Raw genomic sequence first — 54,113 nt, forward strand, 5'->3', positions numbered from 1 at the left:
AGCTGCCAATCTCCCCCCTTGAGGGGGAGATGTCCGGCAGGACAGAGAGGGGGGCCTCGCGCCTCCCTAACCGGGTAGCCTCATGCACTTCGGCCCCCATCTCCTGCTCGCCACCCTCGAGGGCCTCGTCACCTCGGCCGTGCTGGCGCTGACGGCGCTTGGCCTGTCGCTGGTGTTCGGCGTCATGCGCGTCGTCAATGTCGCGCATGGCGAGTTCTTCATGCTCGGCGCCGTGCTCGCCTGGGCGATCTCGACAGCGGTCTCGGGCCATCCGGCGCTTGGCTTCCTGGCGGCACTGGTGATCGCGCCGCTGATCGTCGGCGCCATCGCGCTGGTCGCCGAGCGGCTGGTGCTGCGCCGGCTCAACTACAATCCCGAAGCCACTATCGTCGCCACCATCGGTATGCTCTACATCATCCAGCAGCTGGCGCTGACCTTCTATGGTCCGGAGGCGCGCCCTGTGGAGCCACCGTTCAGCTACCGCATTCTTCTGCCATGGTTCGGCTATTCCGGCTACAAGCTGTCCATCATCGCCGCTTCCGCGCTGCTGCTCACCGCGACATGGCTGGTGCTGACGCGCACCAGGATCGGTCTCGTCATGCGCGCCACGCAATATGACGCCGAGACGGCGCAGGCGTTCGGGATTCCGGTCGGCCGCGTCTATGGCGGCGTCTTCGCGCTCGGTGCCATGCTGGCGGCGGTCGCGGCGGTGCTGATCGTGCCGATCAGCCAGGCGCACTATCTGATGGGACAGGATCCGCTTCTGCTCTCCTTCATCGTCGTCATCATCGGCGGCCTCGGCTCGCTGCGCGGCACCGTGGTCGCCGCCGTGCTGATCGGCCTCTCCGACGGCATCATCTCGATGTTCTTCTCGCCGACGCTGGCCAAGATCATCGCCACGCTGGTGGTCGCCATGGTGCTGGTGTTCCGCCCGCAAGGCCTGTTCGGAACGGCGTCGCGATGAGCGAAGCTTCGCCGGCAAAAGCCTACGGTCTGCATCTCGGCGTCATCGCGCTGCTTTTCCTCATGAACTTCGTGCTGCCCGATTATTATCACGGCCTGCTCGCCCGCATCATGGTGCTGGCCGTCTTCGCCATGGGCTACAACATCCTGTTCGGCTATGTCGGCCTGCTCAGCCTCGGCCATGCCATGTTCTTCGGCGCCGGGCTCTACGGCGCCGGCCTTGCCATCATCCAGCTTGGCTGGAGCGTGCCGGCGGCTTTCGCTGCCGGCCTTGCCTGCGGTGCCGTTCTGTCCCTCATCATCGGCCTGCTGGCGCTACGCACCACCGGTGTCGCGTTTATGATCGTCACCATGATGTTCGCGCAGGTGTTCTATCTCCTGATCCTCTATTTCGCGACGTGGACCGGCGGCGATCAGGGCCAGGTCGTGCCGCAGCCGGCGCGGGTATTGAACTTCGGTGCGACTTCGCTTGACCTCACCAATCCGACAGTTCGGTACATGAGCGCGCTCGTGCTGTTTTCGGTCGTACTTCTGACCACTCTGGCTATCGTCCGCTCCCGCTATGGCCGGGTGCTGGTGGCGATCCGCGAGAACGAGGAGCGGACGAAGATGCTGGGCTTCGACACTTTTTCCAACAAGCTCTTGGCGGTGGCGATCTCGGGGACCATCTGCGCCGCCTCGGGCGCCGCCTATGCGCTGCTGTTCGGCTATGTCGGATCGAACTTCGCCTCGGTGCAGTATTCGATCCTGCCGCTGCTCTGGGTGCTGCTCGGCGGCGCCGCCACGACGCTCGGTCCGCTGATCGGCACGCTGTTCATGTACTACGTCATCGACATCACCAGCGGCTACACATCGGCCTATCTGCTGATCGTCGGCGTGGCGCTGATCCTGCTGGTGCTGTTCTTCCCCAAGGGCATTCTGGGCACCATCCGCCAGCGCTGGCTCCGGTGGCTGCCATGACGCCGCTGTTGATCACCAAGGGCCTGTCGCGCAGTTTTGGCGGCCTGCGCGCGGTCGACAATGTCGACTTCGCCCTGATGCCGGGCGAGATCCGTGCCTTGATCGGTCCGAACGGCGCGGGAAAGACCACCTTTGTCAGCCTGGTCAGCGGCCGCATCCAGCCATCGTCAGGCGCGGTCGTCTTCGACGGCGCCGACGTCACCGGCCTGCCGGCCTATGTCAGGGTCCGCCGCGGCATTGCCTACACCTTCCAGATCACCAGCGTGTTCGCCAACCTCAGCGCCTATGACAATGTGGCGCTGCCGGTGCAGCGCACGTTGAGCGACAACCGCTCGAAAGGCGCCGTGCGCGACGGCGTCATGACGGCGCTCGAGCGCACCGGCCTGGCGGAACGCGCCCGCACACCGGCCGGGCAATTGTCCTACGGCCATCAGCGCCTGCTGGAGGTGGCAATGGGGCTGGCGCTGAAGCCGCGCCTGCTCATCCTGGACGAGCCGACGCAGGGGCTGGCCGACAGCGAGATCGACAATTTCATCACGCTGGTGCGCGAGATCGCCGAGAATGCCACCGTGCTGCTGATCGAGCACAACATGCCGGTCGTCATGCAACTGGCCGACCGCATCACCGTGTTCAATGCCGGGAAGATCCTGGCCGAGGGCACGCCGGAGCAGATCCGCGAGAACGCGGCGGTGCAGGAAGCCTATCTGGGAACGGCGCCATGACCGAGGCGATGTCCCAGGCTCTCACCATTTCGGGACTGGACTGCTTCTATGGCGAGGTCCAGGTGCTCTATGGCCTCGACCTCGAGCTGAACCGGGGCGAAGTGCTGTGCCTGTTCGGCCGCAACGGCGCCGGCAAGACGACGACGCTGAAGGCGATCATGGGTCTGGTTCCAGCGCGCACCGGCTCGATCAAACTGGCGGGCCAGGAATTGACCGGCCTGCCGGCACATGACGTGCCGAAGGCGGGCGTCGCCTATGTCCCCCAAGGCAGACGGCTGTTCGCCGAAATGACGGTGGCCGAAAACATCGAAATCGGGCTAATGGCGCGTGGCAAGGGCAAGGCGGTGCGCGACAATGTCCTCGATCTCTTTCCCCTGCTGCGCCAGCGGCTGCGGCAACGCTCCGGCACCTTGTCGGGCGGTGAGCAGCAGATGCTGGCGATGGCGCGCGCGCTGTGCCTGGAACCGCAAGTGCTGCTGCTCGACGAGCCGACCGAAGGGCTAATGCCGTCGATGATCGCGAAAATCCGCGAGACGGTGTCGAAGCTGCGCGACATGGATGTCTCGACCATCCTGGTCGAACAGCGCGTCGATGCGGTGCTATCGGTCGCCGATCGGGTTTGTTTCATCGAAAACGGCCGCAACCGCGAGACGGTCGATGTCGAGGCGCTGCGCGCCGATCCGTCGGCGGTCAGGCGCTATGTTGGCGTGGGCTGATCAGCCGAAGAACAGGAAGCCCGCGACTACGAAGGTCGGGATCAGCACCAGCCCCGACCAGGCCATGTATCCGAAAAAGCCCGGCATGGCGACGCCGCGCTGGCGCGCGATGGCGTAGACCATGAAGTTGGGCGCATTGCCGATATAGGTGTTGGCGCCCATGAACACCGCGCCCGCCGAGATTGCCGCCAATGTCGAGGCGAATTCGGTCATCAGGTGGTGCGGGTCGCCGCCGGCAAGCTCGAAGAACACGAGATAGGTCGGCGCATTGTCGAGGAAGGACGACAGCGCACCGGTCAGCCAGAAATAGGCGAGGTCGTTGGGCGTGCCTTGCGCCGAGTTGACGAGCGCGACCAGTGGCGCCAGCGCGCCATCGTGCCCGGCCCTGAGGATGGCGACCACCGGCACGATGCAGATGAAGATGCCGGCAAACAATTTCGCCACTTCCGCGATCGGCCCCCAATTGAAGCCGTTCGCCTCGCGGTATTCCTTGCGCGAAACCGCCAGCGAGACGAAGGCGAGCGCCAGGATGACGGCGTCGCGGACCAGGTTCTGCAATTCCAGATTGACGCCGTGAATCGAGAGGCTCACGCCGGGCTTCCATGTCGCTGACAGAAGAATGGCGCCGATCACGCCGGCCAGCAGCGGCAGGTTAGGAAGGCCGCGAATGCGCACCTTCGAGTCCGGTGTCGGATCCTTGATCTTGGGCGCGCCGGCTTCGCGACGGTGCAGGATGATGTCGAGGGCGAGGAACACCGCCAGCACGACGCCGCCGGTGAACAACGTCTCGCGCCAGAGATTGGTGGTGGTCCAGAAGAAGTCGACGCCGCGCAGGAAACCGACGAACAAAGGCGGGTCGCCAAGCGGCGTCAGCGAACCCCCGATGTTGGAGACCAGGAAGATGAAGAAAACGACGACATGGGCGTTGAACGGCCTGGCGTCGTTGGCGCGGATGATCGGGCGGATCAGGATCATCGAGGCGCCCGTCGTGCCTATCACCGAAGCAAGCAGCGCGCCGGTCAGCAGCAGCCCGGCATTGACCAGCGGCGTGCCATGGATGTTGCCGGCGACCAGGATGCCGCCCGAAATGGTGAACAGCGCGAACAACAGGATGATGAAGGACATGTATTCGGTGAGCAGCGCATGCAGCACCGCCCCGGTTGCCGAAGGCACGCCAAAGGCAAGCGCCAGCGGCACGATGACCAGCGCGGCCCACAGCGCCGCGATCTTGCCGTAGTGATGTTCCCACACGTGGTGGAACAGCAGCGGTCCGGTGGCGATGGACAGCAGAAGGCCGCCAAAGGGCAGCGCCCACCACAGCGACATCGCGGCGCCGGGCAGTTCGTGAGCGTCGGCGGCAAGAGCTTCTGCAGGGAACAGCACGGCGAGAGCCGTGACGCATATCGCCCGCAGGGGGAACGAATATGAAAAAGGCCCCCTCATCCGGCCGCTACGCGGCCACCTTCTCCCCGAGGGGAGAAGAGGCTTGGCGCAGACGCTTGCCGTCTCCTCTCCCCTCGGGGAGAGGTCGGATTGCCGCGAATTGCTCTTTGCAATTCGGTTGGCGATCCGGGTGAGGGAGCCATTTTCCAAAGGCCGGTTCAGTCTGTCAGATGATCTTCGAGCGTCACGCCGGCTTCGCGCATGCGTGCGATCATCGCCTCAAGGGACCCGTTGAGATCGATGGCGCGGCAGGCATCCAGCCGCACCGTCGTCCTGAAGCCTTGCCTGACGGCATCGAGCGCCGAATAGGCGACGCAGTAGTCGGTGGCGAGGCCGACCAGGGTAATGGTGTTGATGCCGCGCTCCCTCAGATAGCCGGTAAGGCCTGTCGGCGTCTTGTGGTCGTTCTCGAAGAAGGCCGAATAGCTGTCGATGTCGGGCCGAAAACCCTTGCGGATGACGAGTTCGGCCTTGGTCCAGGCAAGGCCAGAGTGGAAATCCGAACCGAGACTGCCCTGGATGCAATGGTCCGGCCACAGTGTCTGCGGCCCGTAGGCCATCTCGATCGAAGTGAAGGGCTGCGCGCCCGGATGGCTGGAAGCGAAACTGGAATGGCCGGCGGGATGCCAGTCCTGCGTCAACACGACATGGTCGTTGCGCCGGATCATGTCGTTGACCAACGGCACGATCTCGTCGCCGCCGGTCACCGCCAGCGCTCCACCAGGGCAAAAGTCGTTCTGAAGGTCGATGACAACAAGCGCTTCGTCGGCCATTGGGCCTCCTTCTTCTCTGTGTTGGGCTCAGGCTCCAGTAGAAAGATGCCGCTGACGCGACCGGACGCAGAAACTTGACCAGATGAACGGCCGCGTCAACCTCCGGGGACATAACAATCGCGTTGTGGCCGGGATGACGGCGCCAACTCTGGCTTTGACAAATTCCGCCAGCTTGATATCATTTGCATACGAATGAATTTCCGGCTCTCGCGCCGGCAAGATCATCCCGGGGCAAACACCCCGGAAGGGCCGATTTCGGGGAAGGCCCCTCTTTTGGGAAGGCAGGCGTGATCCGTTACGCGAAACCCACCACGGTCGAGGAGGCGCTCGCGCTGCTTGGCGAGGGCGCGTGGCGTATCCTTGCCGGCGGCACCGACTTCTATCCGGCGCAGGGCGCTAGGCCGTTCCGCGACAATGTGCTCGATATCAACGCTCTCGCCCCGCTACGCGGTGTCGCCGAGACGGACGATCATTTCGTCATCGGCGCGCGCACGACATGGACCGACATTATCCGCCATCCCCTGCCGCCGGCCTTCGACGCGCTGAAACAGGCGGCACGGGAAGTGGGCTCGCCACAGATCCAGAACGTCGCTTCCGTCGCCGGCAATCTCTGCAACGCCTCGCCGGCCGCCGATGGTGTGCCCGGCCTGCTCGTGCTCAATGCCGAGGTTGAACTGCGCTCAGCGGCCGCGACGCGCCATCTGCCTTTGTCCGAATTCATTCTCGGCAACCGGCGCACGGCCCTGGCGCCTGGCGAGATGGTGACGGCGATCTGTATTCCCAAGCCTGCCGCGAGCGGCACGTCGGCCTTCGTCAAGCTCGGCGCGCGGCGCTATCTGGTCATTTCCATCGCCATGGTGGCGGCGCGGCTGACGATCGAGGACGGAACTGTCACGCACGCGACTGTCGCCGTCGGATCATGTTCGGCCGTCGCCAGGCGGCTTGCCGCTGTCGAGGCCGGATTGGTCGGGTTGCCGGCCGATCGCGGCCTTGGTGATGCCGTCCAGTCAGCGCCGATGGCTGAACTATCGCCGATCGCCGATGTGCGCGGCAGCGCGGAGTACCGGTTGGACGCGGTGCGGGAGATCGTGGCCCGGGCCGTGCTGATGGCCGCCGATCCGACGAACGAGCATATGGTGGCAGTGGCATGAGCAACACTCAGCCGGACATGAGCCGGGTTCCGGCTGACGATGCTCTGCTCGGTAGGGGCCGGCCCGAGCTCGGGCGCGCCGACATCGCCTTCGCGGTCAATGGCGCCGCTGTCTCCGTCAACGTGCCGCCGCTGCGCCGGCTGTCGTCCGTGCTGCGCGACGAATTGCGGCTCACCGGCACCAAGGTCGGCTGCGACGCCGGCGATTGCGGGGCCTGCACGGTGCTGGTCGACGGCGCTCCCGTCTGCGCCTGCCTTATGCCGGCGGCGTCCGTGTCCGGAGCGGCCGTAACGACGGTCGAAGGGCTCGCCAATGGCCGGTTGTCGGCGCTGCAGGCCTCGTTCCTCGCCCATGGCGCGGCACAATGCGGCATCTGCACGCCGGCGCTGCTGGTCGCGGCGACCGCGCTGCTGGAGAAGGCGCCCACGCCGACCGAGATCGAGGTACAGGATGCGCTGGGCGGCATATTGTGCCGCTGCACCGGCTACCGGAAGATCATCGCGGCGGTGATGGAAGCGGGAAGATACGAACTGGCAATGAGTGGCGCCGCCCCTCATCCGCCTGCCGGCACCTTCTCCCCGTTGAACGGGGAGAAGGGCGAAGCTATCGGCCTCGATCGCAGGATGCCTCTCTCAGGCAATGCGGTAGGCTCCTCCCCGGTCAGGCTCGACGGCATCCCGAAAGTCACTGGCGACGAAAAGTTCGGCGGCGATTCCTTTCCCGCCGATGCGCTGGCGGTGCTGGTCATCCGCTCCCCGCACTACCACGCCAGATTCGCCTTCGGCCACCTCGACCGGTGGGTTAAAGCGCATCCAGGCATCGCCGGCGTCTTCACTGCAGCCGATATTCCGGGAAAAAACTGTTTCGGCGTCATCGGCCCGTTCGCCGACCAGCCGGCGCTGGCCGAAGGCTTTGCCCGGCTGCGCGGCGAGGCGGTGGCGCTGGTCGCCGGCGAACGCGAGGCGATGCTCGACCTCGACCTGTCGGATTTCCCGATCCGGTGGAGTGAGCTACCGCATTTTCTCCACCCCGCCGAGGCGAAGGCCGAAGGCGCGGCGCTGATCCATGAAAGCCGTCCGGCCAATTTGTTGACGAAGGGCTTTGTCGAACGCGGCGACCCAGAGGCGGCGCTTGCCGATGCGGCCATCACCGTGACGGGCGCCATCGAAACCTCCTATGTCGAGCACGCCTATATCGAGCCGGAAGCGGGCCACGCCTATCTCGACGGCGACACGCTGGTCATCGTCGCCTGTACGCAGGCGCCCTACATGGACCGCGACGACACCGCCAAGGTGCTCGGCCTTGCCGTCGACAAGGTGCGCATCGTGCCGACCGCGACCGGCGGCGGCTTCGGTTCGAAACTCGACGTTTCATTGCAGCCGCTGATCGGCCTGGTGGCGCTGAAGACGGGGCGGCCGGCAGCCCTTGCCTACACCCGCAATGAATCGATGATGTCGACCACCAAGCGCCATCCCGCCGAGATGAAAGCCACGATCGGCGCCAGCGCCGATGGTCTTGTCACCGGCATGGTGTTCGCGGGCGATTTCAACACCGGCGCCTACGCCAGCTGGGGACCGACGGTCGCCAATCGCGTGCCGGTGCATGCGTCCGGACCCTATGCGACGCCCAACTACCGCGCCGAAGGCCGCGCCATCCATACGCATGGGCCGATCTCCGGCGCCTTCCGCGGTTTCGGGGTGCCGCAGGCGACGATCATGCAGGAGACGCTTTACGACGAGCTGGCCGGAAAGCTCGGCAAGGACCGCCTCGATTTCCGTCTGAAAAACTGCCTTCGGAACGGCTCCGAAACGGTTACCGGGCAGCGTCTGGACTCCGGTGTCGGCATCGCCGAATGCCTCGAGGCGCTGCGGCCGCATTGGGCGCGCGCAACGGCGGACGCGGACGCCTTCAACCATATCCATGCGGATACCAAGCGCGGCGCCGGCGTGGCATCGTGCTGGTATGGTTGCGGCAACACCTCGCTGCCCAACCCGTCGACCATCCGCGTCGGTATCGCCGCCGATGGCGTGGTCGTGCTGCACCAGGGCGCCGTGGACATCGGCCAGGGCTCCAACACCGTCATCACCCAGATCTGCGCCGACGCGCTCGGCCTGCCGCTGGAGACATTCCGGCTGAGGAGCGCCGACACGGCGATCAGCCCCGACGCCGGCAAGACGTCGGCCTCGCGCCAGACTTTCGTGACCGGCAAGGCAGCTGAAAAGGCCGGACGCGCCCTGCGCGACAAGATCCTGCGCTTCGCCAACGTCTCGGAGAGAGCATCCCTCCGGTTGGACGGTCCGGCGATCGTCATCCATGAGGGCGAGGCGACGCGCCATATCGACCTTGCCGCGCTCGACACGGATGCCGACGGCTTCGTCTTCCGCGCCGAGGAGACCTACGACCCGCCCACCCTGCCGCTGGACGCCAAGGGCCAGGGCAAACCCTATGCCGTCTACGGCTATGGCGCGCAGATCGCGGAGCTCGAGGTCGATCTCAAGCTCGGCACGGTGAAGCTCTTGAAGATCACCGCCGCGCACGATGTCGGCAAGGCGATCAACCCGCTGCTGGTCGAAGGCCAGATCGAAGGCGGCATCGCGCAAGGCATCGGCATGGCGCTGATGGAGGAGTATATCCCCGGCCGCACCGAGAACCTGCACGACTATCTCATCCCGACGATCGGCGACGTGCCTGACATCAAGACCATCCTGGTCGAGGTGCCGGATCCCGAAGGGCCGTTCGGCGCCAAGGGCCTGGGCGAGCATGTGCTGATCCCGACGGCGCCGGCAATCCTCAATGCCATCCGCCATGCCACCGGCGTCCTGGTCACCAAGGTGCCGGCGACGCCAAGCCGCATCCTGGCGGCGATCCGCGACAAGGAGGCACGCGCATGAGCGAGCTTGCCGAACGTTTCGAAACCCATGATCCCGGCGAGAAGCTGGTGGCGGAAAAGATCCGCTGCGATGCCTGCCCGGTCATGTGCTACATCGCGGACGGCCGCACCGGCGCCTGCGACCGCTATGGCAATGTCGCCGGCCGCATCATGCGCATGGATCCGCTGACCATCCTCGACCACGCGGCCGGGACCGGCGCGGCGATGGTGCCCTTCGTCGCCGAGGGCGAGACGTGGAACGGCGAACTGGTCAACACAGGCCGCCGTTTCGTCACCGCGATCGGCGCCGGCACCACATATCCGGATTACAAGCCGGCGCCGTTCATCGTCAGCCAGGAGGTCGAAGGCGTCGACCTCGTCACCGTGGTGACCGAAGGCATTTTTTCGTATTGCGGCGTCAAGGTGAAGATCGACACGGATCGGCATATCGGACCGGAAACGGCTGTCGTGCGCTCGCAGGGCGAGGCGATCGGCCATGTCACGACCGGCGAATACGGCTCTCAGATGCTGTCGCTTGGCGGGGTGCATCACCTGACGGGCGGTTCGAAGGCGGAAGGCCGGGCGACCTGCGATGCGCTGCTCGACCTGTGCAACCGCAAACCGGTGGAACTGACCATCGATGGCGGCGCCACCATAACAGTCGAAACCGGCAAAGCACCTGTCATAGATGGCAAGCAGGAACACCGCATGCGCGTCGGCTGCGGCTCGGCCACGATCGGCATGTTCGCCACGCAATGGCGAGGACTGGTCGACGAGGTGGTGGTGGTCGACGACCACATCACCGGCGTCGTTTCCGAGCACCAGGCCGGCAAGGTGCTGGGCTGGCAGGATACGGGGATAAAGATTATCGGGCGTCGTTCGACGCCGGGCCGCTATTTCAAGGTCTCCGAGCCCGGTCTCGGCTGGGGCGGCACCAGCATAGACGACCCGCTGTCGATCCTTGGCGACTGGAACGCCAAGAAGGGCGCGCGGCCGGGCCTGTCGCTGCTGATGGTTTCGACCACCGGCGAGCAGTTCGCCTATTACGAGCTCGACGACGATCTGAAGCCCGTCCAGAAACCGTTTCCCGACCGGCTGCAAAAATCGGTCAACCTGATCGAGGACAATTGCGAGCCGGCTCTCTGCACCGTGCTGTTCATCGGCGGCGCCGGCGGCTCGCTGCGCGCCGGCGTGACCGAAAACCCGGTCAACCTAACCCGTTCGGTACAGGGCCTGAAGACCTATGTCACGGTCGGCGGAGCGCCTGTCTATGTCTGGCCGGGCGGCGGCATCACGCTGATGGTCGATGTCACAAGGGTGCCGGAAGGCGCCTTCGGCTATGTGCCGACGCCGGCGCTGGTGGCGCCGATCGAGTTCACCTTGCGTCGCGACGACTACATCAGGCTCGGCGGCTACGAGGCCGAGATCCGCAGCGTCGCGGACATCGTCGCCAAAGGCGGCGAATACCTCAATGCGCGGCAAGGCAGTGGTGCGCCATCAGGCAATCCCTGGCCGCCGTTGGCGCAATTGCGGCGTGCCGCGCCGAACGGGGCCTGATGATGGAGGGCCCGCAGGCACACTGGCTGCAGGACGGCAAGCGGCTGCATCTCAACCATGGGCCGATCGACTTGATCGTCGAGGCCTTTGGCGACGCGGATGAGTGCCGTCTGGCCTATGAGCAGGCCGTTACGCGCTTCCAGACGATCCTGCTCGAACTGGTCGAAGAGCTTCCGGAACTGCGGCTGCCGGCGTTTTTCCTGGCGCCGCGCAGCTTCGCCGGCCCGACGGCGCGCCGCATGGAAGCTGCCGTCATGCCGCTGGCGGAATGTTTCATCACGCCGATGGCCGCCGTCGCGGGATCGGTAGCCGACGAAATGCTTGCCGCGCTGCTCGCCGGCCGCAAGCTCGACCGCGCCTATGTCAACAATGGCGGCGACAGCGCGCTCCACATCGGCAAGGGCCGGTCGATGGGGCTGGCGGTCGCCGGCACCGGCAATGGCATGGCCGACCGGATCACGATCCGCGCCGAGGATGGCGTGCGCGGCGTCGCCACCAGCGGCTGGCGCGGCCGCTCCTTCTCGCTGGGCATTGCCGACGCCGTCACCGTGCTCGCCCGCACCGGCGCCGAGGCCGATGCGGCGGCGACGCTTATCGCCAATGCGGTGGATCTGCCCGGCAATCCCGCCATCAGCCGCATTCCCGCACGCGACCTGTCGCCGGACAGCGACCTTGGCGCGCGGCTGGTGACACAAGGCGTCGGCACGCTTGCGCCTGGCGAAGTGGCTCGGGCGCTGGACAATGGCCTTGCCGTCGCCGAAGATTTCCGCCGGCGCGGCCTGATCGCCGCATCGGCGCTGTTTCTTGCCGGGGAGGCCCGTATCAGCGGCTCGGTCTCACTCGCCGCGCCCAAGAAGAATCCGAGGGAGGAAGTTGCCCATGCCTGAGTTTCCGATCCGCAAGATCGCGGTGCTGAGCGAAGAGATCTTTCACGAAGGCGGCCCGGCCGTGGACGTGCCGCGTCGACGCGCGGCGGCGATGGCCGTGGTGAAAAACCCGTTCGCCGGGCGCTACGTCGAGGATCTGCAGAGCGCGATGGAGGATTTAAAGCCGCTCGGCCTGCTGCTCACCGACCGGCTGATCGCCGCGCTTGGCGGCGATGTGAAGCAGATCGACGGCTACGGCAAGGGCGCCATTGTCGGCACGGCGGGCGAACTGGAACACGGAGCGCTCTGGCATGTGCCCGGAGGCTACGCCATGCGCGAACGTCTGGGCGACGCCAAGGCGATCGTGCCGTCGGCCAAGAAAGTCGGCGCCTTCGGCTCGAAGCTCGACGTCCCGATCGGCCACGTCAACGCCGCCTATGTGCGCAGCCATTTCGACGCCATGGAAGTGGGCATCAGCGACGGCCCGCGCCCTGACGAAATCCTGTTCTGTCTGGCCATGACCTGCGGGCCGCGCATCCACAACCGCATGGGCGGCCTGACGGCCGATCAGATAAAAGCCTGGGACGGGCTGCGGTGAGCGCCGAGGACAATCTGCTCAAGCTGGTCGAGGCCGAAGGGCCGGACGATCAGGATTACCTCCTGCAGGAGCAGGTCGGCTTTATCCTGCGCAAGGCGCACCAGCGCCATGTCTCGATCTTCGCCGGCCGGATCGGCGACCTGACGCCGCCGCAATTCGCGGCGCTGGCCAAGCTGCGCGATGTCGGCGAGACCTCGCAGAACCAACTCGGCACGATGATCGCCATGGACGCGGCGACGGTGAAGGGCGTCATCGACCGGCTCAAGGCGCGCGGCCTTGTCGAGCTGTCCAAACATGAAGTCGACAAGAGGCGGCTGCTGGTCAATCTGACCCCGGATGGCCGCGCGGCGATCGAACGGCTCATCCCGCTCGCAAGGGAGATCACGCAGGAAACGCTGGCGCCGCTGACCAGCAAGGAAATCGCCACGTTCATGAAGCTTCTGGCCAAGCTGGCTTGAGGCATCATCCGCCAGCTCGCTTGACCGCCGGCAAAAGGGCGGCCACGCCAGACGTGGCCCAATCCAAAACGCAAATGTGAAGCATCTCCAAGTCTTGACTTGGGTCCCCGCCGATCCAGATGGCTCTGGACGGGCCCAGAGTTCATGCATTCAAGCAGCACTCCCCATCGTTGACTTGCTCGACGCTGACGAATGCCCGCCGAAAAGGAGACATCCGTGAAAAACAAGTCGCTCATCGTGCTGGCCACGTCATTGGCTTCCGGCCTCGTGCTGTCATTCGGAGCAACCTCGGTGGCGGTCGCGCAGAGCGCGACGACGATCGTCGTGGGCGCCGATACGACCTTCCCGCCGTTCGAAACCGAGACGAATGGCGAGGTCACCGGCTTCGACATCGACATGATCAAGGCGATCGCCAAGGCCGAGGGCATGACGGTCAGCCTGAAGACGCTGCCGTTCAACGGCATCATCCCGAGCCTGCAGGCCGGCTCGATCGACGCCGCGGTCGCCGGCATAACGATCAAGACCAGCCGCATGCAGAATGTCGAATTCTCCGACGCCTACTACAAGTCGGGCCTGTCGGTGCTGGTGAAGCAGGATTCCGACATCAAGGGCTTCGATGACCTGAAAGGCCATGTGGTGGCCACCAAGAAGGCAACATCATCGGTCGACTATCTGACCGGTCACGGGTTCGCGCAGGATTACATCAAGCAATTCCAGAGCATCGACGCCGCCTACCAGGCGCTGGAGACCGGCGGCGCGGATGCCGTCATCTTCGACAATCCCGTCAACGTCAACTTCATGACCGCTCACAAGGACACCAAGACCGTGGGCCCGCTGCTGACAGGCGAGTATTACGGCATCGCCATCAGCAAGCAGAAGCCGGAACTGGTCGAGAAGATCAATGACGGTCTCGCCAAGATCAGGCAGAGCGGCGAGTACCAGAAGCTGTTCCAGACCTATTTCGGCGGCGATACCAGCGGCGTGGTCAACGACGTGCAGAAGCCGGCCGCCGTCGCGATTTCCGGCTGAGCATCGCCAGGTCGTCTGAAAGGCAGATAGCTCGGCCTCCCGACCGCCCGTCAGGTGAACGCAAAGCCCGTGGATCAACACCACGGGCAGCGCGCCTCCGGCGGGCAGGCCCGGGACTAGACATCCAAGGCATTGCTCATGGACCCCATCCGGCAAAACCTACCCGTTCTCCTCGACGGCCTACGGCTGACGATCCAGTATTCGGTCGTCGCCATCATCCTGATGGTGGTGATCGGCCTCATCGCGGCGCTGATGCGCCTGTCGACGGTCGCGCCGTTGCGGTGGATCGCCACCGCCTATGTCGAGATTTTCCGGTCGACGCCGCTGCTGGTGCAGTTGTTCTTCATCGTGCTCGGATTGCCGGCGATCCTGCCCGTCAACCAGTGGTTCGGACAGCTGACCTATCCCATCCTGGCGGCGGCGATCACGCTCAGCCTGAACGAAGGCGCCTACGTCACCGAAATCATCCGCGCCGGCATTCTGGGCGTCGACCGGGGCCAGAAGGAAGCCGCCCAGAGCATCGCCATGAACGGCTTCCAGACGATGCGCTACATCGTGCTGCCGCAGGCGTTCAAGCGCATGATCCCGCCGCTGGTCAACCAGGCGGCGCAGACGATCAAGGACACCTCGCTGCTGGCGCCGGTCGGCATTGCAGAACTGGTCTACAAGGGCGAGATCGTGATCGCCGAGACGTTCGCGTCCTTTGCCATATGGGGCCTGATCGCGGCTCTCTACTTCGTCCTCATCTTCTCCTTGTCGAAATTCGCGTCCTACCTGGAGAGGAGGCTTCAAGTTGATAAACGTTAAAGACCTTCACAAATCCTTCGGCCACAACGAGATCCTGAAGGGGATCAGCACCCATGTGGAGGAGAAGGAGGTGGTCGTCGTCATCGGCCCCTCGGGAAGCGGCAAGAGCACGTTTCTGCGCTGCCTGAATGGATTGGAGACCGCGACCAGCGGCGAGATCGAGATCGCCGGCATGACGCTTACCGATCCGAAGACCAACATCCACACGCTGCGGCAGCATGTCGGCATGGTGTTCCAGCAATTCAATCTCTTCAAGCATCTGACCATTCTGGAGAACGTCACGATCGGGCCGCGCAAGGTGAAGAAGGTGGCGCAGGCGCAGGCTGACAAGGTCGCGCGCGAATTGCTGGCCAAGGTCGGGCTGGTGGGCAAGGAAGCGAGCTATCCGGACGAATTGTCCGGCGGCCAGCAGCAGCGGGTGGCGATCGCCCGCTCGCTGGCGATGGGCCCGAATGTCATGCTCTTCGACGAGCCGACATCGGCGCTCGACCCCGAAATGGTGGGCGAGGTGCTGCAGGTGATGAAGACGCTGGCGATCGAAGGCATGACGATGGTCGTCGTCACCCACGAGATGGGCTTCGCCCGCGAGGTCGGCCACCGCGTGATCTTCATGGATGACGGCCTGATCGTGGAGGAGGGAGCGCCGAAGTCGCTTTTCTCCGATCCGCAGAAGGACCGCACGAAAGGTTTCCTGGCTAAGATTCTGTAGGCGGCAGCGGAGCAGGAGGCTCGCAAGCGAAGGGGGCAGGGCGACGCCCTGCCCCCGACGTTCCTATCGCGGGTGTCTCAGAGGCCGTTGTCCTTCAGGATCTTGCCGGCGTTTTCCTTGGTGACCTTCTCGGTCGGCAGCGTGATGGTCTTCTCGACCTTCTCGCCCTTGAGGAACTTGATCGCCTGGCGCAGGCCTTCCGCACCGGGAGTGACATAGGTGAAGGTTGCCGTCAGTTCGCCCTTGTTCACCATCTGGACGCCTTCATTGGGCAAGCCGTCGATACCGATGAACTTGATGTCCTTCTCGCGGCCGACATCCTTGGCGGCGAGATAGGCGCCGTAGGCCATCGGATCGTTGTGACCGTAGACGAGATCGATCTTCTCGTTGGTCTTCAGCGCGTTGGCCATGATGTTGTAGGCCTGGTCCTGCTTCCAGTCACCCGACTGCTGGTCGAGCAGGTACTTGATGCCCGGCTCCTTGTCGGTGAATTCGTGGAAGCCGTCATGACGGTCATGCGCCGGCTGGGTGCCCATGCCGCCCCAGATCTCGACGACATTGCCCGCCGCCTTGCCCTTGCCGCCGAGCAGTTCGACGGCATATTCGCCGGCCGCGCGGCCGATCAGCGCGTTGTCGCCGCCGACGAACTGCGTGTAGTCCTTGGTGTCGACATTGCGGTCGAGCACGAAGACGGGAATCTTGGCGTCGATCGCCTGCTGGACGACGCCGGTCAGGCCGGCGGATTCCTTCGGCGACACCAGAAGCGCATCGACTTCCTGACGGATCAGGTTCTCGACGTCGGCGACCTGCTTTTCGGTCTTGTCCTCGCCGTCGGTGATGATCAGCTCGACTTCGGGATGCTTGGCGGCTTCGGCGATGATGTCCTTGTTGAACTGGGCGCGCCACGGCTCGATGGTGGTCACCTGCGAAAAGCCGATCTTCCACTTCTTGTCCTGGGCATAGGCATGACCGGTGGAGAGCAGCGCGGTCGTGGTCAGCAACGCCGCGCCGAATGCGGCAAGCCTGAGCATGTCACGTCGTTTCATTTCTTGTTTCCTCCGAGATTGAGAGACGGTGTCTCTTGCGACGGCCGTTTTGCCGCGGCCGTTTCCTTGTGCGCTGCGCCGGGCAGCCGCAGATAGGCGAGGAGATCCCCGGCATTGCGCTCCTGGACGAGCACGGTGCCGATGATGATCAGCCCTTTCAGCACCAGCTGAAGGTTCGAATTGATGTTGTGGAGCTGCAATATGTTGGACAGCAGCCCGAAGATCAGCACGCCGCAGAAGGTACCGATCAGGCTGCCGCGCCCACCCATCAGGCTGGTGCCGCCGATGACGACGGCGGCGATGGCATCGAGCTCCAGCCCAGCGCCGGCATCGGGCTTGCCCTGCCGGTACTGCGCCACATAGAGCACGGCGGCGATGCCGGCGAGCAGGCCCGATATGGCATAGGTGGCGATCTTGACCCGGCCGGCGGCGATGCCCGAGAGCCGGGCCGCTTCTTCATTGCCGCCGATGGCATAGACATAGCGGCCGAACGGCGTGAAACGCAGCACCGCGCTGTAGATGACGATGGCGCCGAGGAAGAACAGGCCGGGCATCGGAATGACGCCGAAGACCAGCGAGCGCAGCAACTCGAAATCTTCGGTGGCGTTGGAACCGGTATAAACCGGCAGCACCGCATTGTTCTGGCCGGCGGTCAGCCGGGCGATGCCGAGCGCCGTCACCATCATCGCCAGAGTGACGATGAAGGGCTGCAGCCGGCCGGCGACAATGATGAAGCCGTTGATGGCGCCGAACAGCAGGCCGACGCAGGGCGCCACCAGCAGCACGCCGAGCACGCCGAATTTCGGCTCGATCTGCGGCAGCAGGTACCAAAGCGACAGGCAGCACAGCACCACGCCGACGATCGCGGGCGCGGCCAGTCCGCGAGCATGGTCCAGCCTGATGTCGCGCCCGGCGGCGTCAGGACCGGCGCGGGATTTTTCCAGGTTGAGGAAGATGAAGCGCGTGACGACAAAGCCCAGGCAGAGCACCACAATGGCGACGGTCGGCACGCCCAGCACGACGCCCGGCGTCACGCCCGGCACCGTCAGCAGCATGGCGCAGACCACCGAGCAGATGGCCATCAGCGAGCCGACGGAAAGGTCGATGCCGCCGGTGATGATGACCGCCGTCATGCCGGTGGCAATCAGGCCCGTGGTCGACACCTGGCGCAGCACGTCGAGCAGGTTGCCATAGGACAGGAAGATGTTGTTGCCCTTGGAGCTGATGGGCGAACCCAACACGCCGATCAGGAAGATGGCGATCAGGCCCCAGTAGAGCTTGGTCCGCGACAGGAGTTTCAATGCGCTCATGCGGCTGGTCTCGAAAGGGTCCGGCGGGGCGCGGCAAGCCGCATGACGGCCTCCTCGCTCGCCGCGTCGCGGGACAGGATGCCGGTCTGGCGGCCGTCGGCCATCACCAGGATGCGGTCGGAAAGATGCAGCAGTTCCGGCAGTTCGGAACTGATGACGGCAATGGCCAGCCCGTCGCGCGCCAGTTGGAAGATGAGGTCGTAGATTTCGCGCTTGGCACCGACATCGATGCCGCGTGTCGGCTCGTCGAGCAAAAGCACGCGCGGCCTTGTCGCCAGCCACTTGCCGATGACGACCTTCTGCTGATTGCCGCCCGACAGCGTGCCGGCCGGCTGGTCGATGCCCTGGCAGCGTATGCCGAGCGCCTTGACGGCCTGCCGCGCCAGCCCTTCTTCGCCCGCCAGCGAGCGGATGCCGAAGCGCGCCAGCGACCCGACCAGCGGCAACGCCACATTGTCGGTAATCGAGGCCTGCAGATGCAGGCCTTGCGTCTTGCGGTCCTCGGTGACGAGCGCGATGCCCAGCCGCCTGGCGTCGCGCGGCGAGCGGATGTCCACGATGTGGCCGTCGAGCCGAATCTCACCGCCGGCGCGGCCATCGCCCGAGCCGAAGATCGCTTCCATGATCTCGGTGCGGCCAGAGCCCAGCAGACCGCCAATGCCGAGGATTTCGCCGGCGGCCAGATCGAAGCTCACGCCTTCGATCACCGGGCGCCAGCCCTGGCGGTCGGGCTTCGACAACGACAGGCCGCTGACGGAAAGCACCGTCCCGCCGCCGGACGCCCGCTCGCCTTGGGAGGATGCGAGCAGGTCCCGTCCGACCATGGCCGAGATGATGGCATTCTCGTCGAGTTCGCTCATCGGCCGCGTCAGCACGTGGCGCCCGTCGCGAAACACGGTGACGCGGCTGGCCAGATGCATCACCTCGTCGATCCGATGCGAGATGTAGACGATGGCGACACCGCTTTCGGAGAGCTGGCCGATAATACGGAACAGCCGCTGGCACTCGGCCGGCGACAGCGCCGAGGTCGGCTCGTCCATGATCAGGATGCGCGCCGACATCGACAGCGCCTTGGCGATCTCGACAAGCTGCTGTTCGCCAACCCGCAAGGCGCCGACGCGCGCGTCGGGATCAAGCTCGATGCCGAGCCGCTGCAAAAGCGCGCTCGCCGCGCGGCTGCTCGCCTTGCGGTCGACGATCAGGCCGGCGATCAGCTTCTCACGGCCGAGGAAGATGTTGTCGGCGACGCTCAGTTCCGGCACCAAGTTGAGCTCCTGGTGGATGATGGCGATGCCGGCGTCCTCGGCGTCGCGTACGCCGGCGAAGCTGACCGGGCGGCCGTCGATGCTGACCGTTCCTTCGTAACCCGTGTAGACGCCGGAAAGGATCTTCATCAGCGTCGACTTGCCGGCGCCGTTCTCGCCCATCAGCGCATGGACCTCGCCGCGCCGCAGGTCGAAACCGACATCAGACAGCGCCACGATGCCGCCGAAGCTCTTGGAAATATGCCGCGCGCTCAGGACGGTGTCCGAACGCTCCGATGCCGCATCGCGGGTCGAGGAAAGGGAACTGCGCTGCTCCATGACAATCGCGGCCTCCCTTCCGTCTTTGTCAGCGTCCCAAACGCTAATCTAAACGTTTCGATCCTGTCAAGCCGATATAGGGTAACGCTGGTTTGACGCATTTCAATTCTTGCCTAGAAAGGCAGGATTCCGTAGGTATTGGGAATACGGGATGACGAAACGTTTCGAAAAATGACAGTGTCCGGGCCAAGAAAACAGCGAAAATCCACCGCTCCCACCATGCTTCACGTCGCCGAAGCGGCGCGTGTTTCGGTCGCTACCGTTTCAGCCCTGATCAACGGCACGGCGACCGTCAGCCCCGAGCTCAGCGCCCGTATAGAGCAGGCGATCCGCGACATCGGCTACAAGCGCAATGCGATCGCGCGCAGCTTGAAGATGGGCACGACGCGCACCATCGGCCTGACAGTGCCGCACATCACCAATCCGTTCTTCACCGATGTCGTCTCGGTCATCCAGCAGGCCTTCGACCGGGCCGGCTATGCCGTCATGCTGTGCTGCACGGACGAGGACCTGAACACCCAGGACGACCAGATCAGGCTCCTGCTCGACCGCATGGTCGACGGGCTGATCGTGGCGCGCGTCGGCGACGGCGCGCTGCTCAGGGGGATCGTCGAGGACGCCAACGTGCCGGTGGTGCTGCTCGACCGCACTCTGGAAGGCGTGGACACAGACGCGGTCGTGCTCGACAACCAGAGCGCGGTGTTCGACGCCATCACCTACCTGATCAATCTCGGCCACCGGCGCATCGCCTATATCACCGGTACTTCAGATATCTCGACCATGGGCGACCGCATGGCCGGATATCGCGAGGCGCTTCAGGCCGCCGGCCTGCCGGTGAGCCCGGAGCTGATCCGCTCCGGCAATTTTCATGAGATCGACGGCTACAACGCCACCATGCAACTGCTGTCGCTGCACGAGCGGCCGAGCGCGATCTTCTCGGCCAACAACCCGATGGTGATCGGCACGATGAAGGCGATCCGCGATATCGGCCTGTCCTGCCCGGAAGACATTTCCGTCGCCTGTTTCGACGATTTTCCCTGGTCCGACGTGTTCCAGCCGCAGCTAACCACCGTGGCGCAACCGGTGCAGGCGATCGGCGAACAGGCCGCCAATCTGCTGCTCGACCGCCTGGCGGGCAACCGCGACGCGCCGCCGCGCAAGCTGGTGCTCAAGGGCCGGCTGATGATCCGCAATTCGTGCCGGCCGCTGGGCGCGGTCGTGCAGGGCGTGACCGCTTAAGCCGGGAACACATCCGAGCAGAGTGCCTGCAGCTTCGAAAAGACGTCCTTGCCGCCCGTGATGACCTGTGTCCCGCTCCGCAGCACCGTCTTGCGATCCGCCTTCAGAACGGTGCCGCCGGCCTCCTCGATCAGCAGCATCCCGGCCAGGCAGTCCCAGGCGTTCATGTGTTCCTCGACATAGCCAAGCAGGCGGCCCGAGGCGACATAGGCGAGCATCAGGGCGCCTGAGGCGTTGCGGAAGAAGACACCGCCTTCGGCAAGGATTTTCTTGATCAGCACGGCGATGTTTTCCGCCTCGGCCCGGTTCGAGAAACCGGTGCCCACCGAGCCTTCTTCCAGGCTGGTCGCAGCACTTGTCCTGATCGGCCTGCCGTTGACGAAGGCGCCGCCGCCGAGCCTGCCGTGAAACGTCTCAGAGGTCGACGGCTCATGGATGACGCCGGCGACCGTCTCTCCGTCCCGGGCGCATGCGATCACCACGCACCAGGCGGGAATGCCGCGCACGAAATTGGCGGTGCCGTCGATGGGATCGATGACCCAGTCATAGCCTGTGGCGCCGGCCACCGACGCATGTTCCTCGCCGACGATGCCGTCCTGCGGATAATCGGCGGCGATTGCCGCGCGGATGAAGAGCTCAACCTCGCGATCGGCCTGCGAGACCAGGTCCTGATGGCCCTTGCTCTCTATGGTCAGGCTTTCCAGGTCGCGGAAATATTTCAGGCCGAGTTCGCCGGCGCGGCGCGCCAGTTCGATCGCAAACTGTTCGCGTCTGTCGATATCATCTGTCACGGAAGGCTCGCTCTTGCCTGGAGATGCCCCGCCTTTAGCAGAGCATCGATGTCCGCAAAAGCATTTGTCGGCGGATAAATTTCAGGCCGCCCGAGACAGCGATTCGTGAGCCTCGGCAAGGATCTCGAACGACCGCACGCGGGCGGCGTGATCCGATATCTGAGCCGTGACCATCAGCTCGTCGGCGCCGGTGCGGCGCACAAAGGCATCGATGCCCTGACGGACGGTTTCTGGAGATCCGACGACGGCGCAGGACAGCGCCTGGCCGAGCATGGTTTTGGCCATCGGATCGAGATCGCGCTCATAATTCTCCACCGGCGGCGGCAATTTTCCGGGCCTTCCGGTGCGCAGGTTGACGAAGGCCTGCTGCAGCGAGGTGAACAGCAGCCGCGCCTCGGCATCGGTGGGTGCGGCAAAGACATTAAGGCCGAGCATGACATGCGGCTTGTCGAGCTGCTCCGACGGCTGGAAGCGCGAGCGGTAGATGTCCAGCGCGTGATCAAGCTCGGCCGGCGCGAAATGCGAGGCGAAGGCATAGGGCAGGCCGAGCATTGCAGCGAGCTGCGCGCCATAGAGGCTGGAGCCAAGTATCCAGATCGGCACCGTCTGGCCTTCGCCGGGCACCGCCCTGAGACGCTGGCCTTCCTCCGCAGGGAGGAAATAGCCCATCAGCTCGACGACATCCTGCGGGAAATTGTCGACGCCGGCCTCGAGGTTGCGGCGCAGGGCGCGCGCGGTGTTCATGTCGGTGCCCGGCGCACGGCCGAGCCCGAGATCGATACGGCCCGGAAACAGGGCGGCCAGCGTGCCGAACTGCTCGGCAATGACCAGCGGCGCATGGTTGGGCAGCATGATGCCGCCGGCGCCGACGCGGATGGTTTTGGTGCCGCCCGCAACATGGGCGATGACGACGGATGTTGCGGCGCTCGCAATGCCCGGCATGTTGTGGTGCTCGGCCAGCCAGTAGCGCTTGTAGCCCAGGCGCTCGGCATGGCGGGCGAGATCGAGCGAGTTGGCCAGCGACTGCGAGGCATCGCTGCCCTCGACGATCGGCGACAGGTCGAGAACGGACAGTTCGGTCATGTATTGGTCTCCACGATATGCTTTTCGCGCGCCCTGGCCTCAAAGGCGGGGCGGTCGGGAATGATGATGCCGAGTTCGCCTTCCAGCGTGTCGGCAAGGTCGGCGGCGGTAGCCAGATCCTTTTGTTCGGTGCGCCCGCCAAGGTGATGAATCGACAGGCGATTGCCGCGCAGGGCATAGCGCCGGTCGGGCGCGGCGCGGGCGGCCACGATCGTGTTCAGGAAATGCGATGTCGGGCTGGTCGACAGGAAGTAGTTGGTGACGGAATAGTCGATCTCGTATTGCGGCTGCAGATCGAAGCGGTAGAGCGAGCGCCAGTCGCCGCCGATGGCCGCCTGCAGCCGGAAATGATCGTCCGTCTCGACGATGCGGAACGTCTCGTGCGGGGTTTTTTGTTCCCGGCCGGGCTTCAGGAGCAGCGGCGCCGTCAGCGTCAGGCCGCCGAAGCCGACATCGGCGATGTATGTCTGGCCGCCGATCTCTACGCGCAAAAGCATATGGCCACGCGCGGTGATGGCGTCGTCAGGCTGCCCCCAAAGCACACGCGCGGCGAGCCCGCCAACCTTAAAACCAAGCGCCTTCAGCGCATGCATGAAGAGGAGGTTGTGCTCGAAGCAATAGCCGCCACGGCCGCCCGTGATGATCTTGTCCTGCAGTGCAGCAAGGTCCAGCCGGACCGGGCGGCCTAGGAATGGATCGATGTTCTCGAAGGGAATTGCCTGCGGGTGGAGGAAATGAAGCGTCTTCAACGTGTCCAGCGACGCATCCCTGGAGCCGGCGTGGCCGATGCGGCTGAAATAGGCGTCGAGATCAAGGGAAACATCGGTCATCAGGGGCACCGGTCGTCGATGCGCTCGATATAGGCATGCACCCCGCGCGCCGCAAATGCCGGCCGGCGATTACGCGGAAGCCTTGCCGGCCTCCTCCGGCGTTTCCTCGTCAACGACCGACGCATGCTGCGCCAGGAAGTTGCCGACGTGGCTGAGGCCTTCGAAATGGTCGCAGAAGACCTTGATGACGACCAGCAGCGGCACCGCCATGAGAGCGCCGACGAAGCCCCAGAGCCATGACCAGAAGGCGATGGCGATGAAGATCGCGACGGCATTGATCTCGAGGCGCCTGCCCACCACCATCGGCGTCACGAACTGGCCCTCGACGATATCGCACAAAAGCACGAAGCCGGGCGCGAGCAATGCGTAGGAGATCGTGTCGAAGCTGATCAGCGAAATGACCGCGACCAGCACGATCGTCATCAGCGCGCCGACATAGGGCAGGAAATTCAGGAGCGCCGCCGCAGCGCCCCAGACCAGCGGATTGGGCACGCCAAGCGCCCACAAACCGAGGCCGATGACTGTCCCAAGCCCGGCATTGATGACGGCGACCGTCAGAAGATAATGCGAGATTTCGCGTTCGACATCGTAAACAACGCGAAGCGCCCGTTTCTTCTGGCTGAGACTGGCGAAGGACTGGATGATCTTCTCATAAAAGAGCGTGCCCGAAGCGAGCAGGAACAGCGACAGCACGAAGACGATGGTTATGCTGGTGCCGGCATCGACCAGATTGCTCGCGGCCGTCGACAGGATACCCGATGGCGCCACCGCCACTTTCTGCACCCCTGGCTCCTGGGAAGTCTCGGTCATCGCTTCGAGCTGATGCGAAAGATCTATGATCTTGGCCAGCGGCCGTTTGAACTGCGCCAACCGTTCCGTAAGCTGCTGGCCGATCGACGACGTGTTGTTCATCAGATCGATGATCGGTCCGCTGAGCAGATAGCCGGCGCTGGCGAAGATGAAGATCGACAGCATCACCAGAAGCGTCGCCGATACGACTTCGGGAATGCCGCGCTTGCGCAGGAAGCGCACGATCGGCGTCAGGGTCAACGCCAGCAGGAAGGCAAGCATCACCGGCATGAAGAAGGCGCGGCCGAAATAGAGCGCGGCCGTCGCCATGAAGAGAAAGATGCCGATCACCAACGAGCGCATGAGCCTGATGTCGGCGCGCGCATTTGCACGCGGGTCTGGCTCGGCAACGGCGGCTCCCGACGCGATCGGTTCGGCTTTCATTTTTCCCTCAAGCACCGCAACCGGTGCAAACTTTGGGGGAAACGTCCGCGCCCCGGCAAAGTTCCGTCAGGGGCCGGCTTGCTCAGGCAACCGGCGCCGGTGCAGCGGCAGCCGTCTCCTTGCGCACCAGCGGCGCCACCCTGGTGCCATAGAGTTCGATCGCTTTCATGATCTTGGCGTGCGGCATGGTGCCGATCGCCATCTGCAGCAGAAAGCGGTCATTCCTGAAGATCCTGTGCTGGGCGACGATCTTTTCGGCGACTTGTTCCGGATTGCCGACGAACAGCGCGCCATGGGGACCGCGCGACTGGTCGAAATGCGCCCGCGATGTCGGACCCCAGCCGCGCTCGCGGCCAATGCGATTCATCACCTCGGCCTGCGGGCCGTAGAAATCGTCGGCCGCCTGTTCGGTCGTTTCGGCGATGAAGCCATGCACGTTGATGCTGGTGGCAAGGCCTGAAGGATCGGCGCCGGCGCGTTTGGCGGCCTCGCGGTAGAGATCGAACAGCGGCGCGAACCGGGCCGGCTCGCCGCCAATGATGGCGAGCGCCAGCGGCAGGCCGAGCGCGCCGGCGCGGGCGGCCGATTGCGGCGTGCCGCCAATGGCGATCCACACCGGCAGTTTCTCCTGGAACGGCCTGGGATAGACGCCGCGGTCATTGATCGGCGCGCGCAGATTGCCCGACCATGTGACCTTCACCTGGTCGCGGATGGCCAGCAGCAGGTCGAGCTTTTCGGCGAAGAGGTCATCATAGTCTTCCAGGTTGTAGCCGAACAGCGGGAAGGATTCGATGAACGAACCGCGCCCGGCCATAATCTCGGCGCGCCCGCCCGACAGCAGGTCGAGCGTGGCGAATTGCTGGAAGACGCGCACCGGATCATCGGAGGACAAGACGGTGACCGCGCTGGTCAGCTTGATGCGCTTTGAGTGTTCGGCGCCGGCGGCCAGCGCCACGACCGGCGCGGAGGCCGCGTAATCGGGCCGGTGATGTTCGCCCAGACCGAATACATCGAGACCGACCTGATCGGCCAGTTCGATCTCCTCGACAAGATTGCGCAGCCGTTCGTGCGGCCCGATGGCGCCCGGGCCGGGCTGCGGGCTGACGTCGGCGAAGGTGTAGAGACCGAGTTCCATCTGGTGTCATCCTGGTGTGTTGATTGTTGCGCTAGAGGTAGCGACACACCCACCACGCCGCCAGAGGGGTGGCGGGTGAACAGTGCATGTCTGTTTCGGCGCAAAAGGCGTCTCCCGGCTGCAACAGCCCAGAATTTCATGGCTGGCATACCGTTTTGGCGCTTGAACTCCCCGTTTTCGCGCGTATGTAAGCGTCGCGAATTGACTTCAGGGAAGTGGACTTGGCTATCTACAGGGAAAAAGACATTTTCGAGCGGCGCAATGCCGCGAACGAGGCAAAGAAGGCGCTTCTGGCGCGCTTCAACGCAAAGCCGGCAGCCGACGATCCAGCAGTGCTGGCGCGACAGGCCGAGCGCAAGGCTATTCTTGCGGCCCGTGAAATACGCGAGGCCGAGAAGGCCAGGCTGAAGCAGGAAAAGCTGGCCCGCGAGGCGGCCGAGAAGGCCGAGCGCGAAGCTGCGGCCGAGGCGGCGCGCATCGCCGCCGAGGAAGCGGCCGCGGCCGAGGCGAAAATCCGCGAAGCCGAGGAAACCGATCGGATTTCCCGCCTGCTCGCCGACGAAGCCGAGCGCAAGGCCAAGCGTGACGCGCGTTATGCGGCGCGCAAGGCGCGTGTCGGCAGGACGCCTCCGGGCTTTACCGGCCGCTGAGCGTTTCGTTCGTTTCGAGATGATGAAACAGGGCTGCTTCTCGCGGCCCTGTCTGCGCTTGCCTGCGCTGCCCTTAAAGCGCATCGCCACGAGTGCGCAGCGATTCTGAGACAACGACATGCATCAAAACGAAGACTTGAAGCGCGTCGGCTGAATCCGTTTCAGCGCGACGCGCTTTGGTTAGGCGGGCGGCCGCAGCCGGGGAATTTACGCGGCAAACTTCAGCCCCATGATGCCGCAGACAATCAGTCCGATGCAGGCGAGCCTGATCGCCGTTGCGGGCTCGCCAAGCAGCCAGATGCCAAGCAGCGCCGTGCCCACGGTGCCGATACCGGTCCACACCGCATAGGCGGTGCCGACAGGCAGCGCCTTCAGCGCCAGCCCGAGCAGGGTGAGGCTGACGATCATCGACGCGACGGTCAGGACCGTCGGCACCAGCTTGGAGAAACCATCGGTGTATTTGAGGCCGATCGCCCAGCCGATTTCGAACAGGCCGGCGAAAAACAGAAGAATCCACGACATCGAAACGCTCCATCAGAGCACCGAAACGGAGATGTCCGGATGCTCGATCAACAATGGGCGGGTCGTCCCGGCCGGGATTTTAGGGAAGTGCGGGGTCGTCCCCGCGCCTGGCATATAGGAGCGTCCGGACGCCCAATCAATACCATACCGGCGGCATTGGCGAACGCCGCCGGTGTAATCCTGCCACGCAGGCGACCGAGGCCTACTTTTCCTTGAGGCGCATCGCCTTGACCGGCGGCGCCTTCAACGCAGGAGCAGCGGCCGGCTTCTTGGCATCCTTTTTCGGCTTGCGGGCTTCCTTGCCTGCCTTCATCGCACCTTTAGCCATGATTCGTTCCTCCAGTTGCGGGACGCGAAGTGAAACAAGAGAAACGTGTGTAAGCAAGGGGATGTTTCTAGCGATGTGGCGCTCGGGACGTCTGTCAACCGGTTTGGGAGATTTATGGCGCTTCGACAGGCGGCATATGCCCTGAACGGACGGGCCGCTCATGCGTTCAGGAAGGATATGGAGCTTCGGCGGGCGGGCGGCTAAGCTCCAGGCAGCCGGATACAGCGAGGAACCGGATGGCGGGGCATGGCGGGTCCAGAACGGTTATCTACGCGGCGCTCGCCGGCAATCTGGCCATCGCGCTGACCAAGTTCGCGGCCGCGTTCTTCACCGGCAGTTCGGCGATGCTTTCCGAAGGCGTCCATTCGCTGGTCGATACCGGCAATGGCGGCCTGCTGCTCTATGGCATGCACCGCGCCGCGCGCCCCGCCGACCGTGCCCATCCGCTCGGCCACGGCCGCGAACTCTATTTCTGGAGCTTCATCGTCGCCCTGCTGGTTTTCGCACTGGGCGCCGGCGTGTCCTTCTACGAGGGCATCGTTCACATCATGGCGCCGGAACCGGTCGCCAACGTCAAGGTGAACTATATCGTTCTTGGCCTGTCCTTCCTGTTCGAGGGCAGTTCCTGGCTGGTGGCGCTGAAGGAATTCCGCCGCGAGAAAGGCAGGCAAGGCTGGCTGCAAGCGGTACAATCGAGCAAGGACCCCAGCGTCTACACCGTGCTGTTCGAGGACAGTGCGGCACTTCTGGGCCTGATCGTCGCCTTTGCCGGCATTCTGGCGGCGGAGTTGCTGGAAATGCCGGAACTCGACGGCGCCGCTTCGATCGGCATCGCGCTTATCCTCGGCGCGACGGCGATCTTCCTGGCGCGCGAAAGCAAGGGCCTGCTGATCGGCGAGCCGGCCTCGCCCGAGGTGCAGAGAAAGGTGCTGGCGATCGCGCAGCAGGATTCGGCGGTGCAGCGGGCGAATGGCGTGGTCACCGTCCATATGGGACCCGAGGAGATCGTCACCGGCCTCAGCATCGAATTCGAGGACCATCTGGCGGCGCCCGAGATCGAAGCCTGCGTCGAGCGCCTCGAAGCGCGCCTGAAGAAGGAAATGCCTGAGATTACGCGCCTGTTCGTCAAGCCGCAGACGTCAGGCACGTGGGAACAGCGGCGCAGGATGATCGAGGCCGCGTCGGATCCGGCTTTGGACTAGCGCCCCACCGTTGCCTTGCGGCTCCGGGCCGCTAGAATCAGGGGAATGGATTTTTCGGAGGAGCGACGATGAAGATCGACGGCGGGTGCCATTGCGGCGCTATTACCTATGAAGCGGAGGTCGATCCGGAAAAGACCTCGATCTGCCACTGCACGGATTGCCAGCAACTGACCGGCACCGCCTTTCGCGTCACCGTTCCCGCGCCCGAGGAGAATTACCGGATCACAAGCGGCGAGCCGAAAATCTACATCAAGACCGGCGGCAGCGGGGCCAAGCGCGCCCAGGCCTTCTGTGGCAATTGCGGTTCGCATCTCTACGCGACATCGGTTGGGGACGGTCCGAAAGTGTACGGGATCAGGGCGGGGACCGCCCGGCAGCGCGAGGACCTGGTCCCGCGTCAGCAGAAATGGCATCGTTCGGCGCTGCATTGGCTGCCCGATTTCGAGATCGCCACGGTCGAGGGAGAGCGCTGAAGCGCTCCCTCTCGAATTCCGGACATTTGGCAGTGGCGCAGCATGGAACGAAGGGGGTCGCGATGCTCGAAGCCGACAAGCTCTTTGCAGGCTCTATTCCGGAAAACTACGACCGCTACATGGTGCCGTTGATCTTTGCGCCTTACGCGCGGGACATGGCTGAGCGGGTCGCCGCCTTCTCGCCAAATGCCGTGCTGGAGATCGCGGCGGGCACCGGCGTCGTCACCCGCGCACTGGCGCCCGGCCTCTCGCCCGGCGCGCGCTATGTCGTGACCGATCTCAACCAGCCGATGCTCGATTACGCGGCTTCGCGGCAGGCCGCCGACAGCCGCATAGAATGGCGTCAGGCGGACGCCATGGCGCTGCCGTTCGAGGACGCTGCCTTCGATGCCGTCTGCTGCCAGTTCGGCGCGATGTTCTTTCCAGACCGTGTCGCCGCCTACCGGGAAGCGAGGCGGGTGCTGAGACCGGGGGGACATTTCATTTTCAACGTGTGGGATCGGATCGAGGACAACGTCTTCGCCGACGACGTGACGAAGGCCCTTGCGAGGATTTTCCCCGAAGATCCGCCGCGTTTCCTGGCGCGCACGCCGCACGGCTACCATGACACGGCCCTGATCCGCCGCGATCTGGCCGACGCCGGCTTCTCCGGCGCAACGGTCGACACGAAAGCCGAAGAGAGCCGCGCATCCTCGCCCGACCTGCCGGCCATGGCGTTTTGCAGGGGCACTGTTCTTCGCACCGAGATCGAGGCCCGGAAGCCAGGCGGACTGGATGCGGCGACGGACTATGCGGCGGCCGCCATTGCCGACAGGCACGGCAGCGGCGAGGTCGCCGCGAAGATCCAGGCGCATGTCATCGTGGCGGCTGTGTAACCGCCGAGGGCCACAAGCTCAGTCGTCACCCTCAACGACCCTCAGTCTCAACTGCCCGGTCTTGGAGTCGGCGGCGCGGGTCGCGCTGTCCACCCTTGCGGTCGGCTGCCGCGCCGGCGCCTCGGCATCACCATCGCCCTGCCCGCCGAACTCCAGCGCCTCGATCTTCTGGCCGCGTTTGGTCACCTTCGAGGTCGAGACGAGGATGTCCTCGATGTCCTTGGCCGACTGGGCGAAATGACCCTGCAGCTTGCGCACACGCTCGTCGACGCGCGCGACATCTTCCATCAGCCGGATCACCTCGCCCTGGATCAGATGCGCCTGCTCGCGCATGCGGGCGTCCTTGAGGATCGCCTGGATGACCTGGATCGACAACATCAGCAGCGACGGCGAGACGATGACGACGCGGGCCCGGTGCGCCTTCTGCACGACGGCCTCGAAATTCTCGTGGATTTCGGCGAACACCGATTCCGAAGGCACGAACATGAAGGCGGTGTCCTGCGTCTCACCCTGGATCAGATATTTTTCGGCGATATCGCGAATATGCACCTCGATGTCGCGGCGGAAGGCCTGCGCCGCCCCCCGTTGCAGGTCGGGACCATCCGACGCGCGGATGGCGTTCCAGGCCTCTAGCGGGAACTTGGCGTCGATGGCGAGCGAGGGCGCGCTGTTGGGCATCCTGATCAGGCAGTCCGGCCGGCTGCCATTCGACAGGGTTGCCTGGAACTCATAGGCGCCATGCGGCAGACCGTCGGCAACGATCGCCTCCATGCGTGACTGGCCGAAGGCGCCGCGCGTCTGCTTGTTGGAGAGGATCGCCTGCAACTGCACGACCTGGCCGGCGAGCGACTGGATGTTGCCTTGCGCGGTGTCGATGACGGCCAGCCGCTCCTGCAGTCTGGCAAGGCTCTCATGCGTCGACTTCGTCTGTTCGGTCATGGTCTGGCCGATGCGGCCGGTCATGGCGTCGAGGCGCTGGCCGATCGACTGCGTCAGCTCCGCCTGGCGGGCGCCGAACACTTCGGCGATGGCGCCCATGCGGCCCTGCATTTCCGCCTGCGCCTGCAGAATGCCGGCCATGCGCGCCTCGGCGTCGCGGGCATGGTCGGCGGCTTCGGCCGCGGCGACGGCGCGCGCCCTGCCCGACCGCCACAAGGCGATGACCAGCGCCACGAACAGGCCGAAAAATAGCAGCGCGCCGAAAGCCAGCGCGTGGCCAAGCGTGACGGTGGACGCTCCCAACCGGGCGACAGGTTCCGAAAGGATGGTGCTCATGTCATTCATGGCGACAGCATAGCCGATTCGTCGGGCTGGCACAGATCAAAGCGTGAACGTATGCCGGCCAACCCGGTTGACGCGTTCCGCTGGAGGTCTTAGGTGGGACGCCATGCCGATCAAGCCGCTCATCATCCTTCCCGATCCCATCCTGCGCCAGGTTTCCAAGCCGGTGGAACGCGTCGACGCGCCGTTGCGCAGTTTAGCCGACGACATGCTGGCGACGATGTATGACGCGCCCGGCATCGGACTGGCGGCGATCCAGATCGGCGAGCCGCTGCGCATGCTGGTGATCGACCTCGCCAAGGAAGACGAAACGCCCGCGCCGCATGTGTTCATAAATCCGGAAGTCCTGGAAAGCGCCGAGGCGCGTTCGGTCTATGAGGAAGGCTGCCTGTCGATCCCCGACTACTATGCCGAGGTCGAACGCCCCGCTTCTGTCCGGGTCAGATATCTCGACCGCGACGGCAAGCTGCAGGAGATGGAAGCCGAAGGCCTGATGGCGACCTGCCTGCAGCATGAGATCGACCACCTCAACGGCGTGCTGTTCATCGACCACATCTCGAAGTTGAAACGCGACATGGTGGTGAAGAAGTTCAAGAAGCTGGCCAAGGACAAGGCGCCCGGCAAACTTGTGGGATAGACGCGACGTGATCGGCCCTCGCTCGATCATTAGCTATCTTCGAATTTAGTTGAGCGTAAGGCCGCAGGTTGATATCATTGATATCAACCTGCGGAGAAGCCCATGGGCGATATGCTGATCAGAGACATTCCTGACCCCTTGAAGCGCGAGATCGAGCAAGCTGCGCGCAAGGGCGGGCAGAGCTTGTCCGGGAAAGCGATCGATCTTTTACGCAAAGGCATGGTCGCCGAGAGAGATGCCAAGCCCGAACCGGGCCTTTCCGCGTGGGACGCCATTCGTTCCGCATTCGCGACTGAAAACGCGATCGGCGATGAGTTTTCGCAGATCATGGATGAAATCGAAGCAGACAGGAAACGCGACTTCGGTCGTCCGATCGAGGATTTCGAGTGATCGTCCTAGACACCAACGTCATTTCCGAAACGAGCAGGACGGCACCCGACGCAAACGTGGTCGAATGGTTTCGCAAGCAGGAGCTGCTTGACCTCTATCTGTGTGGCCCTGTCGTCATGGAGCAATCTTTCGGCGCTGAACGGTTTTTGAACAAGACCGGCTCCGATCGCCATGTGCGCGCTCTCGATCACCTGATTTCCAAGCAGTTCTCCGGCCGGACCGTTGAATTTGCCGGTTCCATCCCCCGGCTCGCCGGCAAGCTCCGGGCGGATCGGGAACGGATCGGGCGCCCGATCAGCCTTGCTGACGCCATGATCGCCGCAATCTGCCTGGCGCATGACGCCACGCTCGCGACACGCAATGTCCGCGACTTCGACGGGCTTGACCTGAAGCTCGTAAACCCGTTTGAACCAAGCGCGTGAGCTGGCTAACAGCACAACAGGATATAGAAAGAAAAATGCCCCTTCGCGTCATCTTTATGGGCACGCCGGAGTTTTCGGTGCCGACGCTGCGCGCGATCGCCGAGGCCGGCCATCAGATAGCGGCGGTCTACACGCAACCGCCACGTGCGGCCGGTAGGCGTGGGCTGGAACTGACGCCGTCGCCGGTGCAGCGCGAAGCCGAGCGGCTGGGCATCGAGGTGCGCACGCCGACATCGCTCAAGGGCGAGGCCGAGCAGGCCGCTTTCCGTGCGCTTGGCGCCGATATCGCCGTGGTCGTCGCCTACGGCCTGCTGCTGCCGAAGGCTGTCCTGGACGCACCCCGGCTTGGCTGCATCAACGGCCACGCGTCGCTGCTGCCGCGCTGGCGCGGTGCCGCGCCCATCCAGCGCGCCATCATGGCAGGAGACGCCGAGACGGGCATGATGGTGATGCGCATGGAGGAGGGCCTCGATACGGGACCGGTGGGACTGGTTGAAAAATGCGCCATCGACCCCGATATGACAGCCGGCGATCTGCATGATCGGCTGATGAGCATCGGCGCCGCGCTGATTGTGGAAGCGCTGGCCGGGCTGGAACGGGACACCCTCGGATTTACCGTGCAAGCGGCGGAAGGGGTGACTTACGCCAGAAAAATCGATAAATCCGAGACGCGCGTGGATTGGACACGGCCCGCTGTCGAGGTCCACAACCACATTCGCGGCCTGTCGCCCTTTCCCGGCGCCTGGTGCGAAATTGACATTGGCGGCCGCCAGGAACGGCTGAAACTGCTTCGCTCGACACTATCGGATGGCGTGTCGCCTTCGCTGGATTCGAGCGAGTCGGGAGGAATTCTCGATGACCGGCTGACGGTCGCCTGCGGGGCGGGCGCGATCAGGCTGGTCGAAGTTCAACGCGCGGGCGGAAGGCCCGCCGCCGCGTCGGAATTCCTGCGCGGAGCCAAGATCGAAAAAGGAATGAAGTTGTCATGAGTATGATGTCGATACGCGCGGCGACGCCGCGGGATCGCGAGGCCATCCGCCTCGTCGAGGAACACGCGTTCGGCCAGCAGGCGGAAGCCGGGCTGGTCGATGCGCTGGTGACCGACGGCGACGCCGTAGCCGAACTGGTGGCGGAAGAAGACGGACAGGTGGTCGGCCATATCCTGTTTTCGCGGCTGTTCGTCCAGAACGGCGGCAAGCGTTTTGCGGCCGTGGCGCTCGCGCCGCTGGCGGTGGAGCCTTCGTTCCACGGCAGCGGCATTGGCGGCGCGCTGATCCGCGAGGCCCACATCCGGCTCAAGGACGCCGGCGAGACGCTTGCCGTGGTGCTGGGCGACCCGGCCTATTACGGCCGTTTCGGCTACAGCCATGAGCGCGCCGAAAAGTTCGAGACCGAATACCAGGGCGAGGCTTTGCAGGCCCTGGCCTGGGGCGATGCTCCGGACGCCGGCAGGCTGGTCTACGCCTCCGCCTTCACCGCACTGGCCGCTTAAGGCGCGGGCGCATAGCTGGCCGGCATGCCGCGTTTTCGTCTCGACATCGAATATGACGGAAGCCTGTTCGCCGGCTGGCAGCACCAGGCCGATCAGCCGTCGGTGCAGCAGGCGATCGAACAGGCGATCGAGAAATTCTGCGGCGAAGCGGTTCGGCTGCGCGCCGCCGGGCGCACCGATGCCGGCGTGCACGCCACCGCCCAGGTGGCGCATGCCGACCTCGCCAGGGCTTGGGCCGGCGACAAGGTGCGCGACGCCATCAACGCGCATCTGCAGGCGGCCGGCGCGCATGTCGCCATTCTCAGGGCCGGGCTCGTCGCCGATGATTTCGACGCGCGCTTCTCGGCCACCGGCCGGCATTATCTCTACCGCATCCTCAACCGCCGTGCGCCCGCCGCTCTGGACAAGGGCAAAGTGTGGTGGGTGCCGAAGCGCCTCGATGCCGCCGCCATGCATGAGGCCGCGAAAGTGCTGCTCGGACGGCACGACTTCACCACGTTCCGCTCGACGCAGTGCCAGGCCAACAGCCCGGTCCGGACGCTGGAGCGCCTCGACGTGGAGAGAGTGGGCGACATGATCGAGGTGAGAGCCTCGGCGCGCTCCTTCCTGCACAATCAGGTGCGCTCCATGGTGGGTTCGCTCAAGCGTGTCGGCGACGGCGGCTGGACGGCCGCCGACCTCAAGGCCGCGCTGGACGCCCGCGACCGCGCCGCCTGCGGCCAGGTGGCGCCGCCCGACGGGCTTTTCCTGACCGGCGTCGATTATCCCGGATAGAACCCTTTTCTATCGGGGATAGAACCCCGTTCTATCCGGGATAGAACCCGGAAAGGCTCTGGGCTCCGACATCGTCCGGCACGCTGATGCCGAGCAGCATCTGCAACCCGAACAGCACCAGCAGCGAGGCGATGAACATGCCGACGAAAACGGCGGTCCCCACCGCCGCGCCCTTGCCTATGGTCGCATTGGTCATGCGCCAGGTCAGCACCATCGACAGCGAAAACAACAGCAGCGACACCAGGCTCGAAACCTGGCTCGCCGAAGACACGAAGAGCCTGATCAGCGCCGAGGGCAGCATCAGCCAGGCGGTGATGGCCGAGGCCCAGTTGCTGGCCACGACATAGTGAACGAAGCGGCCGCCTATGCCGGCGCGCGGCGCGACCAGAGCGAGCGCCACCAGCGGCAGCACCCAGGAGCCGATATCGACCGCGGCCAGGCGCAACAGCATGCTGAAGCGGCCGACGAAGGCATCGGGGTCGCCGATCTCGTTGGCGATGCCTACCCAGCCGACGATCAGCGCCGGCGCGGCGACGATGATGGCGAAAAAGGAATTCCAGAACCCGTCGGCCGACAGGTCGAGCAGGCGCAGGCCGTCGACCTTGCCGAGCATCAGCCGCCAGGCGCCAGTCAGCGAAGCTTGGGTATCGTCCGCCGAAAGCATGCCGCTCAGCCCTGCCCGAACCAGTCTTCGATGAAGCGCTGGTAGATCCGCGTCAGCGTTTCGAGATCGGCAAGGGCGACGCGTTCATCGACCATGTGCATGGTCTTGCCGACCAGGCCGAACTCGACCACGGGGCAGTAATCCTTGATGAAGCGTGCATCAGACGTGCCGCCGGAGGTGGACAGCGCCGGCTTCCTGCCGACCGCGGCCTTGATCGAGCCGGCAAGCGTGTCGACCAGCTTGTCGTCGCGGGTCAGGAAGACATGGCTTGGCCGGTCGCGCCAGACCAGATCGTAATCGACCGGCGTCTTCTTGCCCGGCCGGTATTTCTTGCGCCTGGCCGCCTGGTCGAGGCGGTTGTGGATTTCGGCCTGCACGGTCTCCGCCGTCCAGGTGTCGTTGAAGCGGATGTTGAAGGTGGCGGTCGCCTTGGCCGGAATGACATTGGTGGCCGGATTGCCGACATCGATGGAGGTGACCTCCAGATTGGTCGGCTGGAAGTCCTTCGTGCCCTTGTCGAAGACGGGATGCAGCAAGGCATCGACAAGGCTCATCAGGCCGCGCACCGGATTGTCGGCAAGTTGCGGATAGGCGGCATGGCCCTGGCGGCCATTGACCGTGACCGAACCGGAAAGCGAACCGCGCCGGCCGATCTTGATCATGTCGCCCAGCGTATCCGGGTTGGTCGGCTCGCCGACGATCGCGGCGTCCCATTTCTCGCCCCTGGACGCGGCCCATTCGAGCAGCTTGACCGTGCCGTTGATGGCCGGGCCTTCCTCGTCGCCGGTGATCAGCAGCGAGACCGAGCCCTTGGGACCGCCCTTCGTCTCGACATGGCGCGCCAGCGCCGCGATGAAGCAGGCGATGCCGCCCTTCATGTCGACGGCGCCACGGCCATACATCTCGCCATTGCCGATCTCGGCACCGAAAGGCGGATGCGTCCAGGCGGCTTCATCACCCACCGGCACGACGTCGGTATGGCCGGCGAACATCAGATGCGGACCGTTGCCGGAACGCCTCGCATAGAGGTTCTCGATATCTGATGTGCCGTCCTCGGAAAAAACCGGCCGGTCGACCAGGAAGCCGAGCGGCTTCAGCATCGTTTCCAGCGCGCCCAGCGCGCCGCCTTCGGCGGGAGTCACCGAGGCGCAACGGATGAGGGCGGCGAGGTTTTCGGCGGGATCGGTCGGCAGCGTCATGGCAAAAGCGATAGTCGAAAGCTGGGGGTCTGTCACGGGCAGACATGAGGGCCAGCCCAATGGCGGACGATGGCGCCGACATTATGGTTTTCATGTCGTATAGTCGGCGCCGGCGCGGAGCGACAGAATGACAAATGGGCAAAACAGGATCGTCATTGCCGGCGCCGGCAGCATCGGCTGTTATGTCGGCGGCTGCCTGGCGCTTGCCGGGCGGCAGGTCGCTCTTCTCGCACGGCCGCGCATCGGGGCGGCGGTGCGGCAAAGCGGGTTGCGCGTCAGCGACCTCGAGGGTCGCGACCGCCTCGTCAAGGCGGATGCTTTCGAAATCACCGCCGACCCAGCTGTCGCCCTGCCGGGCGCCGATGTGATCCTGGTGACGGTCAAGAGCGGCGCGACGGGGGAGATGGCCGCGCTCATCAAGGCGCATGCCAGCCCCGACGCTATCGTGATCAGCCTGCAGAACGGCGTCGACAATGCCGACAGGCTGCGCGCCGCGCTTGGCCAGCGGAAGGTGCTGGCCGGCATGGTGCCCTTCAACGTCGTGCAGTCCGACCTGCCGCTGCGCGTCCACCGCGCCAGCGAGGGCAAGGTGATGATCGAGGACGGCGGCGCCGATGTCGCAGGTTTTCTCAATGTCGAGGGGCTGGCCGTCGAAAGGCATGGCGACATGAAAGCCGTGCTGTGGGGCAAGCTGCTGATGAACCTGAACAACGCGCTGGTCGCGCTGTCGGGCCTGCCGCTAGCGACCGAACTCGCCGACCGCCGCTGGCGGCTGATCCTGGCCCGCCAGATCGATGAGGCACTGTCAGCGATGAAGGCGTCCGGCATCGAGCCGACGCGCATCGCCGGCCTGCGGCCTGCGTTGCTGCCGAAAGTGCTCAGGCTGCCCGACTGGCTGTTCAGGCTGCTGGCGCGGCGCATGCTGGCAATCGATCCGGAGGCCCGTTCGTCCATGTGGGACGATCTGCAGCGTGGCAGGCCGACCGAGATCGACGATCTGCAGGGCGCCGTTCTGCGTCTGGCGGAAAGCGCGGGCACGCCCGCGCCGACGGTCAGGCGGATCAGCGCTCTGGTGCGCGAGGCGGAAGCGGATCGAAATGGTTCGCCGGGCCTGGCGCCCGAGCTGGCCGGCGCGTGAAGCTGTTTTGGACGCGTCGCGCTTTAAGTCCGGCCGTCGATCAGGGTGATTTTCTGCCAGATCTTGCGCGACAGGTTGGAGCTCAGATTCTCGATGTCGTTGACGCCGTCGATGACGACGTCGTCATTGACCGACTGGGCGAAGAGAGCGGCGATCTTGCCGGTGATCGACAGCATTTCGGAGCAATAGTCGAGATAGCGCGCGAGATCGGCGGCGTTGGTGAGGCGGGCCGGCGAATGCGCCGTCGGCTTGAAATTGGCCGACAGCGTCGCCGGATCCTTGGTCAGCTGGTGCATGTCGATGACGTGGATCAGCGAGCGCAGGCCATGCAGCTGGCGAAACACCTTCTTGCGCTTGATCCGCTCCTCGGTGCGGATCAGGGCCAAGAAGCCGAGCACGGCCAGGATGACGGTGTTGATCGAAGCCTCGATGCCCTGCACCGACTGCACGGCGTCGTCAGTGCCCGAAATGCGGTCGAGCGGCAGGATGGTGCCGACGAACAGGAAGATCAGCACACCGGCGATGAAGGCGGCGACGATGACGCCGCGCAGCCACCAGATCGGTTCTTCGAGCGCCTTGGCCGCCTTGGCGAGGTCGCGCGACAGGGACACCAGTTCGGCCGCGACGCCGCGCAGGCCAGCCTCGGGGAACCGGTCGGCCACCCGGCCCTCCAGCCGCTCGGCGGTCTCGACGATCAGTTTCGGATCAAGCGTGCGGTAGCGCATGGCAAGATATCCGGCCCCTCGTGAAAGGCTTCAGGGTTGAGCCGGCTCGTTGGTGCGCCGGCCGTAACGGTTGGGCCCAGGCTGCCCTGGAAACAGGCACAAGACAAGGAAGGCGACGATCGAGACCACCGGCACGAACAGGATAAGCGCCGCAATACCCGGTTTGTCGAGGTCGTGCAGCCGCTTCACCGCCAGCGCGATGTTCGACCACAGCGAGGCGATGAAGGCGATGAAGAAGATGAACGACCACATGTTGCTCTCGGCCGAACCTTCCGGAACCAGCGTGAAGCGGTAGAGCGGAAAAGCCTGGATGATGGCGACGAGCAGCCCGCCAAGAAAATAGGCCGCGCGGCTGACGCGGCCCGATGTCTTGAAGAAAAGCCATGTGAGATTTGAACTGTCAGGCAAGCGGGTCCGGTCCATATTGATTGGCGCCACTGGTGCCCTGGAGAATGCCGAGTTCGACCAGCAGCCAGATGCCGCCAATGACGGGGACGAGGCCGATGAGCGTCCACCAGCCCGACTTGTTGCGGTCGTGCCAGCGTTTGGCATAGAGGGCAAGCGCGAAATAGATCGACGCCAGCGCAACGAAAATACCGATGATGCCGACCTGGGCGCCGCTGGCCGTGGTGAAACGCGTGCCGAGGATCGAATCGAGAATGAAGGCGACGATGCCGATCACGATGAATATGCCGATGCCGGCCCAGAACTTGGCTCTGTTGATGCGACCGTCGAAGCTTGTGAGCAGATACTTCCAGTCCATGTCACCCCTCCATGTTGAACCAGCGCGACGGATTGCCGCGCCGGCGGAAGGTGCTCCTGCTTTCGGAAAAGATCAATCGCGCAGCAATTCGTTGATCGAGGTCTTGGAACGGGTCTTGGCGTCGACGCGCTTGACGATGACGGCGCAATAGAGGCTGGGGCCAGGCTCGTTGTTTGGAAACGGCTTGCCCGGCATCGAGCCGGCCACCACCACCGAATTGGGCGGCACCTCGCCGTAGAAGACCTCGCCGGTGGCGCGGTCGACGATCTTGGTCGACTGGCCGATGAAGACGCCCATGCCGAGCACCGAGCCTTCACGCACGATGCAGCCTTCGACCACTTCGGAACGCGCGCCGATGAAGCAGTTGTCCTCGATGATGGTGGGGCCGGCCTGCATCGGCTCCAGCACGCCGCCGATGCCGACGCCGCCCGAGAGGTGGACGTTCTTGCCGATCTGGGCGCAGGAACCGACCGAAGCCCAGGTGTCGACCATGGTGCCGGAATCGACATAGGCGCCGACATTGACGAAGGACGGCATCAGCACGGCGCCGGGCGCGACATAGGCAGAACGGCGCACGATCGACGACGGCACGGCGCGGAAGCCGGCCTTCTCGAAATCGACGGCGCTCCAGCCGTCGAACTTGGACGCCACCTTGTCCCACCACACGGCCTGGCCCGGGCCACCCTTGATGATCTCCATCGGGTTCAGCCGGAAGGAAAGCAGAACCGCCTTCTTGAGCCACTGGTTGACATGCCATTTGCCGTCGGCCTGACGCTCGGCGACGCGGGCGGTGCCGCGATCGAGAAGGTCGAGCGCCGACTGGATGGCGTCACGCGTCTCGCCGCGGGTCGCGGTCGAAATCGTGTCGCGTTCCTCGAAGGCCTTGTCGATGGTCTTTTCGAGGCTCGCCAGATCGGGCTTCGACATGAATTTGCTCCATTACCAAGCTGTTAAGGGGCTCCGCCTTAACCTGTTTAAAAGTCGCGCGGACCCTATGTTAAGGTGGAATGGGGGTCAATCGCGCCTGCGTCACGGGACGGCGCAAGTAAGGGAATTTGGACGGGTGGATTCGATGACTCCTATGGAAAAGGCGGGATGGACGCCGCTGCCGCATTCGGATGAGGATCTGGAGCGGTCGAAAAGCGTGCCGGACACGCCGCAGACGCGCGCCGAGACCTACCGCCTGGCCTGGAACGACCCCGACTTCATGACACGGCGCGAACTGCGCGCGGTACGGCTGCAGCTCGAACTCCTGAAACCGGAAATGATCCTTGCCGAACGCGGCATACGCTCGACGGTGATCCTGTTCGGTGGCGCGCGCCTGCCTGAACCCGGCGGCGAGGCCTGGGCGGCCAAGAACGAAACACAGAAGAAGAACCTCGAGGAAAACAGCAAATATTACGAGGAGGCGCGCAAATTCGCCCGTCTGTGCTCGCAGCAGTCGGCGAATTCCTATTACCGCGAATATGTCGTGGTGACCGGCGGCGGGCCAGGCGTGATGGAGGCGGGCAACCGCGGCGCCGACGACGTCGGCGCGCCGTCGATCGGGCTCAACATCGTGTTGCCGCACGAACAGGCGCCCAACGCCTATGTGACGCCGGAACTGTGCTTCAACTTCCACTATTTCGCCATCCGCAAGATGCACTTCGTCATGCGCGCCAAGGCGGTGGCGGTGTTCCCCGGCGGCTTCGGCACAATGGACGAGTTCTTCGAGACGCTGACGCTGATCCAGACCGGGCGCATGGAGCGCGTGCCGGTAATCCTGTTCGGCAAGTCCTTCTGGAAGCGCGCCATCGACCTCGACTTCCTCGCCGAGCAGGGCACGATCAGCCCCGGCGACCAGGACATCATCGACTTCGTCGACACCGCCGACGAAGCCTGGGGCATTATAAGCCGGTTCTACAAATTAGGGGAGTAAGGGAATAGGGCAGTAAGGCAGTAGGGGAATTCACCTGGAAACAGGGCCTGGGAACGCCTTCTTCCCCTACTGCCCTACTGCCCTACTGCCCTACTGCCCTACTGCCCTACTGCCCTACTGCCCTACTGCCCTACTGCCCTACTGCCTATTCCCTACTGCCCGCCACGATCGCCGTAAGAAACGTTGCCAGATCGTCAGTGACGTAATCAACGTCATCCTCCTGCGCGGGATCGCGTTCCCATATTTCGGAGAAGGTCGGTTCGAAATTTCGGGGCACGACAAGAACCGTCGTCATGCCCAGCGATTTCGGAACGGAGAGGTTGCGGGCGAGATCCTCGAACATCACCGCATTGTGGCCGGTGACGGCGTGCAGTTCGGCGAACTTCTCATAGGTCTGGCGCGCGGGCTTGGGGTTGAGGTCCGCGGCGACGATGTCGAAAATGTCGTCGAAATGATCAAGGATGCCGAGTTGGCGCGCGGTGCGCTCGGCATGCCTGCGGTCGCCATTGGTGAAGATGAACTTGCGGCCGGGGAGCTGGCGGATGGCGGTGCCGAGAACCGGGTCGGGCACCAGCCAGGAATAGTCGATGTCGTGCACCTTCTCGAGAAAGTCGTCCGGGTCGATGCCATGGCGCGTCATCAGCCCGTTCAGCGTCGTGCCATATTCGAGATAAAGCTCCTTCTGCAGCTTGCGCGCGTCCTCGCGCGGCAGCGCCAGCAATTCGCCGATATAGGCGGTCATCTTGACATCGATCTGCGAGAACAGATTCGAATGATGCGGATAGAGCGTGTTGTCGAGGTCGAACACCCAGTCGGTGACATGGGCGAAGCGGGCGGGATCCGGGAGCGTGGTCATGCGCTCCTTATGGCACGAAACCGGGATTCTGGAAGGCACTTTATCCACAACTTCCACGCGCCGCGGGTGGCAGAAACCGGCCTGCGATTCAAATTTTACGCATCCCGGAAAGGTGACCTTCAGGGCTTGCTGGCACACAGACAGTCACGTGGGGAGCCAGCGATGAACGTCATTATTCTGAAATCCGCCGCCATCGCTTTCGCCTCAGTCGCCACGTCTCTCCTGCTCACGCTGATCATCGTTCCGGCCATGGGGTTCCCCATCAGCCGCACGATCTGGCTGACCTCGACGCTCTGCCCGCTGGTGCTGGCCTGGGCGGCCTGCGCCAGCACCTTCTGGCAGAGCGACAGGTTGAAGAACGCGCATCGCGAGCTCGCCCGTGCGCATGCCCAGCTCGCCGCCGCGCACCGCCGCCTTGCGGAAAAGGCGAGCCGGGACGACATGACCGGCATGCTCAACCGGGAGAGCTTTTTCGCCGCGCTCGACGGCTCCCGGCGCAAATCCGACCGCGGCGCCCTGCTGATCATCGACGCCGACCACTTCAAGACGATCAATGACAATTTCGGCCACCTCACCGGCGACGACGCGCTGCTGTTGATCGCCAGCGCCATCGAGCGCGGCATACGCCATGGCGACGTGCTCGGCCGCATCGGCGGCGAAGAGTTCGGCGCCTTCCTGGTCGGCGCCACGGAGCAGGAAGCCAAGCGCGTGGCCGAGCGCATCCGCCGCGAGGTCGAACTGATCCGTTTCCGGCCTGTCGACGAGCGGACCATTCCGCTCACCGTCAGCATCGGCGGCACCGTTTGTGGCGAGGAGGCCAATGTCTCCGAGTTGATGCGTGCCGCCGACCGGCGCCTCTACCAAGCCAAGCATGCGGGCCGCAACCTGTCGATCCTGGATACCGATATCTCGGCCGCCGCCTGAAACCACGGCGCCGCGGCCGCCGTTAAGAGAATTAAAACCGTGTTCGCATCCGGTCGCGCCAACAGCGGGTTTGAAACGGCTTTCTGGCCCGGTCTGGCACGAAACCGGCATCTCGATCGGCACATGTCCCGTTCAGAGAAAGCGGGCATGCATTGTCGAGGCCCCCATCGAGAGACCAGTCATGAGTTTCTTCCATAGAATGTCACGCCGCACGCTCGTGCGGGCGATGATCGCGCTGCCTGCCCTGTCCCTGGCCCGCAAACTGCCCGATGCCAACGCGACCGACACCGGCCTGCCCCAGGCGGACCCGAACGAGATCGTCGAGGTCAATGGCTGGATCCTGAAGCGGAGCGACCTGGCATGATCCTCGACAGCTACGAGGCGTATCGCGCCACCGGTTTCAGGCCGAAGGTCTGTATCCTCGGTTCCGGCCCGGCCGGCACCACCATTGCCCGCAAGCTGGGCGCGGCCGGCATACCGGTCGTGGTCCTGGAGGCAGGCTCTCGCGAGTTCAGCGACGAGTCGCAGGACTTCTATCGCGGCACCACGGTCGGCGATTTCTACTTCGACCTCGATATCACCCGGCTGCGCTACATGGGCGGCAGCTCCAACCACTGGGCCGGCTGGTGCCGCGTGCTCGACAAACAGGATTTCGAGCCAAAGTCCTGGGCTCCCGACACCGGCTGGCCGATCCGGCGCGCCGACATCGAGCCATACCTGCCCGAAGTGCACGACATCCTCGAACTTCCCGATTTCCGGCCCGACATGCCGATCTCGGACGACATACGCTGGGTGCAGCTGATCAAGAGCCCGGCGGTGCGCTTCGGCGAAAAATACGCCGACGAGCTCGACAGGAGCAAAAACATCGCCGTCGTGCTCAACACCTATGCCACCGAGCTTGCCGGCGACGGTAAGAGGGTGACGAGCGCCAGGCTGTGGTCGAACGGCCAGGACGCCGGCACCTTCAGCGCCGACTATTTCATCGTCTGCACCGGCGGTCTGGAGAATTCGCGGCTGCTTTTGTGGTCGAACCAGCGCTCCAATGGCGGCGTGGTGCCGAACGCGGCAGCCCTTGGCCGCTACTGGATGGAGCATCCGACCTTCGAGGGCGGCAATGCCATCCTCGCCAACTACAGCGAATTCGAAGTCGATGCCGTGAACGAGGCCTTCTTCTCGCCGACGATGGCGGCCATGGAGCGCCTGCAGATCATGAATTTCGGCATCCGGCTGATCGAGACGCCCTATGCCGGCGTCAAGAGGCTGATCGCCGACCTCGCCTGCACGGCGCCCGACGCGGCCGAATGGGCCGCCTACCAGCTCAGCCAGAATCTGCGCTGCGCTGCCCAGCTCTATGTCGCCTGGGAGCAGGCGCCGCTGGCCTCCAACCAGATCGAATTGTCGAAGACCGATGTCGACCATGCCGGCGTGCCGCGCATCGAACTGCACTGGAAGAAGTCGGAACTGGAGCGCCGCACGCTGGTCGAAGGGCTGAAGCTGTTCGGTACGACGCTGATCGAGAGGGATCTCGGCCGCGTCCGCCTCATGGACTGGATCGCCAATGGCGAGGCCTATCCCACCAACGAGGAAACCGCCGGGCATCACCACATGGGCGGCACACGCATGGGCACCGACGTGACCAGGAGCGTGGTGGACGCCAACTGCAAGGTGCACGGCATGGACAATCTCTATGTCGGCGGCTCCTCGGTGTTCTGTACCTCGGGCCAGGCCAATCCGACGACGACGATCACCGCGCTGGCCTGCCGGCTCGGCGACCATCTGAGCAAGGTGGTCGCCGTCTAGCTGGGCGTGACCACCGGTCAGATCGACGGCTTTTCGAGCGGCGCCAGGTCGGCCCGGTAGCGCGTCACCGCGCGGGTGGTTCGTGAACCCAGGCGGATGAAGAACGGCAGGATCAGATCGCGCAGGAACAGGGCGACGCGTCCCTTTGTCTGCTTTTGCGAGCCGATGCGCCTGGAGACCTTGACGATGTGCTCGACACGGTCCTGGCGCAGGGTCTGAAACGCGGCGAAAGCCTGTGCCGGCAGCGGCGTCGCGTCCAGGCACGCGGCCAGCACCACGGCGTCCTCGATGGCCATGGACGCGCCCTGCCCGGCATGCGGCGAGACGGCGTGCGCGGCATCGCCCAGCAGGACCACCCGGCCGCTGTGCCATTGTGGCAGATGCCGCATGTCGAAGACGGGATAGCCGCGCGGAATGTGGGTGAAGGTTTCGACGATCCGGCGAACCGCCGGTGGGTCGCCCGCGTGCAGGCGGCGAACGGTCGCGGCAAGCTGGGCGGGATCGGGCTTCGCCATAGCCGCGGCCTCGTCGAGCGGAAAGGAATCGAACCAGAACACCGGCCCGTCATCCGATTTGATGTAGCCGAAGAAGGCCTGGTCGCCGAAGACCATATGCATCAGGCCGTCGGTCGGCTCGACGAATGGCAGGTCGACGACACCGCCGACGCCGGTCAGGCCGGTGTAGACGGGATCGGGCGAGGCCGGAAAACAGAGCCGGCGCACGCGCGACCAGACGCCGTCACAGCCCGCCAGCCAGGCCGCATCGGCGGTCGAGCCGTTGGCGAAGGCCAGGTGCACACTGTCCGGGCGGTCCTGGATTCCGGCGAGCGCATGGCCAAAGCGAATGTCGGCGCCGAGCGCCAGCGCTTCATCCAGCAGTGCGCCGAGCAGGTCGGAGCGCTTGAGCGTGACGCTCTCTGCGCCCGCCTCTTGCATCGATTGCCGTTCATCGAGCTGGACGAGACGGCGGCCCGCGGCATTCATGATTTCGAAGCCAAGCGTGCGGATGCCGAGCGCGCTTATGCGCCCGGCCAGCCCGAGCGCCCGCAAGGCGTTGACGCCGTTGGGCGCCAAGGTGAGGAAGGCGCCCTCGTTCAGCGCCTCGCGCGGCCTTGCCTCGAACAGGCTGACGCCAACGCCCTGCCGTCGAAGCATGACGGCAAGGGCCAGCCCGGCAACGCCGGCGCCAATGATGGCAACCGGCAATGCCTGCGTGGTGGCGACGGCCATGGTCAGAAACCGTAGATGGCGATGCGCACCAGAACGGCCGCTGCGGCCAGCGAAACCAGCAGGATGCCGAGGCCGATGGGCGAGCCCCAGCCATACCACTCCATCGCCAGCTTGGCGTATTTGAACTCTTCCTCGTGCGAAAGCGGGACACGCTGTTGAATGAGGCTCATTTTTCACGTCCTTGTCTGCGGCGCGCTCTTGCCTTGTCGGCGTTCGGGCCGCATATTGTTGAGATAGTCTAAATGTTAGACGGATTGATAGTTAGATGATCGAAGTAAATTCGTCAAGCGATTATCGCGACGAAATGACGACCGCCATCGGCCTTGCCGTCATGCAGTGGCAGGACGCGACGCAGGCCTATGACGAGGCGGTGGGAGCAAGGCTTGGGTTGAACATGGCCGAGCGTCATTGCATCGGACTGCTCTACAGCGGGCCACAATCGGCAGGTGCGATCGCTGCAGTGACCGGTCTCACGCCGGCCGCCGTAACGGCGCTGATCGACCGGCTGGAGGCGCGAGGGCTGCTGACGCGTACCCGCAGCCTGGAGGACAGGCGCAAGGTGGTGATCGAGGCGACAGAGACCACCCGCGACTTGTCGGCGCGCTATTACGGCGCCATCGCCCGGGAAGGGGAGCAGGTGCTCGCCACCTTCGGCGAGCCTGAGCTTGCGACCATTGCGCGCTTCATAAACGCCGCGCTCGACCTCCAGCGCGCGCAGTTGGAGCGGCTGAAAGCCGAGGGATCGGAAATATCAGGGCGATAGGCTGGCGCCATGTGCTCGCGGTGTTACCGCGCAAGCCGGCAGGGAGCGAGACTATGTCTGCCGGACCCCATAGGCGACGAGAAACGCCTCCACCGAGGCATCCGCGTGCCGTTCAAGTTCGGCCCTGGAGCGCCGGTTGCTTCCCGTGAACATAGCTTCATTCATGGGAATCCACAGAAGCATTCCAAAAAGATGGCTGGCTGCCAGATGGGGGTCACTGGTTTGCATCAGGCCTCGATCGGTGAGCTTTTGAAAGCAGGACGCCATCGAGGCCAGCATGCGCTCAAAGCCTTTTTCGTACCAGCTGCGGCCAAGCTGCGGCATTCGATCCGCGTTGGCGATAATCAGGCGCCGCAGCTTCAACAGCTCTTCATCCATGAGAACAGCTATCAAACGCCGGGCAAGCTGCTGCAGGCCTCCCTCCATGAACTTCGCCTCGGAGAGCAGCGTCGTCACGGACTCGATGATATCGTTGACCTGGGTTGCGGTTGACAGAACGACTTCGCCGAACAGCGTCTCCTTGTCCTTGAAATGCTTGTAGACCGTCTGCTTGGAAGCTCCCGCCCTGGTGGCGATTTCCTCCATGCTGGTTCCGTCATAGCCCTTGCCGATAAACGCCGCCGTGGCCGCCTGGATGATCTCACGATCCTTGCGTGCCGATCTGGTCTCACCGTCGATTTCCATGGGCGCCCCTAACCAGTACTAGACGGTACCGTTCCCGTATGATAGTCACCTTCAAAGTACTAGACTGACTAGTACTCGTCAACGAAAGCAGGGCTTAAACCGATGAGCAAAATGATTTTTATCAATCTGCCGGTGCGCGATCTGCAGGCAGCGACCAATTTCTATCTGGCGATCGGGGGCACACTGAACCCCCAGTTCTCGAACGACCAGGCGAGTTCCGTCATGTTCTCGGACGCCATCGGCGTCATGTTGCTGACGCACCAGCATTACAGCCAGTTCACGGCGCGGCAGATCGGCGACCCCAAGCGCGAAAGCCAGATGCTGATCGCCCTCACCACGAACAGCAAGGACGAGGTCAATGCCACAATCGAGAAGGGCGTGGCGGCTGGCGGCCGCGCCGATCCCAATCCGGCGCAGGATCTCGGCTTCATGTTCAACCGCCATATCGAAGATCCGGACGGAAACGTCTGGGAGCTCCTGTGGATGAACCCCGCCGCCATGCAATAGCCTGTCGGGCTGAAAGCGCCCAAGGCGCGTCGCATTGGAGTGGATTCATGCGCCGCGCCTTAAACACTGGTGCCGGATTACTAGACCGAAGCCGGATCGAGAGCCGGCTGGCCTTTGCGGCGGGCGACGATGGCCGCGAAATCCGCATTCTGGAAGGCATCGCGCAGAGCGTCGAAGGACGGCAGCACGAAATAAGCGCGCTGGAACTTGTCGATCTCGTAGCCGGTGCGCATCACCGTCTCGAGGTCGAAGGGCACGTGATGCGCGTCCCTGCTCTCGACCGCGAACTGCAACTCGGTGAAGGACGACATCAGCCCGGCGCCGAAGGCCTTCAAAGGCTGGCCGGCCTCCTGCATGAGACCGTATTCGGCGGTGTACCAGTAGAGCCGGGTGATCATCTCGTCACCGCCGAGCGCGATGATGTCGCCGGCCTTCTGGCCATACATCTGCATGAAGTCGGCGAAAACCGGCTGCGACAGCACCGGCACATGGCCGAAGAAATCGTGGAACATGTCCGGCTCGACGATGTAGTCGAGCTCCTGCCTCGTGCGTAGCCAGTTGGTGACCGGAAAGCGGCGGTTGGCGAGATGATCGAAGAAGGGCGCGGCGGGAATGAGACCCGGCACGGCGACGATCTCCCAGCCGGTGAGATTGCGGAGCCTGGCGCTGACTTCATCGAAATCGGGGATGCGGTCGAGCAGGGCGAGTTTCTCGACACCGTCGAGGTAAGAGTGGTGAGCTAGCTTGCGCGTCAGTTTGGTCTGGCGGTCGCACAGCGTGCGCCACACAGCCTGCTCCTCGGCGCTGTAGTCGTAGCCCTGCGCCACGGTGAAATCGGCACGGCAGACGGAATAGTCGCCGCGCAGTCCCTGCGCCGCGCAATCGCGGGCATATTCGGAAACGCTCATCGTCGTCATGGCTCTTCTCCCTGGCAAATCATCGATGTGTGCCGGAGGCTAGCCTGACTTCAGGAGGCATATCGGTCTTGATGATAGCTCTTTCGTGAAATTCTAGATAACATTCACTCAATATTCGACTTGAAGGAGTGAAAATGCCTCAGTTCGACGATTTCGAGATCAAGATGCTTGATGTGCTGCAACGCGACGGTCGCAAGCCTGTCTCCGAGCTGGCGCAAGAGATCGGCCTGTCGACGACGCCCTGCGCGCGACGCTTCGAGGCGCTGCAGGATGCGGGCATCGTCAAGGGGTTCGCCGCCGTGATCAGCCGCCGCGCGGTCGGGCTGATGGTCGAGGTGTTCATCCAGGTGCGCCTGGTCAGCCACAGCGACGGCTCGCCGGAAAAGTTCATCGCCGCGGTGCAGCGCATGGACGAGGTGTCGGCATGCTGGACGATGACCGGCGACCACGACTTCCTGCTGCATGTCATGGTGCCGTCGGTCGACGAGCTCAACGCCTTCGTCATGCACCGGCTGATGCGGCTCGACGGCGTGCGCGACGTCCACACCCAGCTCGTGCTGCAGAACATCAAGGGGCCAGGCCACGTGCCGCTGGCGCATCTCAAGCGCTGACCGCACATCCTATTCCTGCGGAAAAGCTGCGCGCAAACTGCTGAAACCAGCCAATCGGGCGGCACTATCGAGGGCCAGCATGCGCGGACCAACCCTTGAGGAGGTCCGTCATGAAAATCGTGCTGATCAACCCGCCGCATACCGCCATCGGCAGCCGCGTGCCGGACGATCACCTGCCGCCGCTCGGCCTGCTGGCGGTCGGCGGCCCGCTGATCGATGCCGGGCACACAGTGCGGCTGGTCGATGCCGAGTTCGGGCCGATGCCGCTCGATGCGGTGGTCGCGCAGGCGCTGGCGGATTTGCCGGACTTCGTGCTGATCGGCCATTCCGGCTCGACCTCGGCGCATCCGACCGCCCTGCGGATCGCCGGGATGATCAAGCAGCGCGAACCGGCAACGACGATCATCTATGGCGGCGTTTTCCCGACCTACCACTGGCGCGATATCCTGACTGAGACGGATGTCTTCGACTTCATCGTGCGCGGCGAAGGCGAGGCGACCGTGGTGGCGCTGGTCGAGGCACTGGAGATGCATCAGCCACCGGCGAGCGTGGCCGGCATCGCCTTTCGCGATGATCTGCGCCGGCCCTTTGCGACTCAGGCGGCGATGACCATCGCCGATCTCGATGCCTATCGCGTCGGCTGGGAGCTGATTGACGTCAGCAGATACAGCTACTGGGGCGGCAAGCGCGCCGTGGTCATGCAGTTTTCGCGCGGCTGTCCGCATCTTTGCAACTATTGCGGCCAGCGCGGCTTCTGGACCCGCTGGCGGCATCGCGACCCCATAAAATTCGCCCGGGAGATCGCCTGGCTGCACCGCGCGCACGGCGTCGAGCTGATCAACCTTGCCGACGAGAACCCGACGGTTTCGAAGAAGGCCTGGCGCGCCTTTCTCGACGCGCTGATCGCCGAGGCCGTGCCAGTGCTGATCGTCGGCTCGACACGGGCCGACGACATCGTGCGCGACGCAGACATTCTCCACCTCTACCGCAAGGCGGGCGTTATCCGCTGGCTGCTCGGCATGGAGAATACCGACGAGCAGACGCTTGCCTTGATCCGCAAGGGCGGCAGCACCTCATCCGACCGCGAGGCGATAAGACTGCTGCGCCAGCACGGTATCCTGTCGATGGCGACCTGGGTGGCCGGTTTCGAGGACGAGGGGTTTCGCGATCTCTGGCGCGGCTTTCGCCAGCTCCTCGCCTATGACCCCGACCAGATCCAGGCGCTCTATGTGACGCCGCACCGCTGGACGCCGTTCTTCAGAATCGCCAGGGATCGCAAAGTGATCCAGAAAGATGCCAGGTTGTGGGACTACAAGCACCAGGTGCTGCACATGACCCGGCTGAAACCGTGGATGCTGTTCTTCGCGGTCAAGCTCATCGAACTCGCCGTCCAGTCGCGGCCAAAGGCGCTGGCGCGCATCCTGTTCCATCCCGACCCCGAGCAACGCCACTCGATGCGCTGGTACACGAAGATGGGACGAAGGGTCTGGTTCCGGGAGGTCTGGGGATTCCTCGCCCGCGACATAAGGGTGACGGACGGGCCGACGCTCGCCGAGTTCTGGGGCGCGCCACAGGACGGAGAGGAGGAAGCGATGGTTTTCCAGCGGCCAGCGCGAAAGCCGCCGGCGCCTGCCGTCCTGAGCCAGGAAGTACCCGACCGTAAGAGATTAGCCGGCTGACCTCTTCTCAGGGAACGATCAGCGTGCCCGCGCCGTGTTCGGTGAAGAGTTCGAGCAGCACCGAATGCGGCGTCTTGCCGTTGAGGATGACGACGCCCTCGACGCCACGCTCGATCGCCTCGATGCAGGTCTCGACCTTGGGGATCATGCCGCCCGATACGGTGCCGTCCTTGATCAGCGCCTTGGCCTCGGCCACGGTCAGTTCGTCGATCAGCTTCTTGTTCTTGTCGAGCACGCCCGGCACGTCGGTGAGGAACAAAAGGCGCGAAGCCTTGCAGGCACCGGCGATTGCACCCGCGAACGTGTCGGCGTTGATGTTGTAGGTGTGGCCGTCGCGGCCGGGCGCCACGGGCGCCAGCACAGGGATCATTTCGGAACGCGCCAGCAGGTCGAGCAGCGTGCGATCGACCTCGACGGGCTCGCCGACGAAGCCGAGATCGAGCACGCGCTCGATGTTGGAGTCCGGATCGATCATGGTCTTGCGCGCCTTTTCGGCGAACACCATGTTGCCGTCCTTGCCGCAGAGGCCGATCGCCCATTCGCCCTCGGCGTTGATCAGCGCGACGATCTCCTTGTTGATCGAGCCGGCCAGCACCATCTCGACGATCTCGACCGTCTTCTGGTCGGTGACGCGCAAGCCGCCCTCGAATTTGGATTCGATGCCCATCTTGGAGAGCATGGCGCCGATCTGCGGCCCGCCGCCATGGACGACGATCGGGTTGACGCCGGACTGCTTCAGAAGCGCGATGTCGCGGGCGAACGCCTTGCCGAGCTCGATATCGCCCATGGCATGGCCGCCATATTTCACCACCACCGTCTTGTGCTCGTAGCGCTGCATGTAAGGCAGCGCGCGCGACAAGAGGGCGGCCTGCATTTCGGCGGTGGCGGCGACGTCCGTCATCGGCGTGGTTCCCGGCTTCTGGTTTCATGCATTCGGTTGCCTCAAAACCGCTGGACAGTTCGAGGCGGCATGCACTGGTAAGAACGGCGGCGTCTTAGCGGGATTTGGCAGCGCCCGCAAATGGCATTGCTGTCATATTCGAGCGATTCACGGTGTCGTCATCGTGACGGCACCATCAGCGGCGCCCTGCGGCCGAGCCAGCCCGAGATCTTCTCCATCTGTGCGGCAAGCGACAGAAGCGTTTCCTCGTCGCCCGGGCGGCCGGCGGCCTGGATGCCGAGCGGCAGGCCGCCATCGGTGACGTGGACGGGGAGCGCGATCGATGGCTGGCCGCTGACATTATGGATCGCCGGCCAATGGGTGAACCACAGGCTCTTGTCCATCAGCTGGCCGAACAGCGGCTTGATCTTCAGCAGCGGCGTGAGATGAAGCTTGTCGAGAAGGTTCTCGATCAGCTCGTCGGCGCCCTTGGGATCCATCGCGCCGCAGGCAAGCGGCGGGTGGGCGATTACCGGCAACAGCACGGCATCATATTGCGCGGTTTCCGCGATCAGCCGCCGCGAGGCGGCATGCAGCCGCTGCAGGCCGGCATAGGTTTCGCCGGCCGAGACCATTTCCCCCAACCGGCCAAGCACCCGCGTGGCGCGCTCGATGTCGCCGGTGACGGAGCGGCCGACCCGCAACGCCTCCGCGCGCATCGTGCCGGCGACGGCGGAGGCGACCGTCCTGCAGAAGTCGGCGAAGAAGTCGCGTCCGATGAAAGGCAGGTCGATCTCCTCCACGGCATGACCGCCCTCGCGCGCAAGCGCCACCGCCTTGTCGAGCGCGGCGAGCGTCTCGGCCGAGATCGGCAGGCCGAGCGGCGACTTTCGGTAGACGGCCAGCCGCAGCTTGCCCGGATCGCGCGCCGCGGCGGCGGCGAAGGAGACTTTCGGCGCCGGCGCGGCGTAAGGCGCCAGCGGATCGGAACCATGGGTGAGGTCGAGCAGCAGCGCGCAGTCGCGCACCGAGCGAGTGACGGCGTGGTCGACCACCATGCCGTACCAACTCTCGCTCACCAATGGCGACAGCGGAACGCGGCCGCGCGAGGTCTTCAGGCCGACCAGCCCGCTGCAGGCCGACGGCACGCGGATAGAGCCGCCGCCATCCGAGGCATGCGCCACCGGCACCACGCCGGCAGCGACAAGAGCGGCGGCGCCGCCGGACGAACCGCCTGACGTGTGGCCGGTGTTCCAGGGATTGCGGGTGATGCCGAAGGCCTTCGATTCCGTCATCAGCCGCAGCCCGTGCTCGGGCGATGTCGAGGTGACGATCGGGATCAGCCCGGCAGCCAGGTAGCGCTCGGCCAGCACGGAACTGACGTCGGGCACCGAGGCCGGGATACGGCTGCCGCCATGCACCGGCACGCCCTTGATGGCGATGCCGAGATCCTTCACGGCGAAGGGAACGCCGGCCAGCGGCAGCGAGCGGTCCATCGTTTTTGCGCGCGCCCGTGCCGCTTCATAGAGCGGCTCGGCGGTGGCGTTGATTTCGGGCCTCGTGGCCTCGGCACGCGCGATCGCCGCTTCGGTCAGTTCGATCGCCGACAGTTCACCCCTGCGCACCAGATCGGCGAGGCCGGTTGCGTCTTGCTCCCACAGGATCCGTTCGACCGACATCAGCGCCCTCCGTCCGCTTCTGCAAAGCTAGCCAGTGGCTACTCGCTTGGCAAATGGCGAAAGATAAAGATAGAGGCCCCCGCGCTCCCAAGCTTAGGCGTGCACAAGGCAATTTCCGCCGTTGCAAATACATTGCAATACCCTAATTTGCCTGCATGACGCCGCAGGACATCACCAAGCTGATCGTCCGGACTTCGATGAAGGACCGGGCCGCGTTCGATCTGCTCTACCGGCAGACCAGCGCGAAACTTTTCGGCGTG

General features: G+C 64.5%; 60 protein-coding genes (1 of these 60 running past the window's edge). 34 read left to right on the top strand and 26 right to left on the bottom strand.

What is annotated here, in order from left to right:
• Window positions 1–82 precede the first annotated feature (82 nt).
• Genes J0I79_RS08435 through J0I79_RS08450 form a run of 4 tightly spaced genes read left to right on the top strand, consistent with a single transcriptional unit; the run spans window position 83 to window position 3,361 of the window.
• Complete coding sequence (locus J0I79_RS08435; RefSeq protein ID WP_292856398.1) at window positions 83–964, top strand: branched-chain amino acid ABC transporter permease; 882 nt, start codon at window positions 83–85, stop codon at window positions 962–964.
• A complete protein-coding gene (locus J0I79_RS08440; protein ID WP_292856400.1) occupies window positions 961–1,923 on the top strand; it encodes a branched-chain amino acid ABC transporter permease in 963 nt (320 codons plus the stop codon). Before J0I79_RS08435 ends, J0I79_RS08440 begins: the two co-directional genes overlap by 4 nt.
• Window positions 1,920–2,645 carry an ABC transporter ATP-binding protein gene (locus J0I79_RS08445; protein WP_292856402.1) on the top strand — a complete coding sequence of 242 codons (726 nt, stop codon included), beginning with the start codon at window positions 1,920–1,922 and terminating at the stop codon, window positions 2,643–2,645. The genes J0I79_RS08440 and J0I79_RS08445 overlap by 4 nt, the downstream gene beginning before the upstream one ends.
• Entirely contained in the window at window positions 2,642–3,361 is a 720-nt protein-coding gene (locus J0I79_RS08450) for an ABC transporter ATP-binding protein (protein ID WP_292856404.1), read from the top strand. Before J0I79_RS08445 ends, J0I79_RS08450 begins: the two co-directional genes overlap by 4 nt.
• On the opposite strand, the gene J0I79_RS08455 is transcribed toward J0I79_RS08450, so the two are convergent.
• Complete coding sequence (locus tag J0I79_RS08455) at window positions 3,362–4,804, bottom strand: sodium:proton antiporter (protein ID WP_292856406.1); 1,443 nt, start codon at window positions 4,802–4,804, stop codon at window positions 3,362–3,364.
• A gap of 158 nt (window positions 4,805–4,962) precedes the next feature.
• Window positions 4,963–5,577 carry a bifunctional nicotinamidase/pyrazinamidase gene (gene pncA, locus J0I79_RS08460; RefSeq protein ID WP_292856408.1) on the bottom strand — a complete coding sequence of 205 codons (615 nt, stop codon included), beginning with the start codon at window positions 5,575–5,577 and terminating at the stop codon, window positions 4,963–4,965.
• Window positions 5,578–5,864: 287 nt separating this feature from the next.
• Here pncA and J0I79_RS08465 point away from each other — a divergent pair, with 287 nt between their 5' ends.
• From J0I79_RS08465 to J0I79_RS08505, 9 genes are all read left to right on the top strand, one after another.
• The gene (locus J0I79_RS08465; RefSeq protein ID WP_292856410.1) at window positions 5,865–6,728 is read left to right on the top strand and encodes a xanthine dehydrogenase family protein subunit M; all 864 of its coding nucleotides are present in this window, start codon (window positions 5,865–5,867) and stop codon (window positions 6,726–6,728) included.
• Window positions 6,729–6,745: 17 nt separating this feature from the next.
• The gene (locus J0I79_RS08470; protein WP_292856540.1) at window positions 6,746–9,619 is read left to right on the top strand and encodes a molybdopterin-dependent oxidoreductase; all 2,874 of its coding nucleotides are present in this window, start codon (window positions 6,746–6,748) and stop codon (window positions 9,617–9,619) included.
• Window positions 9,616–11,154 carry a 6-hydroxynicotinate reductase gene (locus tag J0I79_RS08475; RefSeq protein ID WP_292856412.1) on the top strand — a complete coding sequence of 513 codons (1,539 nt, stop codon included), beginning with the start codon at window positions 9,616–9,618 and terminating at the stop codon, window positions 11,152–11,154. The genes J0I79_RS08470 and J0I79_RS08475 overlap by 4 nt, the downstream gene beginning before the upstream one ends.
• Window positions 11,155–11,156: 2 nt before the next feature.
• Window positions 11,157–12,041 carry a UPF0280 family protein gene (locus J0I79_RS08480; RefSeq protein ID WP_292856542.1) on the top strand — a complete coding sequence of 295 codons (885 nt, stop codon included), beginning with the start codon at window positions 11,157–11,159 and terminating at the stop codon, window positions 12,039–12,041.
• On the top strand, window positions 12,034–12,618 hold the full coding sequence (locus J0I79_RS08485) for an amino acid synthesis family protein (RefSeq protein ID WP_292856414.1): 585 nt from the start codon (window positions 12,034–12,036) through the stop codon (window positions 12,616–12,618). Before J0I79_RS08480 ends, J0I79_RS08485 begins: the two co-directional genes overlap by 8 nt.
• Window positions 12,615–13,076 (top strand): MarR family transcriptional regulator, encoded by a 462-nt coding sequence (locus J0I79_RS08490; RefSeq protein WP_292856416.1) that lies wholly within the window; start codon window positions 12,615–12,617, stop codon window positions 13,074–13,076. Before J0I79_RS08485 ends, J0I79_RS08490 begins: the two co-directional genes overlap by 4 nt.
• Window positions 13,077–13,292: 216 nt before the next feature.
• The gene (locus J0I79_RS08495) at window positions 13,293–14,105 is read left to right on the top strand and encodes a basic amino acid ABC transporter substrate-binding protein (protein WP_292856418.1); all 813 of its coding nucleotides are present in this window, start codon (window positions 13,293–13,295) and stop codon (window positions 14,103–14,105) included.
• A 138-nt stretch (window positions 14,106–14,243) separates the two neighbouring features.
• Window positions 14,244–14,912, top strand: coding sequence for an amino acid ABC transporter permease (locus J0I79_RS08500; RefSeq protein WP_292856420.1), 669 nt, complete (start codon window positions 14,244–14,246; stop codon window positions 14,910–14,912).
• Window positions 14,899–15,621 carry an amino acid ABC transporter ATP-binding protein gene (locus J0I79_RS08505; protein ID WP_292856422.1) on the top strand — a complete coding sequence of 241 codons (723 nt, stop codon included), beginning with the start codon at window positions 14,899–14,901 and terminating at the stop codon, window positions 15,619–15,621. Before J0I79_RS08500 ends, J0I79_RS08505 begins: the two co-directional genes overlap by 14 nt.
• Window positions 15,622–15,698: 77 nt before the next feature.
• On the opposite strand, the gene J0I79_RS08510 is transcribed toward J0I79_RS08505, so the two are convergent.
• Genes J0I79_RS08510 through J0I79_RS08520 form a run of 3 tightly spaced genes read right to left on the bottom strand, consistent with a single transcriptional unit; the run spans window position 15,699 to window position 19,560 of the window.
• Complete coding sequence (locus J0I79_RS08510) at window positions 15,699–16,667, bottom strand: substrate-binding domain-containing protein (protein ID WP_292856424.1); 969 nt, start codon at window positions 16,665–16,667, stop codon at window positions 15,699–15,701.
• A complete protein-coding gene (locus tag J0I79_RS08515) occupies window positions 16,664–17,977 on the bottom strand; it encodes an ABC transporter permease (protein ID WP_292856426.1) in 1,314 nt (437 codons plus the stop codon). Before J0I79_RS08515 ends, J0I79_RS08510 begins: the two co-directional genes overlap by 4 nt.
• On the bottom strand, window positions 17,974–19,560 hold the full coding sequence (locus tag J0I79_RS08520) for a sugar ABC transporter ATP-binding protein (RefSeq protein ID WP_292856428.1): 1,587 nt from the start codon (window positions 19,558–19,560) through the stop codon (window positions 17,974–17,976). The genes J0I79_RS08515 and J0I79_RS08520 overlap by 4 nt, the downstream gene beginning before the upstream one ends.
• Window positions 19,561–19,779: 219 nt before the next feature.
• Here J0I79_RS08520 and J0I79_RS08525 point away from each other — a divergent pair, with 219 nt between their 5' ends.
• Window positions 19,780–20,799 carry a LacI family DNA-binding transcriptional regulator gene (locus J0I79_RS08525; protein WP_292856430.1) on the top strand — a complete coding sequence of 340 codons (1,020 nt, stop codon included), beginning with the start codon at window positions 19,780–19,782 and terminating at the stop codon, window positions 20,797–20,799.
• Here the strand turns inward: J0I79_RS08525 and J0I79_RS08530 are convergent.
• The 5 genes from J0I79_RS08530 to J0I79_RS08550 all read right to left on the bottom strand — a co-directional run bounded on the left by J0I79_RS08530 (window position 20,796) and on the right by J0I79_RS08550 (window position 25,871).
• On the bottom strand, window positions 20,796–21,590 hold the full coding sequence (locus tag J0I79_RS08530; protein WP_292856432.1) for an inositol monophosphatase family protein: 795 nt from the start codon (window positions 21,588–21,590) through the stop codon (window positions 20,796–20,798). The two genes, J0I79_RS08525 and J0I79_RS08530, sit on opposite strands and share 4 nt — an antisense overlap.
• A gap of 81 nt (window positions 21,591–21,671) precedes the next feature.
• The gene (locus J0I79_RS08535; RefSeq protein ID WP_292856434.1) at window positions 21,672–22,673 is read right to left on the bottom strand and encodes an LLM class flavin-dependent oxidoreductase; all 1,002 of its coding nucleotides are present in this window, start codon (window positions 22,671–22,673) and stop codon (window positions 21,672–21,674) included.
• A complete protein-coding gene (locus J0I79_RS08540; protein ID WP_292856436.1) occupies window positions 22,670–23,503 on the bottom strand; it encodes an arylamine N-acetyltransferase in 834 nt (277 codons plus the stop codon). The genes J0I79_RS08535 and J0I79_RS08540 overlap by 4 nt, the downstream gene beginning before the upstream one ends.
• A 69-nt stretch (window positions 23,504–23,572) precedes the next feature.
• Complete coding sequence (locus J0I79_RS08545; RefSeq protein ID WP_292856438.1) at window positions 23,573–24,736, bottom strand: AI-2E family transporter; 1,164 nt, start codon at window positions 24,734–24,736, stop codon at window positions 23,573–23,575.
• Window positions 24,737–24,818: 82 nt separating this feature from the next.
• Entirely contained in the window at window positions 24,819–25,871 is a 1,053-nt protein-coding gene (locus J0I79_RS08550; protein WP_292856440.1) for an LLM class flavin-dependent oxidoreductase, read from the bottom strand.
• Between the two features lie 221 nt (window positions 25,872–26,092).
• Between J0I79_RS08550 and J0I79_RS08555 the strand changes: the two genes are divergently transcribed.
• Window positions 26,093–26,521, top strand: coding sequence for a DUF6481 family protein (locus tag J0I79_RS08555; RefSeq protein ID WP_292856442.1), 429 nt, complete (start codon window positions 26,093–26,095; stop codon window positions 26,519–26,521).
• A 207-nt stretch (window positions 26,522–26,728) separates the two neighbouring features.
• Here the strand turns inward: J0I79_RS08555 and sugE are convergent, their stop codons facing one another.
• Together sugE and J0I79_RS08565 are read right to left on the bottom strand one after the other, a co-directional pair.
• Complete coding sequence (sugE, locus tag J0I79_RS08560; RefSeq protein ID WP_292856444.1) at window positions 26,729–27,043, bottom strand: quaternary ammonium compound efflux SMR transporter SugE; 315 nt, start codon at window positions 27,041–27,043, stop codon at window positions 26,729–26,731.
• A 202-nt stretch (window positions 27,044–27,245) separates the two neighbouring features.
• A complete protein-coding gene (locus tag J0I79_RS08565) occupies window positions 27,246–27,371 on the bottom strand; it encodes a hypothetical protein (RefSeq protein ID WP_006200611.1) in 126 nt (41 codons plus the stop codon).
• A gap of 236 nt (window positions 27,372–27,607) precedes the next feature.
• On the opposite strand from J0I79_RS08565, the gene J0I79_RS08570 reads away from it, so the two are divergent.
• From J0I79_RS08570 to J0I79_RS08580, 3 genes are all read left to right on the top strand, one after another.
• Window positions 27,608–28,573 carry a cation diffusion facilitator family transporter gene (locus tag J0I79_RS08570; protein WP_292856448.1) on the top strand — a complete coding sequence of 322 codons (966 nt, stop codon included), beginning with the start codon at window positions 27,608–27,610 and terminating at the stop codon, window positions 28,571–28,573.
• Window positions 28,574–28,641: 68 nt separating this feature from the next.
• Window positions 28,642–29,046 carry a GFA family protein gene (locus J0I79_RS08575; protein ID WP_292856450.1) on the top strand — a complete coding sequence of 135 codons (405 nt, stop codon included), beginning with the start codon at window positions 28,642–28,644 and terminating at the stop codon, window positions 29,044–29,046.
• Between the two features lie 62 nt (window positions 29,047–29,108).
• Entirely contained in the window at window positions 29,109–29,921 is an 813-nt protein-coding gene (locus J0I79_RS08580) for a class I SAM-dependent methyltransferase (RefSeq protein WP_292856452.1), read from the top strand.
• A gap of 18 nt (window positions 29,922–29,939) precedes the next feature.
• On the opposite strand, the gene J0I79_RS08585 is transcribed toward J0I79_RS08580, so the two are convergent.
• Window positions 29,940–31,205 carry a DNA recombination protein RmuC gene (locus tag J0I79_RS08585; protein ID WP_292856454.1) on the bottom strand — a complete coding sequence of 422 codons (1,266 nt, stop codon included), beginning with the start codon at window positions 31,203–31,205 and terminating at the stop codon, window positions 29,940–29,942.
• A 103-nt stretch (window positions 31,206–31,308) separates the two neighbouring features.
• Here J0I79_RS08585 and def point away from each other — a divergent pair, with 103 nt between their 5' ends.
• The 6 genes from def to truA all read left to right on the top strand — a co-directional run bounded on the left by def (window position 31,309) and on the right by truA (window position 34,917).
• Window positions 31,309–31,839 (top strand): peptide deformylase, encoded by a 531-nt coding sequence (def, locus tag J0I79_RS08590; RefSeq protein WP_292856456.1) that lies wholly within the window; start codon window positions 31,309–31,311, stop codon window positions 31,837–31,839.
• A 102-nt stretch (window positions 31,840–31,941) separates the two neighbouring features.
• The gene (locus J0I79_RS08595) at window positions 31,942–32,229 is read left to right on the top strand and encodes a plasmid stabilization protein (protein WP_292856458.1); all 288 of its coding nucleotides are present in this window, start codon (window positions 31,942–31,944) and stop codon (window positions 32,227–32,229) included.
• Entirely contained in the window at window positions 32,226–32,651 is a 426-nt protein-coding gene (locus J0I79_RS08600; RefSeq protein WP_292856460.1) for a type II toxin-antitoxin system VapC family toxin, read from the top strand. The genes J0I79_RS08595 and J0I79_RS08600 overlap by 4 nt, the downstream gene beginning before the upstream one ends.
• A 35-nt stretch (window positions 32,652–32,686) precedes the next feature.
• Window positions 32,687–33,640, top strand: a complete 954-nt coding sequence (gene fmt / locus J0I79_RS08605; RefSeq protein WP_292856462.1) for a methionyl-tRNA formyltransferase — start codon at window positions 32,687–32,689, stop codon at window positions 33,638–33,640.
• Entirely contained in the window at window positions 33,637–34,143 is a 507-nt protein-coding gene (locus J0I79_RS08610) for an N-acetyltransferase (RefSeq protein WP_292856464.1), read from the top strand. Before fmt ends, J0I79_RS08610 begins: the two co-directional genes overlap by 4 nt.
• Before the next feature lie 24 nt (window positions 34,144–34,167).
• Window positions 34,168–34,917, top strand: a complete 750-nt coding sequence (gene truA, locus J0I79_RS08615) for a tRNA pseudouridine(38-40) synthase TruA (RefSeq protein WP_292856466.1) — start codon at window positions 34,168–34,170, stop codon at window positions 34,915–34,917.
• A gap of 31 nt (window positions 34,918–34,948) precedes the next feature.
• On the opposite strand, the gene J0I79_RS08620 is transcribed toward truA, so the two are convergent.
• Window positions 34,949–35,581: a transporter gene (locus J0I79_RS08620; RefSeq protein WP_292856468.1), complete on the bottom strand. Its 633-nt coding sequence runs from the start codon at window positions 35,579–35,581 to the stop codon at window positions 34,949–34,951.
• A 5-nt stretch (window positions 35,582–35,586) separates the two neighbouring features.
• Window positions 35,587–36,780 (bottom strand): succinyl-diaminopimelate desuccinylase, encoded by a 1,194-nt coding sequence (dapE, locus tag J0I79_RS08625; RefSeq protein ID WP_292856470.1) that lies wholly within the window; start codon window positions 36,778–36,780, stop codon window positions 35,587–35,589.
• 127 nt (window positions 36,781–36,907) lie between these two features.
• Between dapE and J0I79_RS08630 the strand changes: the two genes are divergently transcribed.
• Complete coding sequence (locus tag J0I79_RS08630; RefSeq protein WP_292856472.1) at window positions 36,908–37,918, top strand: 2-dehydropantoate 2-reductase; 1,011 nt, start codon at window positions 36,908–36,910, stop codon at window positions 37,916–37,918.
• 23 nt (window positions 37,919–37,941) lie between these two features.
• Here the strand turns inward: J0I79_RS08630 and J0I79_RS08635 are convergent, their stop codons facing one another.
• The 4 genes from J0I79_RS08635 to dapD all read right to left on the bottom strand — a co-directional run bounded on the left by J0I79_RS08635 (window position 37,942) and on the right by dapD (window position 40,333).
• Window positions 37,942–38,643, bottom strand: a complete 702-nt coding sequence (locus J0I79_RS08635; RefSeq protein ID WP_275918125.1) for a hypothetical protein — start codon at window positions 38,641–38,643, stop codon at window positions 37,942–37,944.
• 30 nt (window positions 38,644–38,673) lie between these two features.
• Window positions 38,674–39,066 (bottom strand): DUF805 domain-containing protein, encoded by a 393-nt coding sequence (locus tag J0I79_RS08640; protein ID WP_137931396.1) that lies wholly within the window; start codon window positions 39,064–39,066, stop codon window positions 38,674–38,676.
• Window positions 39,044–39,406: a DUF805 domain-containing protein gene (locus J0I79_RS08645; RefSeq protein ID WP_292856477.1), complete on the bottom strand. Its 363-nt coding sequence runs from the start codon at window positions 39,404–39,406 to the stop codon at window positions 39,044–39,046. Before J0I79_RS08645 ends, J0I79_RS08640 begins: the two co-directional genes overlap by 23 nt.
• A gap of 72 nt (window positions 39,407–39,478) precedes the next feature.
• On the bottom strand, window positions 39,479–40,333 hold the full coding sequence (gene dapD, locus J0I79_RS08650) for a 2,3,4,5-tetrahydropyridine-2,6-dicarboxylate N-succinyltransferase (protein ID WP_292856479.1): 855 nt from the start codon (window positions 40,331–40,333) through the stop codon (window positions 39,479–39,481).
• A gap of 145 nt (window positions 40,334–40,478) precedes the next feature.
• On the opposite strand from dapD, the gene J0I79_RS08655 reads away from it, so the two are divergent.
• Window positions 40,479–41,324 carry an LOG family protein gene (locus J0I79_RS08655; protein ID WP_292856481.1) on the top strand — a complete coding sequence of 282 codons (846 nt, stop codon included), beginning with the start codon at window positions 40,479–40,481 and terminating at the stop codon, window positions 41,322–41,324.
• Window positions 41,325–41,469: 145 nt separating this feature from the next.
• On the opposite strand, the gene J0I79_RS08660 is transcribed toward J0I79_RS08655, so the two are convergent.
• Window positions 41,470–42,180 (bottom strand): pyrimidine 5'-nucleotidase, encoded by a 711-nt coding sequence (locus tag J0I79_RS08660; RefSeq protein WP_292856483.1) that lies wholly within the window; start codon window positions 42,178–42,180, stop codon window positions 41,470–41,472.
• 162 nt (window positions 42,181–42,342) lie between these two features.
• On the opposite strand from J0I79_RS08660, the gene J0I79_RS08665 reads away from it, so the two are divergent.
• The 3 genes from J0I79_RS08665 (at window position 42,343) to J0I79_RS08675 (ending at window position 44,904) form a co-directional block, all read left to right on the top strand.
• Window positions 42,343–43,104, top strand: coding sequence for a GGDEF domain-containing protein (locus J0I79_RS08665; protein ID WP_292856485.1), 762 nt, complete (start codon window positions 42,343–42,345; stop codon window positions 43,102–43,104).
• Window positions 43,105–43,285: 181 nt separating this feature from the next.
• Complete coding sequence (locus J0I79_RS08670; RefSeq protein WP_292856487.1) at window positions 43,286–43,468, top strand: hypothetical protein; 183 nt, start codon at window positions 43,286–43,288, stop codon at window positions 43,466–43,468.
• Window positions 43,465–44,904, top strand: a complete 1,440-nt coding sequence (locus J0I79_RS08675; RefSeq protein WP_292856488.1) for a GMC family oxidoreductase — start codon at window positions 43,465–43,467, stop codon at window positions 44,902–44,904. Before J0I79_RS08670 ends, J0I79_RS08675 begins: the two co-directional genes overlap by 4 nt.
• A gap of 17 nt (window positions 44,905–44,921) precedes the next feature.
• On the opposite strand, the gene J0I79_RS08680 is transcribed toward J0I79_RS08675, so the two are convergent.
• Entirely contained in the window at window positions 44,922–46,133 is a 1,212-nt protein-coding gene (locus J0I79_RS08680; protein ID WP_292856490.1) for an NAD(P)/FAD-dependent oxidoreductase, read from the bottom strand.
• Between the two features lie 2 nt (window positions 46,134–46,135).
• Window positions 46,136–46,303: a hypothetical protein gene (locus tag J0I79_RS08685; RefSeq protein ID WP_275917958.1), complete on the bottom strand. Its 168-nt coding sequence runs from the start codon at window positions 46,301–46,303 to the stop codon at window positions 46,136–46,138.
• 95 nt (window positions 46,304–46,398) lie between these two features.
• Between J0I79_RS08685 and J0I79_RS08690 the strand changes: the two genes are divergently transcribed.
• Window positions 46,399–46,896: a MarR family transcriptional regulator gene (locus J0I79_RS08690; protein ID WP_292856493.1), complete on the top strand. Its 498-nt coding sequence runs from the start codon at window positions 46,399–46,401 to the stop codon at window positions 46,894–46,896.
• 51 nt (window positions 46,897–46,947) lie between these two features.
• Here J0I79_RS08690 and J0I79_RS08695 read toward each other — a convergent pair whose 3' ends face one another.
• On the bottom strand, window positions 46,948–47,580 hold the full coding sequence (locus tag J0I79_RS08695; protein ID WP_292856495.1) for a TetR/AcrR family transcriptional regulator: 633 nt from the start codon (window positions 47,578–47,580) through the stop codon (window positions 46,948–46,950).
• 102 nt (window positions 47,581–47,682) lie between these two features.
• On the opposite strand from J0I79_RS08695, the gene J0I79_RS08700 reads away from it, so the two are divergent.
• Complete coding sequence (locus tag J0I79_RS08700) at window positions 47,683–48,087, top strand: VOC family protein (RefSeq protein ID WP_292856497.1); 405 nt, start codon at window positions 47,683–47,685, stop codon at window positions 48,085–48,087.
• Window positions 48,088–48,167: 80 nt separating this feature from the next.
• On the opposite strand, the gene phhA is transcribed toward J0I79_RS08700, so the two are convergent.
• A complete protein-coding gene (gene phhA, locus J0I79_RS08705; protein ID WP_292856498.1) occupies window positions 48,168–49,004 on the bottom strand; it encodes a phenylalanine 4-monooxygenase in 837 nt (278 codons plus the stop codon).
• Window positions 49,005–49,138: 134 nt separating this feature from the next.
• Here phhA and J0I79_RS08710 point away from each other — a divergent pair, with 134 nt between their 5' ends.
• Together J0I79_RS08710 and bchE are read left to right on the top strand one after the other, a co-directional pair.
• Complete coding sequence (locus J0I79_RS08710; RefSeq protein ID WP_292856500.1) at window positions 49,139–49,615, top strand: Lrp/AsnC family transcriptional regulator; 477 nt, start codon at window positions 49,139–49,141, stop codon at window positions 49,613–49,615.
• Window positions 49,616–49,725: 110 nt separating this feature from the next.
• The gene (bchE, locus tag J0I79_RS08715; RefSeq protein WP_292856502.1) at window positions 49,726–51,294 is read left to right on the top strand and encodes a magnesium-protoporphyrin IX monomethyl ester anaerobic oxidative cyclase; all 1,569 of its coding nucleotides are present in this window, start codon (window positions 49,726–49,728) and stop codon (window positions 51,292–51,294) included.
• A gap of 7 nt (window positions 51,295–51,301) precedes the next feature.
• Here the strand turns inward: bchE and argB are convergent, their stop codons facing one another.
• Window positions 51,302–52,195 (bottom strand): acetylglutamate kinase, encoded by an 894-nt coding sequence (argB, locus tag J0I79_RS08720; RefSeq protein WP_292856504.1) that lies wholly within the window; start codon window positions 52,193–52,195, stop codon window positions 51,302–51,304.
• A 158-nt stretch (window positions 52,196–52,353) separates the two neighbouring features.
• A complete protein-coding gene (locus tag J0I79_RS08725; protein ID WP_292856506.1) occupies window positions 52,354–53,853 on the bottom strand; it encodes an amidase in 1,500 nt (499 codons plus the stop codon).
• Window positions 53,854–54,008: 155 nt separating this feature from the next.
• Here J0I79_RS08725 and J0I79_RS08730 point away from each other — a divergent pair, with 155 nt between their 5' ends.
• On the top strand, window positions 54,009–54,113 hold the beginning of the coding sequence (locus J0I79_RS08730) for a sigma-70 family RNA polymerase sigma factor (RefSeq protein ID WP_292856508.1). Its footprint extends 435 nt past the window's final position; 105 of the gene's 540 nt are visible here — the first part of the coding sequence; it begins with the start codon at window positions 54,009–54,011; the stop codon falls past the right edge of the window.

Source organism: Mesorhizobium sp. (assembly GCF_017306585.1).
Classification (GTDB): Bacteria; Pseudomonadota; Alphaproteobacteria; order Rhizobiales; family Rhizobiaceae; genus Mesorhizobium.

Bases quoted from the DNA above. Each gene is read 5' to 3' on its own strand.
- J0I79_RS08435 (WP_292856398.1), top strand. From the start codon at position 83: ATGCACTTCGGCCCCCATCTCCTGCTCGCCACCCTCGAGGGCCTCGTC.
- J0I79_RS08440 (WP_292856400.1), top strand. From the start codon at position 961: ATGAGCGAAGCTTCGCCGGCAAAAGCCTACGGTCTGCATCTCGGCGTC.
- J0I79_RS08445 (WP_292856402.1), top strand. From the start codon at position 1,920: ATGACGCCGCTGTTGATCACCAAGGGCCTGTCGCGCAGTTTTGGCGGC.
- J0I79_RS08450 (WP_292856404.1), top strand. From the start codon at position 2,642: ATGACCGAGGCGATGTCCCAGGCTCTCACCATTTCGGGACTGGACTGC.
- J0I79_RS08455 (WP_292856406.1), bottom strand. From the start codon at position 4,804: ATGAGGGGGCCTTTTTCATATTCGTTCCCCCTGCGGGCGATATGCGTC.
- pncA (WP_292856408.1), bottom strand. From the start codon at position 5,577: ATGGCCGACGAAGCGCTTGTTGTCATCGACCTTCAGAACGACTTTTGC.
- J0I79_RS08470 (WP_292856540.1), top strand. From the start codon at position 6,746: ATGAGCCGGGTTCCGGCTGACGATGCTCTGCTCGGTAGGGGCCGGCCC.
- J0I79_RS08475 (WP_292856412.1), top strand. From the start codon at position 9,616: ATGAGCGAGCTTGCCGAACGTTTCGAAACCCATGATCCCGGCGAGAAG.
- J0I79_RS08480 (WP_292856542.1), top strand. From the start codon at position 11,157: ATGGAGGGCCCGCAGGCACACTGGCTGCAGGACGGCAAGCGGCTGCAT.
- J0I79_RS08485 (WP_292856414.1), top strand. From the start codon at position 12,034: ATGCCTGAGTTTCCGATCCGCAAGATCGCGGTGCTGAGCGAAGAGATC.
- J0I79_RS08500 (WP_292856420.1), top strand. From the start codon at position 14,244: ATGGACCCCATCCGGCAAAACCTACCCGTTCTCCTCGACGGCCTACGG.
- J0I79_RS08510 (WP_292856424.1), bottom strand. From the start codon at position 16,667: ATGAAACGACGTGACATGCTCAGGCTTGCCGCATTCGGCGCGGCGTTG.
- J0I79_RS08515 (WP_292856426.1), bottom strand. From the start codon at position 17,977: ATGAGCGCATTGAAACTCCTGTCGCGGACCAAGCTCTACTGGGGCCTG.
- J0I79_RS08520 (WP_292856428.1), bottom strand. From the start codon at position 19,560: ATGGAGCAGCGCAGTTCCCTTTCCTCGACCCGCGATGCGGCATCGGAG.
- J0I79_RS08525 (WP_292856430.1), top strand. From the start codon at position 19,780: ATGCTTCACGTCGCCGAAGCGGCGCGTGTTTCGGTCGCTACCGTTTCA.
- J0I79_RS08535 (WP_292856434.1), bottom strand. From the start codon at position 22,673: ATGACCGAACTGTCCGTTCTCGACCTGTCGCCGATCGTCGAGGGCAGC.
- J0I79_RS08540 (WP_292856436.1), bottom strand. From the start codon at position 23,503: ATGACCGATGTTTCCCTTGATCTCGACGCCTATTTCAGCCGCATCGGC.
- J0I79_RS08545 (WP_292856438.1), bottom strand. From the start codon at position 24,736: ATGAAAGCCGAACCGATCGCGTCGGGAGCCGCCGTTGCCGAGCCAGAC.
- J0I79_RS08550 (WP_292856440.1), bottom strand. From the start codon at position 25,871: ATGGAACTCGGTCTCTACACCTTCGCCGACGTCAGCCCGCAGCCCGGC.
- sugE (WP_292856444.1), bottom strand. From the start codon at position 27,043: ATGTCGTGGATTCTTCTGTTTTTCGCCGGCCTGTTCGAAATCGGCTGG.
- J0I79_RS08565 (WP_006200611.1), bottom strand. From the start codon at position 27,371: ATGGCTAAAGGTGCGATGAAGGCAGGCAAGGAAGCCCGCAAGCCGAAA.
- J0I79_RS08570 (WP_292856448.1), top strand. From the start codon at position 27,608: ATGGCGGGGCATGGCGGGTCCAGAACGGTTATCTACGCGGCGCTCGCC.
- J0I79_RS08575 (WP_292856450.1), top strand. From the start codon at position 28,642: ATGAAGATCGACGGCGGGTGCCATTGCGGCGCTATTACCTATGAAGCG.
- J0I79_RS08580 (WP_292856452.1), top strand. From the start codon at position 29,109: ATGCTCGAAGCCGACAAGCTCTTTGCAGGCTCTATTCCGGAAAACTAC.
- J0I79_RS08585 (WP_292856454.1), bottom strand. From the start codon at position 31,205: ATGAATGACATGAGCACCATCCTTTCGGAACCTGTCGCCCGGTTGGGA.
- def (WP_292856456.1), top strand. From the start codon at position 31,309: ATGCCGATCAAGCCGCTCATCATCCTTCCCGATCCCATCCTGCGCCAG.
- J0I79_RS08595 (WP_292856458.1), top strand. From the start codon at position 31,942: ATGGGCGATATGCTGATCAGAGACATTCCTGACCCCTTGAAGCGCGAG.
- fmt (WP_292856462.1), top strand. From the start codon at position 32,687: ATGCCCCTTCGCGTCATCTTTATGGGCACGCCGGAGTTTTCGGTGCCG.
- J0I79_RS08610 (WP_292856464.1), top strand. From the start codon at position 33,637: ATGAGTATGATGTCGATACGCGCGGCGACGCCGCGGGATCGCGAGGCC.
- truA (WP_292856466.1), top strand. From the start codon at position 34,168: ATGCCGCGTTTTCGTCTCGACATCGAATATGACGGAAGCCTGTTCGCC.
- J0I79_RS08620 (WP_292856468.1), bottom strand. From the start codon at position 35,581: ATGCTTTCGGCGGACGATACCCAAGCTTCGCTGACTGGCGCCTGGCGG.
- dapE (WP_292856470.1), bottom strand. From the start codon at position 36,780: ATGACGCTGCCGACCGATCCCGCCGAAAACCTCGCCGCCCTCATCCGT.
- J0I79_RS08630 (WP_292856472.1), top strand. From the start codon at position 36,908: ATGACAAATGGGCAAAACAGGATCGTCATTGCCGGCGCCGGCAGCATC.
- J0I79_RS08635 (WP_275918125.1), bottom strand. From the start codon at position 38,643: ATGCGCTACCGCACGCTTGATCCGAAACTGATCGTCGAGACCGCCGAG.
- J0I79_RS08640 (WP_137931396.1), bottom strand. From the start codon at position 39,066: ATGGACCGGACCCGCTTGCCTGACAGTTCAAATCTCACATGGCTTTTC.
- J0I79_RS08645 (WP_292856477.1), bottom strand. From the start codon at position 39,406: ATGGACTGGAAGTATCTGCTCACAAGCTTCGACGGTCGCATCAACAGA.
- dapD (WP_292856479.1), bottom strand. From the start codon at position 40,333: ATGTCGAAGCCCGATCTGGCGAGCCTCGAAAAGACCATCGACAAGGCC.
- J0I79_RS08655 (WP_292856481.1), top strand. From the start codon at position 40,479: ATGACTCCTATGGAAAAGGCGGGATGGACGCCGCTGCCGCATTCGGAT.
- J0I79_RS08660 (WP_292856483.1), bottom strand. From the start codon at position 42,180: ATGACCACGCTCCCGGATCCCGCCCGCTTCGCCCATGTCACCGACTGG.
- J0I79_RS08665 (WP_292856485.1), top strand. From the start codon at position 42,343: ATGAACGTCATTATTCTGAAATCCGCCGCCATCGCTTTCGCCTCAGTC.
- J0I79_RS08670 (WP_292856487.1), top strand. From the start codon at position 43,286: ATGAGTTTCTTCCATAGAATGTCACGCCGCACGCTCGTGCGGGCGATG.
- J0I79_RS08675 (WP_292856488.1), top strand. From the start codon at position 43,465: ATGATCCTCGACAGCTACGAGGCGTATCGCGCCACCGGTTTCAGGCCG.
- J0I79_RS08680 (WP_292856490.1), bottom strand. From the start codon at position 46,133: ATGGCCGTCGCCACCACGCAGGCATTGCCGGTTGCCATCATTGGCGCC.
- J0I79_RS08685 (WP_275917958.1), bottom strand. From the start codon at position 46,303: ATGAGCCTCATTCAACAGCGTGTCCCGCTTTCGCACGAGGAAGAGTTC.
- J0I79_RS08690 (WP_292856493.1), top strand. From the start codon at position 46,399: ATGATCGAAGTAAATTCGTCAAGCGATTATCGCGACGAAATGACGACC.
- J0I79_RS08695 (WP_292856495.1), bottom strand. From the start codon at position 47,580: ATGGAAATCGACGGTGAGACCAGATCGGCACGCAAGGATCGTGAGATC.
- J0I79_RS08700 (WP_292856497.1), top strand. From the start codon at position 47,683: ATGAGCAAAATGATTTTTATCAATCTGCCGGTGCGCGATCTGCAGGCA.
- phhA (WP_292856498.1), bottom strand. From the start codon at position 49,004: ATGACGACGATGAGCGTTTCCGAATATGCCCGCGATTGCGCGGCGCAG.
- J0I79_RS08710 (WP_292856500.1), top strand. From the start codon at position 49,139: ATGCCTCAGTTCGACGATTTCGAGATCAAGATGCTTGATGTGCTGCAA.
- bchE (WP_292856502.1), top strand. From the start codon at position 49,726: ATGAAAATCGTGCTGATCAACCCGCCGCATACCGCCATCGGCAGCCGC.
- argB (WP_292856504.1), bottom strand. From the start codon at position 52,195: ATGACGGACGTCGCCGCCACCGCCGAAATGCAGGCCGCCCTCTTGTCG.
- J0I79_RS08725 (WP_292856506.1), bottom strand. From the start codon at position 53,853: ATGTCGGTCGAACGGATCCTGTGGGAGCAAGACGCAACCGGCCTCGCC.